Origin of the sequence: Streptomyces sp. NPDC086147 (genome assembly GCF_040702165.1) — a bacterium.
Lineage (GTDB): Bacteria > Actinomycetota > Actinomycetes > Streptomycetales > Streptomycetaceae > Streptomyces.
Genome location: NZ_JBFBJO010000023.1, coordinates 1 through 55,818, shown reverse-complemented (window position 1 = coordinate 55,818; position 55,818 = coordinate 1). Strand labels below are relative to the sequence as shown.

Here is a 55,818-nt window from a genome sequence, read left to right as displayed (position 1 = left end):
CCCCCCGTGCGCGCGAGGTCGAAGACCTTGGACGCCAGCTCGATGACCTCGGGGTCCGGAGTCTCGCTCATCGGTGGGACCGCCTCTCTCCTACGGTGTCGGGTCGCGCACGGCGAGCGGGGCCGTACGGGTGAATCGACAGGGTACTGCCCGTCCGGGGACATGACCGTGCGCGACCGAGGCAAAGATCACGGCGTTCCGTCCGCTCCCGATCCGCCTATAGCGCACCCCGGACGTTTCGCCACCCGGCCGCTCGTCCGCCGTCCGCCGGTCAAGTGAAATCGCCGGTTTTTCACTCCAATGCACCTTTAGTCACATCGATACTTGCCGTGAACCTGGAAGAACTCATGGTGACTGTCCCCTCAACCAGGAGAACACCCAATGATCCTGTCCATCTCAGGCGTGGTCCTGCTCGGCATCATCTGCTTCCTGTTCTTCAAGAAGGACGGCCTGAAGCCCTCCCACGCCATCGTCAGCTCGCTGTTCGGCTTCTACCTCGCGGGCACCGCCATCGCCCCGAGCATCACGGCGGGCGGGCAGAGCCTCGCCGGTCTCCTGGGCGGGATCAAGTTCTGACGCCCCTCAGCCCCTTCCACCACCTCAGGAGTACGACGTGGCCCGGCGACCACTCCCCCGCATTCTGAGCAGCGGCAGCGCGCAGATCGCCCGCAGTCGAGAGATCGCGCGCACGGCCGCCGACAGCGCCACCGACGTGCTCCATCCGCTGATCACGGTCACCCGCGGTCTGCGGAAGCTGGCCGCGTCCGCGCGCGCCAGGTGGGCCGCGACCCCCAAGGAACGGCGTGGTCCCACGCTGTTCCTGGTCGCGGCCTGCGTCCTGGTCGTCGTCCTCCTGCCGTACGGGCCGCTCCTCGCGCTCGTCACGCTGATGGGCGCCGCCGCGTGGAAGGGGCGCGAGCGTCCGGTCGCCAGGACCGGGCCCGACGAGGCGGAGACCGCCCGCCTCAAGGGCCTGTACGAGGCGCTCGTACCGCACTTCTCCGTCCCCGAGGACCCCTCCCCGCTCTTCTCCCACGGGGGCGACTGGAGCGAGGCCTTCGGGGAGCACGACTTCGACGGGGACGGGCGTCTCACCCGGCTGCGGATCGCGTACCCCCCGTACTTCGCCGACGGCGAGCCGGCCGCGCGCGCCCGCGTCGAGCAGTTGCTGCACGCCAAGTCGGGGCGCGGCCGCGAGTACCGCTTCGACTGGGACGAGGAGGACAACCGGCTCGTCCTGAGCGTGCTGCCCGCCCTGCCCACCACCATCGCCGCCCAGCGCTTCGTCACCGTGCCGGGCGAGACCGTCCTCGGCTTCACCGACGCCGACGCCGTGCAGCGGACCGTGCCGGTGGTCGCGGCGGACGGCACGGAGGACGCCCCGGCCGTGGTCTGGCGCACCGGCCCCCGCTCCACCGAGCCGCACCTGCTGGCCGTGGGCCGGCCGGGCAGCGGCACCACCTCCCTGCTGCGCTCGATCGCGCTCCAGGCGCTCCCCCACGGCGACGTCCTGATCGTCGAGGGCGGCGGCACCGGCGAGTACGCGTGCCTGACCGGCCGCGCCGGGGTCCTCGCCGTCGAGTGCGGGCTCTCCGGGGCCCTGGCGAGCCTGGAGTGGGCGGCGCACGAGACCGAGCGGCGCCTGATCGCCGCGAACCGGGCCCGGCAGTCCGGCCTGCCCGCCCCGGAGGACACCCGGCGGCCGCTGTGGATCCTGCTCGACCGGCCGAGCGTCCTCGGCCACCTGGCCGCCGCCGACGGCCGCCCCGACCCGCAGGAACTGCTCCAGGTGCCGCTGCGGCACGGGCGGGCGGCGCAGGTCACGGTGGTGGTGGCCGAGCAGTTCGACGACGTGGACACGCTGAGCGAGGCGGTACGGACCCACACCAGGGCCCGGATCGCGCTCGGCCCCGCCGCGCCCGGGCAGATCGCGGCCGCCCTCGGCGCCGAGCCGCACACCACGCCGACGCCCGACGTCCCCCCGGGCCGCGGCTACGCGCGCCTGGGCACCGGCCCGGTCCTGCGGCTCCAGGTGCCGGCGACGCCCGACCCGTACGACGACGCGACGAGCGACGCGCACCGCCGGGCGGTCCTGGACCTCCTGCCGGAGCGGAGCCCGGGCGCGCCGGCGACGGCTCCCGCGCCGACGGTGGTGATCGAGAAGATCCCCGTCACCGCCCCCGACCCGGCTCCGGCCCCCCGCGCCGAGCCGGCCCCGGCACCCGGCCCGGCGCCGCTCCACGCCCCGGTCCCGGCGGAGGGCTGAGCATCCGGGAAGCGGCCGAGGGGCGGGTACGGACACCACGGTCCGTACCCGCCCCTCAGCGCGTTCCCGGGAGACACCGGCGGAACCAGGGCCTGTCCGGCGGATCACGGCCGGGGCCGCGACGCCCGGCACGGCACCTCGCCGCGCTGCCGAAACGCCGCGACCTGCCCGACCCCGATCCGCCGGACAGGCCCTACGCCACGAACGACCGCGGCGGCTCCGTCCCGCCGCCCGCCGCGCCCGACTCGACCAGGCGGGCCGCGGCGGCGAGCCGGGCGGCCGCCTCGTCCGCGACCGGGCCGCCGACCGTGAAGGGCAGCCGGACGAAGCCCTCGAAGGCCCCGTCGACGCCGAAGCGCGGGCCGGACGGCACCCGGACGCCGACCCGCTCGCCCGCCTCGGCGAGCCGGGAGCCGGAGAGGCCGCCGGTGCGCACCCAGAGGGTCAGGCCGCCGCGCGGGACCGTGAACTCCCACTCCGGGAGCTCCCTGCGGACGGCGGTCACCAGCGCGTCCCGGTTCTCCCGGGCCTGGGCGCGCCGCAGACTCACCGCCTCCTCCCAGCCGCCGGTCCGCATGAGCCAGTTCACGCCGAGCTGCTCCAGGACGGGGGTGCCGAGGTCCGCGTAGGCGCGGGCGGCCACCAGGGAGCGGATGACGTCGGGCGCGGCCCGGACCCAGCCGATGCGCATGCCCGCCCAGAAGGCCTTGCTGGCCGAGCCGACGGTCAGGACGGTGGAGCCGGCCGGGTCGAAGGCGCAGACCGGGCGGGGCATCTCCAGGTCGTCCTCGAGGTGCAGCTCGGCCATGGTCTCGTCGACGACGAGCACCGTGCCGGCCGAGCGGGCCGCCTCCACGAGCTGCCGCCGCTGGTCCTCGTCCGCGAGCGCGCCGGTCGGGTTGTGGAAGTCGGCGACGACGTACGCGAGGCGGGGAGCCGCGTCCCGCAGCACCTGGCGCCAGCGGCCCAGGTCCCAGCTGCCGAGCCCCTCGGACATGGCGACGGGCACCAGCCGGGCCCCAGCCTCCCGCATCAGCTGGAGGATGTTGGCGTACGAGGGGGACTCGACGGCGATGCGCTCGCCGCGCCCGGCGAAGAGGTGGCAGATCGCGTCCATGGCCCCCATGGCGCCGGTCGTGACCATGATCTGCTCGGGCATGGTGGGGATGCCGCGGGCGGTGTACCGGTCGGCGAGCATCTGCCGCAGCGCGGGCAGGCCCGCCGGGTAGTCCCCGTGCGTGTGGGCGTACGGCGGCAGTTCCTCCAGGGCGCCCTGGAAGCCCCGGGACAGCCAGGGCTCGGGGGCGGGGAGGGCGGCGCAGCCGAGGTCGATCATCGAGCCGAGGGACTCGGGCGGCAGCGGTTCGAGGCCGCGCGCGGGCAGCGGGTTCCCGGCGGGGACGGCGGTCCAGCTCCCGGCGCCGCGCCGGGACTCCAGGAAGCCCTCGGTGCGCAGCGCCTCGTAGGCGGCGGCCACCGTCGTCCGGCTGACGGCGAGCGCGAGGGCGAGCTCCCGCTCGGCGGGGAGGCGGGCGGCGACCGGGACGCGGCCCTCCAGGACGAGCAGCCGGATGCCGTCGGCGAGGGCGCGGTAGGCGGGCGGCTTGCGGGCGCCGGACACGGCGGGCCGGGGCTGCTGCGCCCCGAGCTGCCGGGCGAGCTGTGCCGGTCCCACCGCCGAGGTCCACTGAGCCATGGAAATCAGTCCACCTTCCTCGAATTGGCCATGGTTGGCCTTCGATCCCCTGCCACAGAGTGGCACGAGTCAGTCCACTACCACCACTCTGGGGGCAGCACCTTGTCCATCGCCTCCGGCCTCCGCGGCCGGCACCTCACCCGTCGACTGGTCCAGCTCTACGTGGGGCTGACGCTGTACGGCGTCAGCTCGGCACTGCTCGTGCGCAGCGCGCTCGGCCTGGAGCCCTGGGGCGTCCTCCACCAGGGCCTCGCGGGGAAGACCGGGCTGACGATCGGCGTGGTGTCGATCGTGGTGGGGGCGGCGGTGCTGCTGCTGTGGATCCCGATCCGGCAGCGGCCCGGACTCGGCACGGTCTCCAACGTCTTCGTGATCGGCCTGGCGATGGACGGCACCCTGGCCCTGGTCCCGGAGCACGACGGCCTGGCCGTGCGGGTGCCGCTGCTCGCGCTGGGGATCGTCCTCAACGGGGTCGCGACCGGCCTGTACATCGCGGCGCGGTTCGGCCCCGGCCCGCGCGACGGCCTGATGACCGGTCTGCACCGGCTCACCGGCCGCTCCATCCGCCTGGTGCGGACGTTCCTCGAAGTGGCCGTGGTGGCGACCGGCTTCCTGCTCGGCGGCTCGGTGGGCGTCGGCACGGTGCTCTACGCGCTCTCGATCGGCCCGCTGGCCCAGTTCTTCCTGCGCAGGTTCGCGGTCCCGGAGCGGGAGGGCGGCGTCACGGTGGCCTCCTCGGGTCCCGCCCCTGCGGAGGACGCCGGCCCGGCCGGGGACCCCGCTCCGGCGCAGGACGCCGGCCCCGCGACGGCCGCCCGTCCCCCGGCGGTCGCCCCCGGGACACCGGAACAGGCCATACTGCGGCGGTGACTCGCGTACGCCACCCCTACCTCGACCACCCCTCCCCCCTCCCGTTCGCCCACCGCGGCGGCACGGCGAACGGCCTGGAGAACACCGCGGCCGCCTTCCGCCGGGCCGCCGCGGCGGGCTACCGCTACTTCGAGACCGACGTCCACACGACCTCCGACGGGGTGCTCGTGGCCTTCCACGACGCGACCCTGGACCGGGTGACGGACGCCTCGGGCCGGATCCGCGACCTGCCCTGGGAGGCGGTGCGCGAGGCCCGGGTGGCGGGCCGGGAGCCGCTGCCGCTCTTCGCCGACCTCCTGGAGGAGTTCCCGGAGGCCCGCTGGAACGTGGACCTCAAGACGGAGTCCGCCCTCGCCCCGCTGGTCGACCTGGTCCGCAGGACCGGCGCCTGGGACCGGGTCTGCGTGGGCTCCTTCACCGAGGCCCGGGTGGCCCGGGCGCAGCGCCTGGCCGGTCCGCGGCTCGCCACCTCGTACGGGGTGCGCGGGGTGGTCGGGCTGCGGCTGCGTTCCCTGGGCGTCCCGGCGGCGCTGCGGGCCGGGGCGGTGGCGGCGCAGGTCCCGGAGCGCCAGGGCGGGGTCACGGTGGTCGACCGGCGGTTCGTCCGGGAGGCGCACGCGCGCGGGCTCCAGGTCCACGTGTGGACCGTGAACGATCCGGCCCGGATGAACTCCCTCCTCGACCTGGGGGTGGATGGCATCATGACCGATCACCTGGAGACGCTGCGCTCGGTGCTGACCGAGCGGGGCGCGTGGAGCTGAGCGCGCGCCCGGGCGGCACGGGGACGGGACACCAGGGGCACGGGCCCACGGGGACGAACGAGGGGGCGCGGCCGTGACCGCTGACACCACCGAGCCGGAGGAGTACGCCACCGGCCCCGCCGAACGGCGGCGCGAGCAGCGGGGCTGGTACTTCTACGACTTCGCGTGTTCGGTGTACTCGACGAGCGTGCTCACCGTCTTCCTCGGCCCCTATCTGACCTCGGTGGCGCGGGCGGCGGCCGACCCGGAGGGGTTCGTCCACCCGCTGGGCATACCCGTGCGGGCGGGCTCGCTCTTCGCGTACGCCGTGTCGGCCTCGATCGTGGTCGCGGTGATCGTGATGCCGCTGGTGGGCGCGGCGGCCGACCGCACGGGCCGGAAGAAGCCGCTGCTCGCGGCGACGGCGTACCTGGGGGCGACGGCCACGGCCGGGATGTTCTTCCTGGACGGCGACCGCTACCTCCTGGGCGCCTTCCTGCTGATCGTGGCGAACGCCTCGCTCTCGGTCTCGATGGTGCTCTACAACGCCTATCTGCCGCAGATCTCGGAGCCGGAGGAGCGGGACGCGGTCTCCTCGCGCGGCTGGGCCTTCGGCTACACGTCCGGCGCGCTGGTCCTCGTCCTGAACCTGGTCCTCTACTCGGGCCACGACTCCTTCGGCCTGACCGAGGGGGAGGCGGTCCGGATCTGTCTGGCCTCGGCCGGCATGTGGTGGGGCGCGTTCACCCTCGTGCCGCTGCGGCGGCTGCGCGACCGGCGGCTCCCCCGGGAAGACCGGGAGCGGTCCGGCGGGGGCGCGGTGGGCAGCGGCTGGCGCCAGCTGCGGGCGACCCTGAAGGACATGCGCCGGCACCCGCTGACGCTCTCCTTCCTCCTCGCGTACCTGGTCTACAACGACGGCGTGCAGACGGTGATCTCGCAGGCCTCCCTGTACGGTTCGGAGGAGCTGGGCCTGGACCAGACGACGCTCATCACGGCGGTCCTGCTCGTCCAGGTGCTCGCGGTGGCGGGGGCCCTCGGCATGGGGCGGCTCGCCCGGTCGTACGGCGCCAAGCGGACGATCCTGGCCTCGCTGGCGGTCTGGACCCTGATCCTGGCGGCGGCCTACGTCCTGCCGGCCGACGCGCCGGTCTTCTTCTACTCCCTGGCGGCGGCGATCGGCCTGGTCCTGGGCGGCAGCCAGGCCCTGTCGCGCTCGCTGTTCTCGCATCTGGTGCCGCGCGGCAAGGAGGCGGAGTACTTCTCGGCGTACGAGATGAGCGACCGGGGGCTGAGCTGGCTGGGTCCGCTGGTGTTCGGTCTCGCGTATCAGCTGACCGGAAGCTATCGGGATGCCATCATCTCCCTGTTGATCTTCTTCGCCGTGGGCTTCGTCCTGCTCGCCAGGGTGCCGGTGCGACGCGCGGCCGAGGCCGCGGGAAACCCCGTGCCGGAGCGTATTTAGACGTGGCGGGGAAAGGGCGGTAGTGTACGCGTTTGGCCTGCCAGGCGGACCGTTACTGCGTGCTGCTTTGGTGAAGACACCACGTCACACCTGCCGTCAGATGTGACAAAACGGGCACTGGTGGGTACAACAAGGGGCGGCACGACGGGCGACGCATGACCCGGCACGGGAATCTTTACCGCCGACCGGACGTTGACCGGATAACGACGACAGCGACATCTGTCCTGTGGGCGACAAGCCCGGGAGGCACGATTCATGAGTGAGCGAGCTCTTCGCGGCACGCGCCTCGTGGTGACGAGCTACGAGACCGACCGCGGCATCGATCTGGCCCCGCGCCAGGCGGTGGAGTACGCATGCGAGAAGGGACATCGCTTTGAGATGCCCTTCTCGGTAGAGGCGGAGATTCCGCCGGAGTGGGAGTGCAAGGTCTGCGGAAGCCAGGCACTCCTGGTGGACGGGGACGGTCCCGAGGAGAAGAAGGGCAAGCCTGCGCGTACGCACTGGGACATGCTCATGGAGCGGCGCACCCGCGAGGAGCTGGAGGAGGTCCTCGCCGAGAGGCTGGCCGTCCTGCGCTCCGGCGCCATGAACATCGCAGTGCATCCGCGCGACAGCCGCAAGTCCGCCTAGCGGACCGCCGGACGATCAACGCCGCGGGGCCCGGTACACGAAGGTGTGTACCGGGCCCCGCGGCGTTTCCGCGTGCGCTCCGGGCCGGCGCGTCAGGGGGTCAGGGGCGGACGGGTGTCTCCGGCCCCGCGCGGGCCAGGAGCGGCGTCCTCGCGGACGACCTCGCCCTGGACCACCTTCCCGTCCGGGCGGCGCATGCGGGCCTGCTGGAAGGCGTCCTGGAGGCTGCCGGGGGCCGTGGCGGCCATCCGGCGCTCGACCGCCCTCTCGGCGGACCGTCCGAGGAGGGACCGGACCGGCGGGATCAGCAGGAGCAGGCCGGCCGCGTCGGAGATCAGGCCGGGGAGCATCAGGAGCAGGCCGCCGAGCATGAGGAAGCCGTTGCGGTCCTCCGCGCCGGTCCGCTCCGGCGCGGCGGGCGCCCCGCCGGTCCGCGCGGCCTCCTGGGCCTGCTGGAAGGTCGAGGTGAGGTTCCGGAAGGCGCGCCGGCCCGCCCGCTTGACGACGACGGTGCCGAGCACGGCTCCGCCGACGAGCAGGGCGAGGACGGTGAGCCCGCCCGCCACGTCCGCCACCACCGTGAGCAGCCAGATCTCCAGGACCAGCCAGGCGGCGAGGCCGAGCGGGAGGAACGTACGCGCGCGGGAGCGCTTCTTGGGGGCGAGGGAGGGCGGTACGCCGGTCGTCATGGTCCCCAGTGTGCCTGGAGCCCCGCCGGAACGGCGTAAAGGGAAGATCAGTGCGTACGGATCGCGGGCCGGTGCCCGCCGTGGCCCGTACGGACCGGCGGCCGGGGCGTACGGATCCGGGAGGGGGTCAGGAGGGCTTGCGGCCGAGCCGCTTGCCGACCTTCTCCGCGCGCGCCGTCAGACCCCAGCCGGTGACCCGCCACAGCGCCTCGACGAGGATGTCGCGGCTCATCTTCGAGTCGCCGACCTCCCGCTCCACGAAGGTGATCGGGACCTCGACGACGTGGTAGCCCGCGGCGACCGCGCGGCGGGCCAGGTCGACCTGGAAGCAGTACCCGGCCGAGGCCACGTCCTCCAGGCCCAGGCCCTCCAGGGTCTCCTTGCGGAAGGCCCGGTAGCCGCCGGTGACGTCGCGGATCGGCACGTCGAGCATCACGCGCGAGTAGAGGCTGCCGCCCCGGGAGATGAACTCGCGGGACTTCGGCCAGTTCACGATCCGGCCGCCCGGCACCCAGCGGGAGCCGAGCACCAGGTCCGCGCCCTTGAGGGCGGTGAGCAGCCGCGGGAGCTCCTCGGGCTGGTGGGAGCCGTCGGCGTCCATCTCGACGAGGACGCCGTAGCCGTGCTCGATGCCCCACCGGAAGCCGGCGAGGTAGGCGGCGCCGAGCCCCTCCTTGCCCTTGCGGTGCAGGACGTGCACGTGGTCGTCCTCGGAGGCGATCTCGTCCGCGAACTTGCCCGTGCCGTCGGGGCTGTTGTCGTCGGCGACGAGCACGTGCGCGTCGGGTACGGCTTCCCGCACCCGCGCGACGATCGGCTTGATGTTGTCCGCCTCGTTGTAGGTCGGAATGATCACCAAGGCCTTGCCGAGCGGGCCGTAACGCCTCTGGCCACCGTCGTTCACTACTGCCCCTTCGGATGCATACACAGGCCCCCACCATAGCGAGGTCCCCGGGATGCTCCGGCGCGGCGGGTCGGACGGGACGGGTGACGTGCGGTGCGGGGCCCGTCGTCCTTCGGTCCGGCCCGGGATCCGCCGGCTGCGGGTCGACCGGGAGCCGTTGTCTACTGAACGTCCGGGCCCCACCCGGGTCGCACCTTCCGCCGGGCCCCTCCCCCGCGGCCGAGGCGCGGGAGGCGTTCGGCCACCGGCGGGCAGGGTCCGGTCGGACGTCCTGTGGTGGACGCGGAGAACCTACCCGCCCCCGGCGGGCGACTGTCAATACCCGCCCGACCTGCCGGTTCTTCCCGAAAGGCCAGGTCGGAGGGGAAGATCCGCAGGTCGGGGACAAGCGTGCGGAGCGGTGCCCGAAGGGGGAACGCCCCTCCGTCACACGTCCGGCCGCACGAACACCGTCCGTCCGTGCACGACCGTGCGCAGGCAGACCGGGAGGTCGTTGCCGGGCGTCAGGTCGGGCAGGCCGGGCGTGCCGGAGCGCGGGTCGGTGGACCAGCGGGCGACCCGGTCGTCGGGCGCCTGGACGACGAGTTCCTCGGTGCGCCAGACCGCGTAGTCGGCGGGGGCGCCGGGGACGAGCGTCCCGGCGTCGTCGCGGCCGACGGCGCGCCAGCCGCCCCGGGTGTGGGCGGTGAAGGCGGCGCGGGCGGAGATCCGGTGCTCGGGGGTGCGGTGGAAGGCGGCGGCCCGGACGGTGCCCCAGGGGTCGAGCGGGGTGACGGGGCTGTCGGAGCCGAAGGCCAGCGGCACGCCGGCGCGCAGCAGAGCCGCGTACGGGTTGAGGGTGCGGGCCCGCCCGGCGCCGAGCCGGTCGGCGTACATGCCCTCCTCGCCGCCCCAGAGCGCGTCGAAGGCGGGCTGGACGGAGGCGGTGAGGCCCAGTTCGGCGAAGGCGGCGATCGTCTCGGGGGTGAGCATCTCCACGTGCTCGACGCGGTGCCGGGCGGCCCGGACGCGGGCGAGGCCGAGCTTCTCGGCGGCGGTCCTGAAGCCCTCGACGACCGCGGTGACGGCGGCGTCCCCGATGGCGTGGAAGCCGGCCTGGAGCCCCGCCTCGGTGCAGGCGACGACGTGGAGGGCGACGGTGGTCGCGTCCAGGTGGGCGGCGCCGGTGTGGCCGGTGTCGGCGTGGTCGGCGTAGGGCTCGTGGAGGCAGGCCGTGTGGGAGCCGAGGGAGCCGTCGGCGAACAGGTCGCCGGCGGCGCCGAGCGCGCCGAGGTCCCGCGCCCGCTCCACGTCGAGGTCGGCCCAGTAGCCGACGACCCGGGGACCGGACTCCTCGCGGGCGAGGTCGAGCAGTCCGGTGAAGTCCTCCTCGGAGGAGATCCGCGGGCCGCCGCACTCGTGCAGGGTGCCGATGCCGAGGGAGGCCGCCCGGGCCCGGGCGGCCCGCTGGGCCTCGGTGCGCTGGCGCGCGGACACGGCGCCGAAGGCGGCGGCGCGCACGGCGTGGTGGGCGTCGCCGGTGAGGGGCCGCAGGCCGTCGTGGAAGCCGTCCAGGTCCCGGACGCCGGGCACGAGGTCGAGCATGGCGGTGGTGACGACGGCCGAGTGGACGTCGATCCGCGTCAGGTAGAGCGGGCGGCCGCCGGTGAGGCCGTCGAGCTCGTCGCGGGTGAGCGGGCGGCGCTCGGGCCAGCGGGAGGCGTCCCAGCCGTGGCCGAGGAGGACGCGGTCCCCGGGGCGGGCGGCGGCGTGGACCCGGATCCGCTCCGCCGCCTCGGCGAGCGAGGCGGCGGAGGAGAGGTCGAGGCCGGTGAGGGCGAAGCCGGTGGCGGTGGTGTGCACGTGCGCGTCGACGAACGCCGGGGTGACGAGCGCGCCCTCCAGGTCGACCACCTCGTCCACGCCGGACGCGAAGGCGTCGGCCGCGCCCTCCGAGCCCACCCAGGCGACGTGCCCGCGCTCCACCACCATGGCGGTGGCGAAGGGGTCGGCGGGGCTGTGGACTTCTCCGCCGCGCAGGAGCACGGTGCGGTGTTCGCCGGGAGACGCGGGGGGCATGGACTCGCTCATGGCACCAGGCTAGGTCCTGGGGAGACCCAGTTTGTCCGGCAGGTCCCCCGGCAGGTGCCGGTGGGTCAGACGCGCGGGGGCCGGGCCTCGTACGGGGTGGACAGGACGACCGTCGTACGGCTGGACACGCCGGCCTGGGAGCGGATGCGGGTGAGCAGGTGCTCCAGCTCCAGCGGGGTGGCGACCCGGACCTTGAGGATGTAGTTCTCGTCGCCCGCGACGCTGTGGCAGGCCTCGATCTCGGGGATGTCGGCGAGCCGGTCGGGGGTGTCGTCGGGGGCGCTGGGGTCGAAGGGTTTGACCGAGATGAAGGCGGTCAGCGGCAGGCCCACGGCCTCCGGGTCGACGACGGCGGCGTAGCCGCGGATGACACCGCGCTGCTCCAGGCGGCGGACGCGCTGATGCACGGCCGACGTGGACAGGCCGGTGGCCTTGCCCAGGTCGGTGTAGCTCATGCGCCCGTCCTTGACGAGCAACTCCACGATCTGACGATCCAGCTCCTCCATGCGGTGACCCTAGTGCTCCGGAGGGGCCGGGGCACAGCCCGGGGCGCCCCGTATGGGCCGCTATGCGCCGTCACGAGGCACCTGCGACGGCCATGTGACGAACGCCACATGTTTGGGCCGGGCTCGGGATGCCGCCTCACGGTTATGCGGAGTTCCGCATGGGAAGTGGTTGCTGTGGTCGAAGGCCGCACAGATCCGGCCGACCCACCCGAGGGGGAGATTCTCCATGCAGGAGCCTGTTGATTCGGTCGACACGTCCGACGAGCTCGACGCGTACGACACCTTTGAGATGTTCCGGGTGGTCTGCCCGGAGTGCGTGCAGCCCATCGCGCTGCTCGCGGACGAGGACGTGCTGCCGGAGCACGCGCTCTGCCCCACGCCGTGGAACCCCTTCGTCCTCGCGGTGTGCCGGGGCACGGGTCTCGCGGCCTCCGGGGCGCGCCCGGCCGACGACACCCTGGAGGTCCAGGAGCAGGACACCGCGCTGCTCCTGACGCTCCCCCAGGGACTCGACTGGCGCACGCAGCCCTTCTCGCACGTCGGCGGCCCGGGCTCGCGCCCGATCCGGGTGCCGCAGATGCGCCGCGCGGCCTGAGGCCGCACCCCGCCGGACGTCTTCCCGTGCCGCGCCGCGGTACGGGAAACCCGAGGGTCGGGCGGTACGCCGGCCCCGCCCGGGTACCGGGCGAACTGCCGCTCGAATCCGCTCGGCGGTGACCCCTGGCCACCGGAGCGCGTTGGTCCGGGCATGACCACGCTGCACACGACTCCCAGCGGTTACGGTCGGCACCGGCAGGCCGAGCCGCGCATTGAAGAATCGGTTCCTCACCCGGCTGCGGCGTCGGCGCCCGCGGTCGGGTCCGCGCCCGTGGCTGTTCCGGCGCCCGCGCCGCCCGTGCCCGTACCGGCGCAGGCGCAGCCCCCGGCCACCGCTCCGGCTCCCGCCGGCCCTCCCCTTCCGGCCAATCCTCCGGTCACGATCACCGCTCCCGTGTCGGTCGCCGCCCCGGTCCCGCTCTCCGCGCAGGCACCTGTCCCCGCCGCCCTTCCCGCCCCCGCTCCCGTCCCGGCGCACCCGCCCATCTACCAGGACGTGCTCTCCCTCTGGGCGAGCCAGGGCCGCACCCTGCCCGGCCACAGCGACCAGGAGTGGACCCGGCTCGCCGCGGGGCCCGTCTGGGCGGACCGGACCGTCCGGGTCAGCGGGACTCTGGTCCGACCAGGTGACGGGCGATGACCACCCGCTGGATCTGATTGGTCCCCTCGACGATCTGGAGCATCTTGGCCTCGCGCAGGAAACGCTCCACCGGGAAGTCCGCCGTGTAGCCGTACCCGCCGAGCACCTGCACCGCGTCCGTCGTGACCCGCATCGCGGCGTCCGTGCAGAAGAGCTTCGCCATCGCCGCGCACCGGCCGAAGGGCCGCCCCTCGTCCCGCAGCCGCGCCGCCTCCAGGTACAGCGCCCGGCCCGCCTCGACCTGGGTCGCCATGTCGGCGAGGAGGAAGCGGAGTCCCTGGAAGTCGGCGATCGGCCGGCCGAACTGGCGGCGCTCCCGGGCGTACCCGACGGCCGCGTCGAGGGCGGCCTGCGCGAGCCCCACGGCGCAGGCGGCGATGCCGAGCCGCCCCGAGTCCAGGGCGTCGAGCGCGATCGCGAAGCCCTGTCCCTCCCCGCCGAGCCGCCGCGCGTCGGGGACCCGTACGCCGTCGAAGCGGAGTTGCGCGGTGGGCGAGCCGCCCATGCCCATCTTCCGTTCGGGCGGGTCCGCGCCCAGGCCCGGCGCGTCCCCCGGGACCAGGAAGGCCGTGATGCCGCGCGCGCCGGGGCCGCCGGTGCGGGCCATGACCGTGCAGAAGTCGGCGATCCCGCCGTGCGTGATCCACGCCTTGGTGCCGTCGATCGTCCACGCGTCGCCGTCGCGGACGGCCCGGGTCCGCAGCGCCGCCGCGTCCGACCCGGCGGAGGGTTCGGAGAGGCAGTACGCGCCGAGGAGGCCGCCGCCCAGCATGGCGGGCAGGTGCGCGGCCCGCTGCTCCTCGGTGCCGAAGCCGGCGAGCGCGTGGCAGGAGAGGGTGTGGACGCTGACGCCGAGGCCGACGGTGAGCCGGGCCGCGGCGAGCTCCTCCAGGACCTGGAGGTACACCTCGTACGGCTGGCCTCCCCCGCCGTGGGCGGGGTCGTAGGGCAGTCCGAGGAGTCCGGAGCGGGAGAGCAGCGCGAACAGCTCGCGGGGGAAGCGTCCGGCGGCCTCCTCGGCCGCGGCGGACGGGACGATCTCGCGCCGGGCGATGTCGCGCACCAGGGCGATCAGCTCGCGGGCCTCGTCGGTGGGCAGTCGGCGCTCCACGCCGTCCGCGGGGGTGTCGGGCACGGCCGCTCCTCCCTGCCGGGCGCGGGCGGACCGCGCGCGGGATGCCGGGGTCGGGGGGAGTATGCCCGCCCCGGGGGCCCGGATCACACGGCCGCCGGGGGTTCACACGGCCGCCGAAGGATCGGACCGGCGCCGGGGGATCACACCGACGCCGTCACATGAGGCCCGCCCGGGTGACGAGCACGGCGAGCAGCACGACCAGGGTCCAGCCGAGGACGCTCTCCAGGAGCTTGGGGCCGTCGTCGTCCCGGGGGCCGCCCGTGCGGGCGCGGAGGAGGGCGGGGCTGTGGGTGGTGGAGGTCATGGCGACCACCATGCGCCACGGGGACGGCCCGGGGGTAGAGATGTCCGTCACGTCCCCCGGGACCGCACCGCCGCGCCGGAGGGGGCCGGGGGCCCCGGGGGCCTTGTGCCGGGCGGGCGGGCGCCGGCCGGCGGGGAGACGCGGCGGGCCCCTTCTGTGCCGGAGACCACGTCGCCGTACGCGCGCCCGGAGCGGCCGCCCGCGCTCGGGCTCCGGGGCCGGTGGCACCCGGGCACTGCCCGCGCCCGGGGTGGCCCCCTTCCCCCGGGCTCCCGACCCGACGGCACCCGGGCACTGCCCACATCCGAGGTGGTCGCTCTCCCCCGGGCTCCCGGCCCGGTCGCACCCGGTCACCGCTCGCGTGCCCCGGACGGCCGACCGGCCCTACTTGCGGCCGATGCCCCCGTACATCGCGACGTCCGGTGCCGGCCGCTCCGGTCGCCAGGCGGAACAGGAGACCACGCCGGGTTCCAGCAGCTCCAGGCCGTCGAAGTAGCGCGCGACGGCGGCGGGGGTCCGCTGGGTGAGCTTCGGCGTGCCGTGCTCGTTCCAGAACGCCACCGCCGCGTCGACGTCCGGCATGTCGGGGTGGGTGACTGTGTGGGACAGGACGAGGTGGCTGCCGGGCGCGAGCGCGTCCATGAGCCTGCGGACGATTCCGTACGACTCCTCGTCGTCCTCGACGAAGATGACGACCCCGAGCAGCATCAGCGCGACCGGCCGCGAGAGGTCGAGCGTCTTCGCCGCGGCGGCGAGGATCGTGTCGACGTCCCGCAGGTCGGCGTCCAGGTAGTCGGTGGCGCCCTCGGGCGTCCCGACCAGCAGGGCGCGGGCGTGCGTGAGGACGAGCGGGTCGTTGTCCACGTAGACGACCCGCGCGTCGGGGGCGACGCGCTGGGCGACCTCGTGGGTGTTGTCGGCGCTCGGCAGCCCCGTCCCGATGTCCAGGAACTGCCGGACGCCCTCCTGCCCCGCCAGGTGCCGCACCGCCCGCCCCAGGAACAGCCGGTCCGCCTTCGCGTAGTCCCCGATCCCCGGGTGCAGTTCCCGGATCCGGTCGCCGGCCTCCCGGTCGACCGGGTAGTTGTCCTTGCCGCCGGTCCAGTAGTTCCATATCCGGGCGGTGTGCGGCCGGGACGTGTCGATGCGCGATTCGATGTCGGTCACGCCCTCAACGTAGCGCAGCTCCCCGCCAACTCCCTTGCCCCGCAGCGCATGTGGTAACGCATGGGGTGGCGGGGCGTCACTCGGCGTCGAACTGGTGGTCGGCCCAGACGTAGCTTTCGGGGAGCAGGTCGGCGACGGGGACGCTCCGGAGGCGGTCGCCCCGGCCGACGACGACCTCGATGGCCGGGAAGTAGTCGAGGAGGACCTGCCGGCACCGGCCGCACGGCGGGACGACCCCCCGGTCGCGGTCGCCCACCGCGACGATCGCGTCCAGCTCGTAGGCGCCCTGGGCCGCCGCCGTCCCGATGAGGACCAGCTCGGCGCAGGGCCCTCCCGTGAAGTGGTGGGCGTTCACCGCCGTGACGATCCGTCCGTCCCGGGCACGGGCCGCGGCCGCCATGGTGTGGTTGTCGCCCCGACAGCGCGTCCGGGCGACGTGCGCCGCCGCCCGGACGAGTTCGTGGTCGACGGAACGGGTCTGCGGGGCCATTTCCTCCGCCTTCCTCAGATATCACGCGAGGCCGACCCGGACGGCGGGAATGCGCAAGCCGGTATCGGCGGTGTGCTCGTCTCCACCGGGAGGCGCGACGGAGCGATCCGGCGGAGACGGCACGACGGCGGGGCCCCGCGCGCTCACACCAGGCCGAGCGCCCTCAGCACGAGGTCCTGCCCCGGTGTCGGCCCGGTCGGCCAGTAGACGTAGCAGACCCCGCCCGTACCGCTTCTGACCTTGCCGTTCGCGTCGTAGCGCTTCGTGCGGAGCCAGATGTTCTCCCACTCGCGCCGCCGGTAGACCCGGCGGACCGCCTCGTTGCTGGAGGAGGCGGGGTCGTTGGCGACGACGTCGCCGGCCGGGGTGAAGCCGACGACCGTCATCAGGTGGCCCGCGGTGCCGTAACCGGCGCCGGTCAGCTCCTCCTTGAGGAAGGACTGCGACGTTATGGCCGGGATGCCGACGCGGACCAGGCTCTCCAGTTCGGCGAGCGAGCGCAGCCGGGTGACCACGGCGTTCATGCCGGGGTACGTGGCGGCGTAGGCGGCGTTGAAGGGCCAGTTGCCGCAGCCCTCGTACTGGTTGTCGTAGGTGAAGCGGGCCGCGTGGCAGATCTGCGGGTCGGCGAAGGCCGGGTCCACCCAGGCCAGGTCCTCCGCCGAGGGCCGGCGCCCCCAGTACTCGACGATCATCTGCGAGGAGGTCGGGCTGCACCAGGCCTCGCCGCCGTTGTCGTACTCGGGGTACTGCCCGACGTGGGTGTTCTGCGAGTAGCGCGGCACGGCCAGTTCGCGGGCGGGGCCGGGCACGGAGGCCGGGACGGTGAAGCGGTCCGGGACGTCCGAGGCCATGGCGCCGATCCGCCACACCGTCGGGGTGAGGCCGCTGCCCGGCGCCCGGTACAGGGTCAGCCGCAGCCGGTACGAGCGCAGCCGCAGCCCGCTCGCCGGGTCGTCGATCGCGAAGGTGTCGGTCCAGACGCTGCTCCTGCCGTCGGTCTGGTCGTCGACCGAGGTGCGCCGGATGTCTCCCTGCCCGTCTCCGGAGGTCCAGCGGCCCAGGACGTACCAGGGGACGGCGGTGGAGTCGGAGTACGTGCCGGACAGCTCGACCTGGATCCAGGTGCCCGGGGGCGTGCGGGCGTTCCAGGAGGCGATGACCTCGGTGGCGGGCACGGCCGGGGTGTACTCGGGGGAGGTCCAGCTCGCGTGCTCCCAGGCCGAGGTCCGTCCGGTGTGCGGGTCGGTGTAGTCGGTGCGGCCGGCGGGCCGGGCGAGGACCAGGCCCGGACGGGTGCCGGGGACCGCCTGCGTACCGGCGGCGGTGCCGCGCCGCCAGTCCGCGTACGAGGACCAGAAGCGGTTGTCGACCGTGCCGGGCGCGGGGACGCGTCCCCGGCGGGCGCCGGCGGGGAGGGCGGAGGCGACGGCGGGGACGGCGGAGGCGGCCGTTCCCGCGGCGGCCGCGAGCGCCGCGGCGAGGACGGTTCTGCGCGGGGTGGAGCTGGTCATGGGCGGTGACCCCCAGTCGAGAACGGTGGACGTGCGTGGGTGCCGGCGTGCGGAGGTGCGGAGGTGCCGAGGTACGGGTGCGGTGCCGTGGTGTCGTGCGGGCCTGTCGGTGTGCGGATGCGGTGCTGCATGGATTTATCGATATGCGGGTGCGGTGGTGCGCGGACCTGTCGGTGTGCCGATGTGTCGACACGTGGGCGTGCGGACATCCCGCCCGCCTGCCGCGCACCCCCGGACCGCGGGCGCGCGGACGGGTCGCGCGGGCCCACTATCCCGGCCCCGGCGGGCCTCCGCCAGCACTTCGCCCCGCGTCGCCGCACCAATATTGGTCTCGTCCACTGACGGCGGTACCTCCCTGACCTGGGGCGGTTCCCGCTCCCCTACCCTGGGGCCATGGACGACCCCGACCGCGCGGCGCACGCGCTGCTCCGGCTGCCGCCCTCCTGCGGGCCGGTCCGGCTGGTCGCGGTCGACGGCCACGCGGGCTCCGGCAAGTCCACCCTCACGGCCCGCCTCTCCGCCGCCCTCGGCGGCGCCCCCGTCCTCCACCTCGACGACCTCGCCACCCACGAGGAGCTCTTCGGGTGGACCGGCCGGCTGCGGGAGCAGGTCCTGGAGCCCCTCGCGCGGGGTACGGCCGCGGCGTACCGTCCGTACGACTGGCGGCTGCGGCGCTTCGGCGAGCCGCGCGCGCTGCCCCCGGCGCCGGTGGTCCTCGTCGAGGGCGTCGGCGCGGGCCGGCGGGCCGTGCGCCCCCACCTGGCGCGCCTGCTCTGGATGGAGCGCGGCGCGGAGGAGTCCTGGGCGCGGGGCCGGCGCCGGGACGGTCCGGAACAGGCCGCGTTCTGGGACGGCTGGACCGTGGCGGAGACTCGCCATTTCTCCGAGGACCCCTCCCGGCCCTTCGCCGACGCCCTGGTACAGGAGTGCGAAAAGGGGTACGAGTGGCTTCCCGGGCCCTGCGTGACAGCGGGCACGGACCAGATCATCACCCACCGTGACGGCTTTCCGTCCGTGAACTGAGGGGTCCGGAGTCCACTTGCGCAAGTGCTCCAACTGCGCTTGACCCAAGGGCCGTACAGGTCTTACGTTCTGAATGTGCGGCTTTTCGGAGCCGCCGCGGACGCGAAGCCCCCGGTTGTTCCCCCGTGATCGGGGGCTTCGTTCTGCCCCCGGGACCCCTTCCGGAGCCCTCTCCGGGGCCCTTCGCGTCCCCCGGCGCTCACCCAGGGTCACCGCTTCCGGATCATGCGCTTCTCCTTAAGCGCCCACCCCCTGCGCAGGTACGATGCCCGCAGTGCGGTCAAATCCCGTCCATGCGATGACGGTTGTGGGGGACCCGATGGACATCGGCACACAGGGCTCGCAGCCCCCGGCCGAGCTCGCCTGGCTGCGCGGAGTCGACGCCTACACGATGGGCGCCTATCCGCAGGCGGAGGACGAGTTCCGGGCGGCGGTACGGATCGATCCCGGCATGGCGGACGCCTGGCTCGGGCTGCACGCGCTCCGGGTCGACACCACGACCGCGCTGCTGCGCATGTACCGCCACCGCGAGCGCTTCGGCGAGCAGCGGACCCGCTACCGGCGCACCCTGAACTCCTGGTACTGGCTCGGCTGGTGGGTGCAGCCGGTCCTGGAGAGCCCGCGCGACCTGCTGCTCGCGCACGCCTCCCACTGGCTCGACGGGCGCCACGTGCCCGAGCTGGACCGGGCCCTGGCGGGGCTCCCCCCGGTCGACACCGACCCCCAGGTGCGCTTCCTGCACGCCTGCCGGGCCTATCTCGTCAAGGACTGGGACCAGCTCGTGCGGCACACCGAGCCCCTCGTCGACGACCCGCTGCTCGGCATCGAGGCCGGGCTCTTCGGCGGCATGGCCCGGGTGCGCCTGGAGATGTACGGCCAGGCCGAGCCGCTGCTCTCGGCCTCCCTGATGCGGTGCCGCAGCGAGCAGCCGCAGCGCAAGGAGCTGCGGTACTGGCTCGCCCGCGCCCACGAGGGCACCGGGCGCAGCGCCGCCGCCCTGCCGCTCTACCGGGCCGTGCACCGGATCGACCCCTCCTTCATGGACACGGCGGCGCGGCTCGCGGCGATCACCGAGTACGACGGTTTCGAGGGGTACGACGGCCTGGAGGATCCGGCCGGGCTCGCGACGGTCGCCCTGGGCACGGTCGGCGGCGGGCTCGGCCAGGACGCGGTGGACACCGTGCCGGGCGCCGAGCCCGACACCGGCGGACTCGGCGACGGGCTGCGGCTCGCGCCCGATCCGGCGCCGCCGGTCGCACCGGCCGCGCCTCCGGAGGTCGTACGGCAGAAGGTCCGGGTCCCCCGGCAGCCCGAGCCGCCGCGCTTCCCGGCCGGTCCCACCGATCCGGCCCTGCTCGCGGAGGCGCTGGCCGAGCTGGAGGGCATGGTCGGCCTCGAACCGGTGAAGCGCCAGGTCAAGGCGCTCTCGGCGCAGCTGGAGATGGCGCGGCTCCGGGCCGACCAGGGGCTGCCGGTCCAGCCGCCGAAGCGGCACTTCGTCTTCTCCGGTCCCTCCGGCACCGGCAAGACCACGGTCGCCCGGATCCTGGGCCGGGTCTTCTACGCCCTCGGGCTGCTCGGCGGGGACCACCTCGTGGAGGCCCAGCGGGCCGATCTGGTCGGCGAGTTCCTGGGCCAGACGGCGGTCAAGGCCAACGAGCTGATCGACTCGGCGGTCGGCGGGGTGCTCTTCGTGGACGAGGCCTACGCGCTCTCCAACACCGGATACAGCAAGGGCGACGCGTACGGCGACGAGGCGCTCCAGGTGCTCCTGAAGCGGGCCGAGGACAACCGCGACCACCTGGTGGTCATCCTGGCCGGCTACCCCGAGGGCATGGACCGGCTGCTCTCCACCAATCCCGGGCTGTCCTCCCGGTTCACCACCCGGGTCGACTTCCCCTCGTACCGGCCGCTCGAACTCACCGCCATCGGCGAGGTCCTCGCGGCGGCCGACGGGGACGGCTGGGACGACGAGGCCCGCGACGAGCTGCGCTCGATCAGCGGGCACGTCGTCGAGCAGGGCTGGATCGACGAGCTGGGCAACGGGCGCTTCCTGCGCACCCTGTACGAGAAGTCCTGCGCCTACCGGGACCTGCGGCTCTCCGGCTACCCGGGCAGCCCGACCCGGGAGGACCTGGCCACCCTCCGGCTCGCGGACCTCATGCAGGCGTACGGCGAGGTGCTGTCGGGCCGCGGTCCGGTCGACCGCGGCCCTCAGCAGGAACCGCCTGGGTACTAGCCCGGCCCCCTAGCTCCGCGCGGGAGCCGGGGACGGGGCCGCGGTCGCGCCCGGGGCCGTGACCGGGATCGTGACCGAGGCCGCGACCGTGGCGGTCCGGGGGCGCACCCGGTGCGCGGGGTCGCGGACCTCGCCCACCAGCATCTCCAGGACGTCCTCCAGGGCGACGAGTCCGAGGACCCGGCCCGTGCCGTCCGCGACCTGCGCCAGATGGGTCGCGGCGCGGCGCATCACGGTGAGGGCGTCGTCGAGCGGCAGCTCCGCCCGGAGCGTCGCCATCGGCCGCCACAGCCGCTGCGGCACCGCCCGCTCCCGCTCCTCCAGGTCGAGGACGTCCTTCACATGCACGAAGCCCATGAAGGCGGCGCCCGCCTCGGCGCGGACCGGGAAGCGCGAGTACCCGGTCCGCACGGTCAGCTCCTCGATCTCGCGCGGGGTGACGGACGGCGGGACCGTGACCAGGGAGGCGGAGGTGATGAGGACGTCCGTCACCGGACGGGAGCCCAGTTCGAGCGCGTCCTCCAGGCGCTCCTGCTCGGCCGGGTCGAGCAGACCGGCCTGTCCGGCGTCCTCGACGAGCCGGCCGAGCTGGGCGCTGGTGAAGACGGCCTCCACCTCGTCCTTCGGCTCGACCTTGAACGCCCGCAGGACCAGCCCGGCGCAGGCGCCGAGGGCGGTCGTCACGGGGCGGCAGAGCCGGGCGAAGCCGACGAGGGCCGGGGCCAGCCACAGCGCGGTCCGTTCGGGCGCGGCCATCGCCAGGTTCTTCGGGACCATCTCGCCTATGACGAGGTGGAGGAAGACGACGGCGGCGAGGGCGATGACGTAGCCGAGCGGATGGATCAGGCCCTCGGGGACCCCGACCGCGTGGAAGACGGGTTCGAGGAGCCGGGCGACGGTCGGCTCGGCGACGGCGCCGAGCGTCAGTGAGCAGACGGTGATGCCGAACTGCGCGGCCGCCATCATCCGCGGCAGGTTCTCCAGGCCGTACAGGACCTGCTTGGCCCGGGCGCCGCCGAGCGGCTCGATCTGGCTGCGCCGGACGGAGACGAGCGCGAACTCGGCCCCGACGAAGAAGCCGTTGGCGAGGACCAGGAGGAGGGCGAAGAGGAGTTGCAGGGTGTTCATCGGGCGCCCTCCGCGACCAGCGGGCCGACGGAGGCCGTCGACACCGGCACCGGGTCCGGAGCGGGATCCGGTTCGGGGTCCGCCCGGACGATCCGGACGGACTCGGCGCGGTAGCGGTCGACCCGGCGGACCGTGAGGTGCCAGCCGGGCAGTTCGACTCGGTCCCCGGCGACGGGGATGCGCCCGAGGAGGTCGGCGACGAGCCCGGCGACGGTCTCGTACGGCCCGTCGGGCGCGTCGAGGCCCATCCGGCGCAGTGTGTGGACCCGGCAGGAGCCGTCGGCCTCCCAGGCGGGGCGTCCGTCCTCGGCGGGGGCGGCGACCAGCTCGGGCCGTCCGTCGGCCGCGGTGTCGTGCTCGTCGCGGACCTCGCCGACGAGCTCCTCGACGATGTCCTCCAGGGTGACGACGCCGGCGGTGCCGCCGTACTCGTCGACGACCACCGCGATCGGCTGTTCCCTGCGCAGCCGCTCCAGGAGCGTCTGGACGGGCAGCGACTCGGGGACGAGGAGCGGCGGGACCGCGATCCGGCCGACGGGGGTGCGTGGTCGGGCGTGCGGGGCGACGGCGAGCGCGTCCTTGAGGTGGACCATGCCGACGATCTCGTCGATCCGGTCGCGGTAGACCGGGAAGCGCGAGAGGCCGGTGGCCCGGGTGAGGTTGAGGACGTCGGCCGCGGTGGCGTCCCACTGGAGGGCGTTGACCTTCACGCGCGGGGTCATGACCTGCTCGGCGGTGAGGCCGCCGAGGGACAGGGTCCGTACGAAGAGGTCGGCGGTGTCCTGTTCGAGGGTGCCGGCCAGGGCCGAGTGCCGGGCCAGGGAGACCAGCTCGCCGGGGGTGCGGACGGAGTCCAGCTCCTCGGTGGGCTCGACGCCGAGGAGCCGGACGAGCCGGTTGGCGACCCGGTTGAGCAGGGAGATCACCGGTCGGAAGAGGGCGGAGAAGCGGCGCTGCGGGGTGGCGACGAAGCGGGCCACCTGGAGCGGCCGGGAGACCGCCCAGTTCTTGGGCACCAGCTCGCCGACCACCATCTGGACGGCGGAGGCGAGCAGCATCCCGATCACCACGGACACCCCGGAGACGGCCCCTTCGGGCAGTCCGGTGGCGGTGAGCGGCCCGTGCAGCAGCCCGGCGAGCGCGGGCTCGGCGAGCATGCCGACGACGAGCGAGGTGAGGGTGATGCCGAGCTGGGTGCCGGAGAGCTGGAAGGACAGCTCGCGCAGCGCGGTGACGACGGTGCGGGCGCGCCGGTCGCCGGCGGCCGCGGCCCGCTCGGCCTCGGCGCGCTCGACGGTCACGAGACCGAACTCGGCGGCCACGAAGAAGCCGTTGGCGAGGATCAGGAGGAAGGCCGCGACGAGCAGCAGAAGGGAGATGATCATGCCGCCGCCTCCTGGGAGGGGGCGGCGCATGTATTACCGGACGATCCGTCCATTGCTGGAGGGAGTCACTCCTCGGGTCGAAGGAAAGGCCTCGCGGGCCGCTGCTGCGGCCCTGCACACGCGAGGCGGTGGTGCGCTCGGCACCACCGCCTCCAGATTAGTCACGCGAACGCCCCGAGGGGCAGGGGGTCGGCTCCGGATGGGGGACGGACCGGGGTTCCCCCGGACGTTCCGCCCGGTGGAGACCCCTGGGGCCGCCCCGGTGCCGCCCCGGTGCCGGCTCCGGGGTTCAGGCGCCCTCCGCGCCCGTCCCGCGGCTCTCGGCCAGGTCCCGCAGGGCGCGGGCGTCGCGGACGGCCGCCTCCCTGGCGATGCCGGGCTGGATGCCGAGCACGGGCAGGCTGGTGCCGTCGCTCAGGTCCAGGAAGACCCACGGGTCGCCGGAGCGGAGGTTGACGCGGAGGATCTCCGCCCAGGCGAGGCGCCGGGAGCGGGTGATGTTGACGACCGTGACGCCCTCGTCGTCGGCGACGACCTTGGGACGGCTCAGCAGGACGAGGACCCCGAGGAAGAGCGCGGCCGTGAAGACAAAGCTGGCCCGCTCCCCCGGTCCGAGCCGCTCCAGCAGCATCGCCACCAGGGTGACGGTGGCGAACATCGCGATCCCCACGGTCAGCAGGACGGCCCGGGTGCGGCCGGGGCGGAAGGTGACCGGGAGGGCGGGCGTCGTGGACTCGGACATGGGGTTCCTCGGTGCCTGGTGGTGCTGGTGGGACGGGCGGCGTCCGGCCGTCAGAGGCGGCAGGCGTGGATCGCGGTGGTGAGGATGGCGCGGGCGCCCAGCTCGTACAGGTCGTCCATGATCCGCTGCGCCTCCTTGGCGGGGACCATCGCGCGGACGGCGACCCAGCCCTCGTTGTGCAGCGGGGAGATGGTGGGCGACTCCAGGCCGGGGGTGAGGGCGACGGCCTGCTCCAGGTGCTCGGCGCGGCAGTCGTAGTCCATCATCACGTACGAGCGGGCGACGAGGACGCCCTGGAGGCGGCGGAGGAACTGCTGGACCTGCGGGTGGTCGTCCGTGGCGCCCTGGCGGCGGACGACGACGGCCTCGGAGGTGAGGATCGGCTCGCCGATGACCTCCAGGCCGGCGTTGCGCAGGCTGGTGCCGGTCTCCACGACGTCCGCGATGACCTGGGCGACGCCGAGCTGGATCGCGGTCTCGACCGCGCCGTCCAGGTGCACGACGGAGGCGTCGATGCCCTGGTCGGCGAGGTGCTTGGCGACGATGCCCTCGTAGGAGGTGGCGATCGTCATGCCGCCGAAGTCCTCGGGTCCGCTCGCGGTGCCCGGACGGGTGGCGTACCGGAAGGTGGAGCGGCCGAAGTTCAGCGGGAGGATCTCCTCGGCGCTGGCGCCGGAGTCCAGGAGCAGGTCGCGGCCGGTGATGCCGATGTCCAGCTTCCCGGAGGCGACGTAGATCGCGATGTCCTTCGGACGCAGGTAGAAGAACTCGACCTCGTTGTCGGGGTCGATGACCACCAGCTCCTTGGACTCCTTGCGCTGGCGGTAGCCGGCCTCATGGAGCATGGCCGACGCAGGTCCGGAGAGGGAACCCTTGTTGGGGACGGCGATGCGCAGCATGGGACGGCTTCCTTTGCCTGGGGAGTTGTCGTGCGGGGAGCGGGTGCGGCTCAGAGGTGGGCGTAGACGTCGTCGAGCGAGATCCCGCGGGCGACCATCATCACCTGGACGTGGTACAGCAGCTGCGAGATCTCCTCGGCGGCGGCTTCCTTGCCCTCGTACTCGGCGGCCATCCAGACCTCGGCGGCCTCTTCGACGACCTTCTTGCCGATGGCATGGACGCCCTTGTCCACCAGTTCCGCGGTGCGGGAGGTGGCCGGGTCGCCGGTCTCTGCCTTGAGCTTCAGCTCGGCGAAGAGCTCTTCGAAGCTTTTACGGGTTGTGTTCGCCATGATGGTCCTAAGAGTACGGGGTGCCCCGGCGCCACTCAGCGCCAGGGTTCGCTGACCGTGCGCAGTGTGGTGGCGGTGGCGACGGCGGCGGTGACGGCCTCGTGGCCCTTGTCCTCGGAGGAGCCCTCCAGGCCGGCCCGGTCGAGCGCCTGCTCCTCGTTGTCGACGGTGAGGACGCCGAATCCGACGGGTACGCCGGTGTCGATCGAGACCTGGGTGAGGCCGTGGGTGACGCCCTGGCACACGTACTCGAAGTGCGGCGTTCCGCCGCGGATGACGACGCCGAGCGCCACGATGGCATCGTAGCCGCGCCCGGCGAGGACCTTCGCCACGACCGGGAGCTCGAAGCTGCCGGGGACGCGCAGCAGGGTCGGTTCGTCGATGCCGAGCTCGCTCAGGGCGCGCAGGGCGCCGTCGACGAGGCCGTCCATGATCTTCTCGTGCCACTGGGCAGCGATGACCGCGACCCGGAGGTCGCCGCAGTTCTTCACGCTGAGGACGGGTGCGCCCTTGCCGCTCATGTCTCTCCTTGAACCGTGTGGAAGGTGGGGCGGGTGTTACTGGTTGCCGCAGGTGGAGGCCGGGGAGCCGTCCAGCCAGGGGAGGTCGTGGCCCATCCGGTCCCGCTTGGTGCGCAGGTAGCCGAGGTTGTGCTCGCCGGCCTGGACCGGCATGGGCTCGCGGCCCCGTACGACGAGGCCGTGCCGGGTGAGGGCGTCGATCTTGTCGGGGTTGTTGGTCATCAGGCGCAGGCTGCGGACGCCGAGATCGACGAGGATCCGCGCGCCGGCCGCGTAGTCGCGGGCGTCGGCGGGCAGTCCGAGCTCCAGGTTGGCGTCGAGGGTGTCGCGGCCGCGCTCCTGGAGTTCGTACGCGCGCAGCTTGGACAGCAGGCCGATGCCGCGGCCCTCGTGGCCGCGCAGGTAGACGACGACGCCCCGGCCGGCCTCGGTGATCCGGTCCATGGAGGCCCGGAGCTGGGGGCCGCAGTCGCAGCGCAGCGAGTGGAAGACGTCGCCGGTCAGGCACTCGGAGTGGACCCGGACGAGGACGTCCTCGCCGTCGCCGACCTCGCCGTGGACGAGGGCGACGTGCTCGACGCCGTCGACGGTGGAGCGGTAGCCGTACGCGGTGAAGTCGCCGTGCGCGGTGGGGAGGCTGACCTCGGCCTCGCGGCGGACGGTCGGCTCGGCGGAGCGGCGGTAGGCGATCAGGTCCTCGATGGAGATGATCGTGAGGCCGTGCTTGCGGGCGAAGGGGACGAGCTCGGGCAGGCGCAGCATGACGCCGTCCTCGCCGGCGATCTCGACGATGGCGCCTGCCGGGCGCAGGCCCGCGAGGCGGGCGAGGTCGACGGCGGCCTCGGTGTGCCCGTTGCGGACGAGGACGCCGCCGGCCTTGGCGCGCAGCGGGAAGACGTGGCCGGGGCGGACGAAGTCGGAGGGCTCGTGGCGTCCGCTCGCCAGCATCCGCAGGGTGGTGGCGCGGTCGGCGGCGGAGATGCCGGTGGTGACGCCGTGGGCGGGGGACGCGTCGACGGAGACGGTGAAGGCCGTGCGCATCGACTCGGTGTTGTGCGCGACCATCTGCGGGAGTTCGAGGCGCTCCAGCTCCTCGTCCTCCATGGGGGCGCAGATCAGGCCGCGGCACTCGCTCATCATGAAGGCGACGATCTCGGGGGTGGCCTTCTCGGCGGCGATGACGAGGTCGCCCTCGTTCTCGCGGTCCTCGTCGTCGACGACGACGACGGGGCGGCCGGCGGCGATGTCCCGAATGGCCTGCTCGACGGGGTCGAGGGCGAGGTCGGCGGCGTCCCAGGAGGGGAGGGAACTCATGCGTGGGCTCCTTCCGGAGCGGGGGCGGTGCGGGAGCGGAGCCACCAGTCGCGCATGCCCCACAGGACGAGCGCGCCGTAGATGACGTAGACGAAGCCGGAGAAGGCGTAGCCGTTGGCGAAGTTCAGCGGGACGCCGACCAGGTCGACGAGCAGCCAGGCGAACCAGAACTCGACCATGCCCCGGGCCTGGGCGTACATGGCGACGACGGTGCCGACGAAGATGTACGCGTCCGGCCAGGGATCCCAGGACAGGTCGGGGAAGGCCTTGAAGAGCAGGGCGACCGCGACGGTGCCGGCGGCGGCAGCGGCGATCATGGCGCCGCGCTCGCGCCAGGTGGCGAAGCGCACAGTGATGTGGCCGTCCGCTCCCTGGCCCTTTCCGCGCTGCCACTGCCACCAGCCGTAGAGCGCCACGAGCACGACGACGACCTGCTTGCCCGCGCTGCCGGCGAGGTGACCGTAGAAGGCGCCGAAGAGGATCAGGCCGGCGAGGAACTGCACGGGCCAGGTCCAGACGGAGCGGCGCCAGCCGAGCGCGAGGGCGGCGAGCCCGAAGATGTTGCCGATCATGTCGGACCAGATGATGCGCTGGTCGAGGACGGTGAACGCCTCGGAGTTGAGCCAGTTCACTTGACGTTCTCCCCGGCGTTCGGGCCGAGCAGCCGCTCGACGTACTTGGCGATGACGTCCACTTCCAGGTTGACCGGGTCGCCGCCCTTCTTGATGCCGAGCGTGGTCAGGTCGAGGGTGGTGGGGATGAGGCTGATGGTGAACCAGTCGTCGCCGACCTCGACGACGGTGAGGCTGACGCCGTCGACCGTGATGGAGCCCTTCTCGACGACGTAGCGGGCGAGGTGGGCGGGGAGGCCGACCCTGACCAGCTCCCAGTGCTCGGACGGGGTGCGCTCCAGGACAGTGCCGGTGCCGTCGACGTGGCCCTGGACGATGTGGCCGCCGAGGCGGCCGCCGACGGCCATGGGCCGTTCCAGGTTGACGCGGGAGCCGACGCCGAGGGCGCCGAGGCTGGACCGCTTGAGGGTCTCGGCCATGACGTCGGCGGTGAACTCGCCGTCGCCGTGCTCGACGACCGTGAGACAGACACCGTTGACGGCGATGGAGTCGCCGTGCTGGGCGCCTTCCGTGACCAGGGGGCCGCGCAGTCGGAAGCGGGAGGCGTCCTCCAGCCGCTCGACGGCGACGACCTCGCCCAGTTCTTCGACGATTCCGGTGAACACGGTCAGGCTCCCTTGAGGGTGGCGGTGATGCGGAGGTCGGGTCCGATGCGGACGGTCTCGGTGATGTCGAGCCGCAACGCTTCGGTGATGGTGCGGATTCCCGCTCCGGCGAGGGCCTGCGGGCCGTCGCCGAGGAGGACGGGGGCGAGGTAGCCGACGACCTGGTCGACGGCGCCCACCGCGACGAAGGAGCCCGCGAGGGTGGGGCCGCCTTCGAGGAGGACGGAGCGGACGCCCCGGGCGTGGAGCGCGTCGAGCAGGTCGGGCACGCCGATCCGGCCGTCGCGCAGGGGCAGCCGGAGCGGTTCGGCGTCGGGCAGGTGCCGGGTGTCGGCGTCCTCCCCGACGACGACCAGGGTGGGCGCGGCGTCGTCGAGGACGCGGGCGGTCGGCGGGATCTCGGCGCGGGCGTCGAGGACGACCCGCAGCGGCTGGACCGCGCCCTCGATCCCCCGGACGGCGAGGTGGGGGTCGTCGGCGCGCAGGGTGCCGCCGCCGACCAGGACGGCGTCGGACTCGGCGCGCAGCCGATGGACGTCGGCGCGGGCCTCGGGCGAGGTGATCCAGCGGGAGGTGCCGTCGGCGGCGGCGATCCGGCCGTCGAGGGTGGCGGCGTACTTCCAGCGGACGAAGGGGCGGCCGCGGCGCACGGAGGTGAGCCAGGCGATGTTGCCGGCCTCGGCCTCGTCCTCCAGGAGTCCCCGCTCGACCTCGACGCCAGCGGCGCGCAGGGTGTCGGCACCGCCGGTGGCCTGCGGGTTCGGGTCGCCGACCGCGTAGACGACGCGGCTGATCCCGGCCTCGATCAGGGCCCGGGAACAGGGTCCGGTGCGGCCGGTGTGGTCGCAGGGTTCGAGGGTGACGTAGGCGGTGCCGCCGCGGGCGAGGACGCCGGCCTCGCGCAGGGCGTGGACCTCGGCGTGCGGGCCGCCGGCGCGCCGGTGGTGGCCCTCTCCGACCCGGTGTCCGGAGGCGTCGGTGATGACGCAGCCGACGACGGGGTTGGGGCTGGTGGCGCCGAGTGCGCGGGCGGCGAGCTCGACGGCGCGCCGCATGGCTGTGGTGTCGGCCTGCCGGTCCACCGGGTCCTCCTGCCTCTTCGGGCACGGACTCCGGGGCTGTCGGTGACGACAGGGAGCGGGAAGGACGCCTCGCGCAGGGTGCGCCGGGGCCGAGGGTCCGCGGGACCGCCGGAAGAACGGCGGACAGCGGACGTACGGCTGGCACGCCCCTGGAGAGGGGTCACCCGCCGCGCACTGCCTCCCATCCGGACTTTCACCGTCGGTCCAGGAATCTCACCTGGTCAACCGGCCGCTGGCTGCGGACGGGTCGCGGACTATACCGCCGGTTCGGAATTACACCGACCCCGGAGTGCGCTGCTGCTGATACAGGGCCAGTGTGCCACGGCCGGTGATCGGCGGTGCGGCCACGACCCTGTGGGCTGGCTCACAGGATCCCACATTCACCTTCTTTGGTCCAGACCTATTGACGCACTGGTCTAGTCCTCTTAATCTCCGTGTCACCTCCGAGGTAACGGTCCGCCGGGGTGCGCACCTCACGGACCCAACACGACCCACCCCCTTGTTCGTTGTGTTCCATCACCTCCCCAGGAGGAACCGATCGTGTTGTCCCCCACGACGAAGAGAGCCTCGCTGCTCGCGTCCGGCGCGGCCGTCGCCGGGCTGCTGCTCAGCTCGCTCTCCGGCGGCGTCTCGTACGCGGCCGACAACGAGTCCTGTCGCCCCGACGGCCTCTACAAGACGCCCGGCGTCGACGTCCCGTACTGCTCGGTCTACGACGCCGAGGGCCGCGAGAAGATGGGCGCGGACCACCAGCGCCGGGTCATCGGCTACTTCACCGGCTGGCGCACCGGCAAGAACGGCCAGGACGCCTACCTCGCCGACGACATCCCGTGGGACAAGATCACCCACATCAACTACGCCTTCGCGCACGTGGACGCGGCCAACAAGGTGTCCGTGGGCACCGACGGCCCGAACAACGCGGCGACCGGCATGACCTGGCCCGGCGTGGCCGGCGCCGAGATGGACCCGTCGCTCCCGTACAAGGGGCACTTCAACCAGCTCAACAAGTTCAAGAAGCAGCACCCGGACGTCAAGACGCTCATCTCCGTGGGCGGCTGGGCCGAGACCGGCGGCTACTTCGACGACAGCGGCAAGCGGGTCGGCTCCGGCGGCTTCTACACGATGGCCACCAACGCGGACGGCTCCGTGAACCAGGCGGGCATCAACACCTTCGCCGACTCCGCCGTGGCGTTCGTCAAGAAGTACGGCTTCAACGGCGTCGACATCGACTACGAGTACCCGACGTCGATGAAGGACGCCGGGCACCCGGCCGACTTCCCGATCTCCAACGCGCGCCGCGCGGGCCTCAACAAGGGCTACGCGGCCCTGATGAAGACCCTGCGCGAGAAGCTGGACCGGGCCGGCGCCACCGACGGCAAGCACTACCTGCTGACCGTCGCCGCCCCCTCCTCCGGCTACCTGCTGCGCGGCATGGAGACCTTCCAGGTCCAGAAGTACCTGGACTACGTCAACATCATGTCGTACGACCTGCACGGCGCCTGGAACGAGTACGTCGGCCCGAACGCCTCCCTCTTCGACGACGGCAAGGACGCCGAGCTGGCCTCCGCCAACGTCTACGGCAGCGCGCAGTACGGCGGCATCGGCTACCTGAACACCGACTGGGCCTACCACTACTTCCGCGGCTCCATGCCGGCCGGCCGCATCAACATCGGCCTGCCGTACTACACCCGCGGCCACAAGAACGTGCAGGGCGGCACGGACGGACTGTGGGGCAAGGCCGCCGCGTCCTCCTGCCCGGCGGGCTCCGGCCTGACCAAGTGCGGTGACGGCGCCGTCGGCATCGACAACCTCTGGCACGACAAGGACGACAACGGCGTCGAGTCCCCGGCGGGCTCGAACCCGATGTGGCACGCCAAGAACCTGGAGAAGGGGATCGTCGGCGACTACGTCACCCAGTACGGCTTCCCCGCGAACACCCAGCTGACCGGCACCTACGCCCGCAAGTACGACTCGACCCTGGTCGCGCCGTGGCTGTGGAACGCGCAGAAGAAGGTCTTCCTCTCCACCGAGGACGAGCAGTCGGTGGCCAAGAAGGCGGACTACGTGGTCGACCGCGGCATCGGCGGCACCATGGTCTGGGAGATGGCCGGCGACTACGCCTGGAACGCGGGCAAGGGCCAGTACGAGGCGGGCTCCACCCTCACCTCGCTGATGTACGACAAGTTCAAGGCGGCCGCCCCGTACGGCGCGAAGAAGTCCAACAAGGCGCTGCCCGCCAAGGCGGTCGACATCGCGGTGGACTTCACCGAGTTCAAGCTGGGCGACTCCAACTACCCGATCACGCCCAAGCTGAAGATCACCAACAACACCGCGACCACCCTCCCCGGCGGCACGGAGTTCCAGTTCGACTACTCCACCGCGGCCCCGGCCAACGCCTCCGACCAGTCGGGCTTCGGCACCAAGGTGATCAGCAGCGACCACACCGGCGGCAACGTCGGCGGCCTGAAGGGCGACTTCCACCGCGTCTCCCTGAAGCTCCCGGCCTGGCAGACGCTGGCCCCGGGCGCGACGGTCGACCTGTCGTTCAACTACTACCTGCCGGTGTCCACCCCCTCCAACTGGACGGTGAACATCAGCGGCACGGCGTACGCCCTCGCCGGTGACCTGGCGCGCGGCACGACGGTCGTGGAGCCGGGCTCCGGCACCACGCCGCCGACCACCCCGCCGACCACGGAGCCGCCCACCGGCTGCACCGCCCCGGCCTACGTGGCGGGCACGGTCTACAACGCGGGCAACGAGGTCGCCCACAAGGGCCGCAAGTGGAAGGCCCAGTGGTGGACCCAGAACCAGGAGCCGGGCACGACCGGCGAGTGGGGCGTCTGGAAGGACCTCGGCGCCTGCTGATCCCCACCTCCTGAAGGGGCCCTCACCGGAGGAGCCTCACCGAAGGACCCCCGGCGGCGGAAATCACGGCCCTTGCCACCGCCGGGCAACCACCGCGCCGCGCTTCCCTGTCCGGGGCGCGGCGCGGTGGCGTTTCCGGAGCCGTACGCGACGGCGGGACCCCTCCCCTACGGGAACAGGTCCTCCTGGGCCGCGTCCCGGGCCGTCAGGAGGGCGCCGCGCAGGACGGCCGCGTCGCCGAGGGCGGTGGCCCGGACCTCGGTGCGCAGCGGCGAGAGGGCGGCGAGCTCCGCCTCCACCCGGGCCGCCAGGTCCGCGCCGCCGCTGTGGCCGGTCTCGCCGCCCAGGACCACGCAGCCGGGGTCGAGGACCGAGACCACGGCCGCCGCGCCGACGGCGAGCCGGTGGGCGACGGCGTCCAGGAAGGGATCGTGCCCGGAGGCGAGCGCGGTCCCCGGGTCCAGGCCGTGCTCCCGGGCGAGCGCCTCCACGGCCGCGGTGCAGGCCAGTTCGTGGAAGCCGCCGTCGCAGCCGGTGGCCGAGGGGAGCCCGGTGGTGCCGGGCACCGGCAGGAAGCCGATCTCGCCCGCCCCGCCCGAGGCGCCCCGGCGCAGCCGCCCGTCGAGCACGACGGCGGCGCCCACGCCCTGGCCGAGCCAGAGCAGGACGAAGTCCTCGCGGTCGCGGGCCGCGCCTTCGCGCAGCTCCGCGAGGGCGCCGAGGTTGGTCTCGTTCTCGACGAGCACGCGCGCGGGGAGCCGCTCCTGGAGGACGGCGACGAGCCGCCGGTGCCAGGCGGGCAGCCCCGTGGAGTCGCGCAGCTCGCCGGTGACCGGCTCGATGAGTCCGGGGGCGCCGACCGCGACGCTGTGCGGCGCGTCGACGCCGGCCTCCTTCACCGTGCGCTCCAGGAGGGCGACGGCCTTCTCCACGGCCGGTCCGGTGCCGCCGTCGTCCCCGACGGGCGCGGAGGCCTCGGCCAGCGTGGTGCCGAGCAGGTCGGCGACGGTGACGGAGACGGAGCGGGTGCGCACGTCGAGGGCGGCGAGGTGGGCGCGGCCGGCGACGATCCCGTACAGCTTGGCGTTGGGGCCCCGGCGCTCGGCACCGGCCTCGCCGACGACGTGGACGAGCCCGGAGCCCCGGAGCCGCTCGACGAGGTCGGCGACGGTGGGGCGGGAGAGTCCGGTGAGCGTCTTGAGCTGAGCGGCCGTCAACGGGCCCTCGTCCTGGAGCAGTCGCAGGGCGAGCCGGTCGTTGATGGCCCGCGCGGTGCTCGGGGATGCGGCCATGCGGCGATCCTCTCAGACGTTCCCGGGGAGGGGTTCCTCCCCGGAGACTATTTATCAGGCAGGGTTCCTGATAGTTTACGCGACGCACCACGACAGCGGTGCGCCACGACAAGCGGTGCACGACGACAAGCGGTGCACCACGACGGCGGCACGGACACCACAGCCGTACGGACACGACAGCGGCACGCCACCACGGCGGCGCACCACGACACCGGGAGGGCCCATGGCGGCGGAGACCGTCACCAGTACCGAACGCCTGCGGCGGGCGCGCTTCGCCGTCGCCGCCGTCTTCTGCGTCCACGGCGCGGTGACCGGCAGCTTCGCCACCCGCATCCCCTGGATCCAGGAGCACGCGGGCGTCAGCGCCGGACAGCTCGGCCTCGCGCTCGCCTTCCCCGCGCTCGGCGCCTCGCTCGCGATGCCGCTCGCCGGGTCGGTCTCCCACCGCTTCGGCGCCCGCACCGCGCTGCGCGGCCTGCTCGCCCTGTGGACGCTCTCCCTGATCCTGCCCTCGCTCGCCCCGAACGTCTGGGGGCTGTGCGGCGCGCTCTTCGTGTACGGCGCGACCGCCGGCATGTCCGACGTGGCGATGAACGCGCTGGGCGTCGAGACCGAGACCCTGCTCGGCCGCTCCATCATGTCGAGCCTGCACGGCATGTGGAGCGTGGGCGCCCTGATCGGCTCCGCCGCCGGCACGGTCGCCGCCCACCTCGGCGCCGACGCCCGGATCCACCACCTGATCGCGGCCCTCGTCCTCACCGCGCTCGGCCTGGTCTTCTGCCAGGGCGTCCTCGACGTGCGCAGCGCCCCCGAGGAGGAGGCGCCGCCGCGCTTCTCGCTGCCGCCGAAGTCCGCGCTCGTCATCGGCGCCATCGGCTTCTGCGGGGTGTTCGCGGAGGGCGCCAGCCTCGACTGGTCGGCCGTCTACCTCCGGGACGAGCTGGGCACCTCGGCCGGGCTCGCGGCCGCCTCGACGACCGCCTTCGCCCTGACGATGGCCGTGGCCCGGCTGGTCGGCGACCGGGTCGTGGACCGCTTCGGCGCGGTCCGCACGGTACGGGTCGGGGGCGCCGTCGCCACCCTCGGCGGGCTCATGGTGGTCCTCGCCCCGCACGCCGCCGTCGCCCTGGCCGGATTCGGTCTCATCGGGCTCGGGGTCGCGGTCGTCGTCCCGCTCGCCTTCGCGGCGGCCGGGCGCAGCGGCCCGAACCCCAGCCAGGCCATCGCGGGCGTCGCCACCATCACATACACCTCGGGCCTCATCGCCCCCTCCGCGATCGGCGGCATCGCCGACGCGACCTCGCTCGTCTTCTCCTTCGGCCTGGTCACGCTGCTGGCGTTCGGTCTGGTGGTGGGCGCGGGCGTGCTCCGGAGCGCCGACCGGAAGACCCCGGCGGCCGCCCCGGCCGACGGCGTCCGCGCCGGGAGCGGGGGCCCGGCCGCCTAGCGGCGGCCGCCGGCCGGGGCGCCGTCCTCCCGGGCGTCCCCGGCCGGTGGCCGCGCATACCATGTGGCTGATCTTTTGCGGTCACGACGCGACCGCCGGAACCGGAGAACGGGAGCGACCTCATGAACCTCGGCGTGCGCTGGACCCTGCACGGGGACGGGAGAACACCCGCTCCGGGGGCCGTCGTCCGCCCGGACGAGCGGCTCTCCTGGCCCCGGACCGTCGGACTCGGCGCGCAGCACGTGGTCGCGATGTTCGGCGCGTCCTTCGTCGCCCCGGTGCTCATGGGCCTGGACCCGAACCTCGCGATCATGATGTCCGGCGTCGCGACCGCGATCTTCCTCCTGGCGACCCGGGGCACGGTCCCGTCCTACCTGGGCTGCTCGCTCTCCTTCGTCGGCGTCGCCGCCGCCATCCGGGCCTCCGGCGGCACCAGCGCCACCGTGACCGGCGCGGTCCTGGTCGTCGGCGCCGTGCTCTTCCTCGCGGGCCTCGCGGTGCGGAGGTTCGGCGCGCGGATCATCCACGCGGCGATGCCGCCGATCGTGACCGGCGCCGTCGTCATGCTGATCGGCTTCAACCTGGCCCCGGTCACCGCGGCCACGTACTGGCCTCAGGACCAGTGGACCGCCCTCCTGGTGATGCTGTTCACCGGTCTGGCCGTGGTCTGCCTGCGCGGTTTCTGGTCCCGGATCGCGATCTTCCTGGGCCTGGTCTTCGGCTACGCCCTGTCCTGGGTGCTCGACCTGGTCTTCGGCAGGATCCACTCCATGGCGCCGTCCGGCCAGGTCACCGACCACTGGCGGCTCGACCTCTCCGGCGTCTCGAAAGCCGACTGGATCGGTCTGCCCTCCTTCCACGGTCCCAGCTTCGAGTGGTCGGCGATCCTGGTCGCGCTGCCCGTGGTCATCGCCCTGATCGCCGAGAACGCCGGGCACGTGAAGGCCGTCGGCGAGATGACCGGGGACAACCTGGACGACAAGCTCGGCACCGCGATCGCCGCCGACGGCGCCGCCTCGATGCTGTCGACCGCCGTGGGCGGCCCGCCGAACACCACGTACTCCGAGAACATCGGCGTCATGGCCGCCACCCGCGTCTACTCGACCGCCGCCTACTGGGCCGCGGCCGGCTTCGCGCTGCTCTTCGGCCTCTGCCCGAAGTTCGGCGCGGTCGTCGCCGCCATCCCCGGCGGCGTCCTCGGCGGCATCACCGTCATCCTGTACGGCATGATCGGCCTGCTCGGCGCCCAGATCTGGATCAACGCCGGGGTCGACCTGCGCAACCCGCTCAACCTGGTCCCGGCCGCCGCCGGCATCATCATCGGCGTCGGCGGCGTGAAGCTGACCTTCACCGACACCTTCGAGCTGGGCGGCATCGCGCTCGGCACGATCGTCGTCATCACCGGCTACCACGTGTTGCGGGCCTTCGCCCCGGCCCACCTCAAGGAGCAGGAACCGCTCCTGGACTCCGGCACCAGCTCGTACGAGAGCGGGACGGACGGCGGGGCGAAGAGCTGAGGGATTCGCCCGTTCTGGGGAAGCCGGGCCCGGAAGGCTCCCCCGCGGGCCCGGCGGCTGGGAGCCTGCCCCCATGGCGCAGACCCAGCAGCTCGGGCAGCACATCGGACCCTTCGTCGCGGTCGACCCCGTGGTGGACCGGATGCGGGCGCTCCGCACGGCCTGGCACCCGGCGGACGGGGTCGCCGTCTTCAACCGGGTCTACCTGACCGTCACGGAGGAGATCGGCCACGCCATCGAGGCGGGCGCCTTCGAGGACCGGCGGGCCGCCGCCACGCTCGACGTGCGGTTCGCCGAGCGGTACCTCACGGCGGTCGACTCCCTCGTCGGCGGGGGCCCCGCGCCCGCCTGCTGGCGGCCCCTCTTCCACTACCGGCGCCATCCCGGCGTGCGCCCGCTGCAGTTCGCGCTCGCCGGGATCAACGCGCACATCGGCCACGACCTGGCGCTCGCCGTCGTGGACGCCTGCCGGGACCTGGAGTGCGGGCCGGCCGACCTGGAGGACGAGTTCGACCGGGTCGGGGACGTCCTCGTCCTCCTGGAGGAGCGCATCCGGGAGGAGCTGATGCCGGGCCCGGACCTCCTGGAGCTCGCGGACCCGCTCACCCATCTGCTCGGCTGCTGGTCCCTGGACCGGGCCAGGGACGGGGCCTGGCTGGCGGCCCGCTCGCTCTGGCAGCTGCGCGGGCTCCCCGAGCTGGCCGGGGAGTTCACCGAACGCCTGGACCGGTCGGTGGGCCTGGTGGGGCGGATGCTGCTCACGCCCCTGACCAGGCCCTGACGCGGTACCGGGGGTCAGTCCTCCGGCAGCTCGACCGGGGCGATCTCGTCGTAGACGTCGCCCGGACCCGGGTTGGTGCCGTCGGTGGAGCCGCCGAGGTGGTGCATCACGCCCCAGACCGCGTTGAGCGCCGTCTGCACCGCGCCCTCGGCCCAGCCGGCCGTCCAGGAGATGTCGTCGCCCGCGAGGAAGATGCCCCGCTTGTCCTCGGGCAGCCGGTCCTGCATGAAGTGGGTGAACAGGCGCCGCTGGTAGCGGTAGTGGCCCGGCAGGTTCGCCTTGAAGGCGCCCATGAAGTAGGGCTCGTTCTCCCAGGAGACAGTCACCGGGTTGCCGATGATGTGCTTCCGGATGTCGACCTTCGGGTAGATCTCGCCGAGCGACTTCAGCATGACCTCCATCCGCTCGTTCGCGGACAGCGGCAGCCACTTCAGGCTGTCGTCGCACCAGGTGTACGAGAGGCAGATGGTGGCCGGCCTGTCCGGGCCGTCGTCCAGGAGGTACGTGCCGCGGGTCATCCGGTCGGTGAGCGTCATCGACATGACGTCCCGCCCGGTGTCCTCGTCCTTGTCCAGCCAGAACGGCCGGTCCACGGGCACGAAGAGCTTCGAGCTCTCCATGTAGTGGGTGCGCTCGATCGCCGTCCAGTGGTCGATCGGGAAGAGCGAGTCGTCGCAGGCGATCTTGGAGAGCAGCATCCAGGACTGGGCGGTGAAGACCGCCGCCCGGTAGGTGCGGATGTCGCCGGAGGCGTCGGTGACCGTGATCCGGTTGCCGGCGGTCCGGTTCAGCCGGGTCACGGCCGGCTTCGGGTCGCCGCCGTGCAGGGAGGCGAGCGAGGTGCCCTGCGCCCAGTGCACGATCTTCGCCGGCTCGCGCTCCCACAGGCGCAGCGGGAGCTGCTGCGAGCCGCCGACGATGCCGCGGTGGTGGTCGTCGGCCTCGGTGTAGACGACGCGGAGGATCTCCAGGATGGAGTTGGGGAAGTCGGTGTCCCAGCCGCCGGTGCCGAAGCCGACCTGGCCGAAGATCTCGCGGTGCCGGAAGGACTTGAAGGCCTCGGACTCGCAGAGGAAGCCGTAGAAGGTCTGGTTGTCGAGCTTCTCGACGAGCTGCGCCCAGATCTCGCGGATGCGCGGGACGTCGCGCTCGCGCATGGCGGTGTTCATGTCGGAGAAGTCGGCGCCCTCTTCGAGGCACTTGCCCCAGGCGGCGGCGACGTCGCGGTAGACCTGCGGCAGGTCGTCGATGGTCTCGGCGTAGTGCGACTCGCCCTTGAGGTCGACCACGGTCGAGGGGGTGGCCGGGGAGAGCGGGTTCGGGAAGGGCGTGGTCTCCAGGCCGACCAGGTCGATGTAGTGCTGGAGCGCGGTCGAGGAGGGCGGGAAGCGCATGGCGCCCATCTCGGCGGTCAGCGAGTCGTCGCAGCCCTCGAAGCCGACGGTCCGCAGCCGGCCGCCGATCTTGTCGGCCTCGTAGACGACGGGCTTGAGGCCCATCTTCATCAGCTCGTACGCGGCGATGATCCCGGACAGGCCGCCGCCGATGACCGCGACCTCGGTGCCGTGCTCGGTCGCCGGTATCTGGCCGAGCCCGGCCGGGTGGGCCAGGAAGTCGTCGTAGGCGTACGGGAAGTCCGGACCGAACATGGTGATCGGCGGCTGCGCGTCGGTGTGCTGGACGGCGTTGGGCACCGTGGACGTCATGGGGTACGGACTCCTTGCACGGGAGAAGAAGGGTGGGGCGGGAAGGCGGAGGGGGCTCAGACCAGGGGGCCGTAGAGGTCCGGGCGCCGGTCGCGGAGGTAGGGGTTCAGCTCGCGGGAGGCCGCCAGGAAGGCGGGGTCGACGTCGCCGACGATCAGGTCCTCGCCGCGTCCTGCGCGGGCCCGGGCGGTGCCGTCGGGGGCGGCGAGCGCGGAGAGCCCGACGAACTCGAAGTCGCCCTCGGGGCCGGTCCGGTTGGCGTACGCGATGTAGAGCTGGCTCTCGAAGGCGCGCACGGGGACGACGGACTCGGCGACGACCTCGGCCGGGTGCATGAGCGCGGTCGGCACGAGGAGGAGGTCCGTGCCGGCCAGGGCCTGCGCCCGTACGTTCTCGGGGAACTCGACGTCGTAGCAGATCATCAGGCCGACGGTGAGGCCGCCGACCTCGGCCTGGACGACGCCGTCGTCGCCGGGCGTGAACCACTGGTTCTCGAAGGCGCCGTAGAGGTGGGTCTTGCGGTAGTTCGCGAGCGGGACGCCGTCGGCGCCGATGAGCCGCACGGAGTTGTGGAGGACGCCGTGCTCCTCGGTGTTGCGCTCCGGGTAGCCGTAGCCGACGGCCAGGCCGTGGCGGACGGCGACGGCCGCGACGGCGCGGGCGGAGGGGCCGTCGGCCGGTTCGGCCAGACGGGCCATGTCGGCGCCGATGGCGTAGCCGGTCAGGAACAGCTCGGGGGCGAGCAGCAGGCCCGCTCCGGCGGCGGCGGCCCGGGCGGCGGCCTCGTCGAGGATCTTGAGGTTGGCGGCCACGTCACCGAGCTCGCCGGAGCTCTGGAGCAGGGCGGTGCGCAGCGCGGGCATGGCGATCCTCGGGGGGTCCGGAGTACAGGGGGAAGACGTCAAAAACGGTACGGTTCCGGACTCGGCCGGGACAAGGCGGGAGCGTTGCGGACCGACCGTCGAACCGTTGCGCGATCCTCGCCCCCGACGGCGATTCGTTGCGCAGGACTCCCACCGGAGTCGTACGGCTCCCGCCCGTGGTCGTACGGCTCCCCCGCCGCGCGGCGGAGTCGAGGACCGTTCCACGGCGCGACGTCCCGGCGCGGTCCGCGCGGAAGAGTGGTGGGCGTCCGGTCGACCGGCCGGTGACCAGCCGAAAGGAACGGAACCACCCATGAACCGTCGTACGAAATTCGCCGCCCTGGCCGCCGCCCTCCTGATCACGGCGGGGGCCGCGGGGTCCGCCGTCGCCTCGGCGGACGGCGGGGGCTCCGCCGCCCGGCACGGCGAGCGGGAGGCGGCCACGCTGACCGGCACGGCCAAGCTGTACCGGCCGGCCGGGGACGACATCACGTTCTCCTTCGACGCGCACCTGGCGGCGAAGGACAACAAGGACCCGCAGGCCGCGACCGGCACCTTCCGGTTCAGCCACTACAAGGACGGCGAGGGGGGCTACGCGGTGGCGAAGGTCGACTGCCTCACCACCGGCGGTCCGGTGGCCGTGGTGACGGGCGTGGTGATCGAGACCGACGTGGACGGCTTCCGGAACAAGCGGGTCGGGGTCTCGGTGCACGACGACGGGCGGCGCGACCGCCTGGGCTACAGCTGGATCACGAAGGGGGACTACCAGGAGCTGCCGCCGTGCATGAGCGCGGCCCCCTTCGAGAAGGTGAAGGCCGGCACCGGCGACTTCAGGGTGCTGCCCTGGAAGCTCGAGTACCCGACGGAGTAGCCGCGGTCACGCGGGCGAGCCGGAGGAGAAGCGCCGCAGCAGCGGCGAGAGCACCAGGACGGACTTGGTGCGCTCCACGAAGGGCTCGCCCGCGATCCGCTCCAGGACGCGCTCGAAGTGGCGCATGTCCGAGGCGAAGACCTGGACGACGGCGTCCGCGTCACCGGTGACGGTCGACGCGGACACCACCTCGGGGTACCGCTCCAGACCCCGCCGGATGTCGTCCGGCGAGGTGTTGTGGCGACAGTAGATCTCGACGAACCCCTCGGTCTCCCAGCCGAGCGCCGCCGGGTCCACCCGTACGGTGAAGCCGGTGATGGCGCCCTCGGCCCGGAGCCGGTCCACGCGCCGCTTCACGGCGGGCGCGGAGAGGCCGACGAGCGAGCCGATGTCGGCGTACGAGCGGCGGGCGTCCTCCGCGAGGGCGTGGACGATGCGTTCGTCGAGGTCGTTGAGTCGCACTACGGGTGGATCACTTCTCTGCTGAGGGCGCTGCGGTGGCCAGGCGGGAGCGGCGCATGCCGTACAGGAAGTAGAACACGAGCCCGGCGGCCATCCAGCAACCGAAGACGGCCCAGGTGATCGCGTCCAGGTTGTACATGAGGTACGCACAGGCGGCGAAGCCGAGGATCGGGAAGGTCCAGCCGAGCGACACGCGGAAGGTGCGGTCCATCGTCGGGCGGGTCTTGCGGAGCACGATCACCGCGATGTTGACCAGACCGAAGGCGAACAGGGTGCCGATGCTGGTGGCGTCGACGAGCTTGCCCAGCGGGATGACGGAGGCCAGGGCGCCGCAGAACAGCGACACGATGACGGTGTTGACGCGGGGGGTGCCGGTCTTGGCGTTGACCTTGCCGAAGACCTTGGGAACGAGGCCGTCGCGGGACATCGCGAAGAGCACCCGGGTCTGGCCGTAGAGCACGGTGAGCACGACGCTGGCGATCGAGATGACGGCGCCGGCGGCGAGCAGGGTGCCCCAGAACTTCTGGCCGCTGACGTCGTTCATGATCGCGGCGAGCGTGGCCTCGGAGCCCTCGAAGTCCTTCCAGTTCCACGCGCCGACGGCGACGGCCGCGACCAGGACGTAGAGGACGGTGACGATGAGCAGCGAGAGCATGATCGCGCGGGGGAGGTCGCGCTTCGGGTTCTTCGCCTCCTCACCGGCGGTGGAGGCGGCGTCGAAGCCGATGTACGAGAAGAAGAGGGTGGCCCCGGCGGCGCCGACGCCGGCCATGCCGAGCGGCATGAAGTCGGCGTAGTTGCCGGACTTGAAGCCCATGAAGCCGATGGCGCAGAAGAGCACGAGCGCGGCGATCTTCACGAACACCATGATCGTGTTGACGACGGCGGACTCGCGGGCGCCGCCGAGCAGGAAGACCATCGCGAGCAGGACGACGATCAGACCCGGCAGGTTGATGAAGCCGCCCTCGCCGGGCGCGGAGGAGACCGCCGCGGGGAGGGTGACCCCGATGGTCCCGTCGAGCAGCTCGTTGAGGTACTCGCCCCAGCCGACGGCCACGGCGGCGACCGAGACGCCGTACTCCAGGACCAGGCACCAGCCACAGACCCAGGCGACGAGTTCACCCATCGTTGCGTACGCGTACGAGTACGAGGAGCCCGCGACCGGTATGGAGCCGGCCAGCTCGGCGTACGAGAGGGCGGAGAAGAGGGCCGCGAGGCCGGCGATGACGAAGGCCAGGGTCACCGCGGGGCCGGCCTCCGGGACGGCGTCGCCGAGGACGACGAAGATGCCCGTGCCGAGCGTGGCGCCGATGCTGATCATGGTCAGCTGCCACATCGAGAGGGAGCGGCGGAGGCTGCCACCCTCGCCCTGCCCACCCTCCGCGACCAGGGCTTCCACCGGCTTGCGACGGCCGAGGGCACGGAGAGCGGAGGGCTTGGGGACGGCCGTGTCGTCGACCGGTGGGGCTGCGCCGTGGTCCAGCACTGCGGAGGCTCCTTATCGCTGCCTGTGGGGGCGGAGCGGGGACCGCGGCGGTGTGCGGGCATGCCGGAGCAGGCCCACGGGGGACGGAACCGCCGAGCAGGCGGTCGCCGCCACTCCTGGTACGAGGCACGAGCCTAAGGGGCGAGGGTTCGCACTCGTAATGCAGGGTTGTTGCGCAATGACGGATGATCATTGCGCACTTACGGCACGGACGGGGGAAACATTGCGCGCCCCCGCATGAATCAGTACATCGGGGGCATGCAGCGATCCACGCACACATGGGCCGTACGTGCCGGACGACCCGTTCCGCGGGGCCCGGCGGCCCGACGATCGGAGGCCCGGTGGACTGGCTCGACCCGGAAGCGTTTCTGCGCGGTACGGCCTGGCTGGACGGCAAACGGCCCGTGCGGGCCGATCCGGACGACCTGGCGCGGCTGCCCTGGGACGTGGCGGCGCGGGCCGAGCTGCCCATCGGGGTGCGGATCGAGTTCACGGCGGCGCCCGGCACGCGCGCGGTGGAGCTGCGCTACCGGGCGGCCGTGCCGGATCCGGACGACCCGCTGCGGGACCTGCGCCACTGCTTCGCGCTGTGGAGCGGGGCGCGGTTCGTCGGGGAGACCTGTGTCGCCCCGGCGGCCGAGGCCGTCGTGAAGCTCCCGCTGCCCCCGGGCGGCGGCGTCTTCAGCGTGTACCTGCCGGAGGGCCAGGCGCCCGTGCCGCTCGCCCTGCGGGCCGTCGGCGGCGCCCTCTCCCCCGCTCCCGTACGGCCCCGCTGGCTCGTCCACGGCGACTCGATCACCGAGGGCTGGTGGTCGACCCGTCCGGCCCGCTCCTGGCCCGCCACGGCGGGCCGCCGCCTGGGCCTCGACCCGGTCAACCTGGGGTACGCGGGCGCGGCGCGCGGCGAACTGCCCCTCGCCGAGCACCTGGCGCGGCTCCCGGGCGAGCTGATCACCCTGGCCTTCGGCACCAACTGCTGGTCCAAGGCGCCCGCGACGGCCGACTGGCTGTACGAGACCGTGCGCGCCTTCGTCGGGCTCGTCCGCAAGGGCCATCCCGAGACCCCGCTGCTGATCGTCTCGCCCGTCCTGCGCCCGGAGGCCGAGCACACCCGCAACGCCCTCGGCACGACCCTCACGGAGCTGCGCCGGGCCATGGAGCGGGCGGGCCGGGACCTGGCGGCCGACGGCGACGAGCACCTCCTCGTCCTGTCCGGCGGTCCGCTGCTCGGTCCGGAGCACCTGGCGGACGGCCTGCACCCGAACGACCGGGGGCACGCCCGGATCGCGGCGGCGGTGGCGGAGGCCCTGAGCGGGGTCCCGGGCGTCCCTTCAGCGGCGTAAAGCGCACGAGACGGCCGTGGGCCCCCGGGAACGGCGTCCCGGGGGCCCACGGCCTTCGTGCGTGCGGAGGAGCTAGCTCCAGCTGGCGTGCAGCGGCTTGCCCTCGGCGTAGCCGGCGGCGGACTGGATGCCGACCACGGCCTTCTCCTCGAACTCGGCGAGCGAGCCGGCACCGGCGTAGGTGCAGGAGGAGCGGACGCCCGCGATGATCGAGTCGATCAGGTCCTCGACGCCCGGACGCTGCGGGTCGAGGAACATGCGGGAGGTGGAGATGCCCTCCTCGAACAGCGCCTTGCGGGCGCGGTCGTAGGCGGACTCGTCGGAGGTGCGGTTCTTGACGGCGCGGGCCGAGGCCATGCCGAAGGACTCCTTGTAGAAGCGCCCCTTGGCGTCCTGCTGGAGGTCGCCCGGCGACTCGTAGGTGCCGGCGAACCAGGAGCCGACCATCACGTTGGAGGCGCCGGCGGCGAGCGCCATGGCGACGTCGCGCGGGTGACGGACACCGCCGTCGGCCCAGACGTGCTTGCCGTACTTCTTGGCCTCGGCGGCGCACTCCAGGACGGCCGAGAACTGCGGGCGGCCGACGCCGGTCATCATGCGGGTGGTGCACATGGCGCCGGGGCCGACGCCGACCTTGATGATGTCGGCGCCCGCCTCGATCAGGTCCTTGACGCCCTCGGCGGCGACGATGTTGCCCGCGACGATCGGGACCTGCGGGTCGAGCGCCCGGACGGTCCGGACGGCGGAGATCATCGACTCCTGGTGCCCGTGCGCGGTGTCGATGACGAGCGTGTCGACGCCCGCGTCGAGCAGCAGCTTGGCCTTGCCCGCCACGTCGCCGTTGATGCCGACGGCGGCGGCGATGCGCAGCCCGCCGTTCTTGTCGACGGCCGGGGTGTAGAGGGTGGCGCGCAGGGCGCCCTTGCGGGTCAGGATGCCGACCAGCCGGCCGTCCGCGTCGACGGCGGGTGCGTAGCGCCGGTTGGCGGCGTCGAGGGTGTTGAAGGCCTCGCGCGGGTCGATGTCCGCGTCCAGGAGGAGCAGGTCCTTGGACATGACCTCGGAGAGCTGCGTGAAGCGGTCCACGCCGGAGAGGTCGGCGTCGGTGACGACGCCCACCGGGCGCCGGTCCTCGTCGACGACGACGCCGGCGTCGTGGGCGCGCTTGGGCAGCAGGGCGAGCGCGTCGGCGACGGTCTGGTGCGGCTCCAGGACGATCGGGGTGTCGAGGACGTGGTGGCGGCTCTTCACCCACGAGATCACGTCGGTGACGACCTCGATCGGGATGTCCTGCGGGATGACGACCAGGCCGCCGCGGCGGGCGACGGTCTCGGCCATCCGGCGGCCGGCGATGGCGGTCATGTTGGCCACGACGAGCGGGATCGTCGTCCCGGTGCCGTCGGGCGAGGAGAGGTCCACGGCCTGGCGGGAGCCGACGGCCGAGCGGCTCGGCACCATGAACACATCGTCGTACGTCAGGTCGTAGGGCGGCTTGACGTCATTGAGGAAACGCACGTGCTGACATCCCAGTCGTTCGGATCGGCCCCTAGGCATTTCAGCCAGGGGAAAAAGCACGTAGTTCATTGTCCCACGGGTGTACGCATACCAGTCCCGGGCCGATCCTCCGAGGCTCGCGACAGGAGGTTAGGAGGATCCTCCGAAGGTCCCGCCCAGGGAGAGGAGGACGGAGAGGCGGGTGGGGCTCTCGTCGGCCGCCGTGGCGAAGACCTCCCGGGCGGTCCGCCACTCGCGCGGCCGGGCCTCGGCGTACCCCCGCCAGCCGGTGACGACGAGGACGACCGGCCGGGGCAGGTCGGTGAGGCAGTCGGCGAGGGCGTCCCAGTTGCGGCCGAACCAGTCCGGCAGCGCGAGGGCCTCGGCGCACCGGTCCATGAGGGCGGCCTTGTCGTCGACGCCGGTCAGGTCGAGGACGACGGGGTCGTCAAGCCTCATCCGTGACCACCTCCCGGAAGGTCTCGTAGTGGTCGTCGGTGTAGTACGTCTCGCCGTTCCGCCCGGTGACGAGGCGGCGCGCGCCCCGGTCGCGTTCGCCGGGGGTCCTCACGGTGTACTCGCGGTAGTAGCCGCGCTCGCGGCGGGGCAGGACCTTCTCGAAGTTGGAGAAGACGGCGCCGTCCTTGGCGTACGGGTAGGGCCCGCCGCGCGCGACGAGGTCGAGCGTCCGGCGCGCCTCGGGCGGCAGGTCGGCGGCCCGCACGGTGGGCAGCCCGGAGGCGCCGGTGGGCGGTGCGGCCGTGGCCGTACGGGTCGGGGCGGCGGTCCCCGCGCCTCCGGTCGCCGAGGAGCACCCGGCGAGGAAGCCGCCCAGGAGGACGGCGAGGACGAGCGCGAGGAGCACGCGCGGGGGCCGGAGCAGCATGTCCCGAACATAGCGTCGCGGAACGGCTCCGGCCCCCGGGAACACCCGTGGTTCAGCTTCCGTCGGGGTCCGTGCGGTCGAGCGCCGGGTGGGTGCCCGGCCTGGACTCGGTGAGCAGGTAGTCCGCCGCGGCGCGGTCGGTCACCAGGCTGGTGACGAGCCCGGAGCGGAGCACCGCGCCGATCGCCGCCGCCTTGCGCTGGCCGCCGGCGATGGCGACGACCTCGGGGATCCGGCGCAGCCGGTCCGCCTCGACGGTGATGCAGCGCTCGCCCAGGTCGCGGCCGACCCGGCGCCCCTCGGCGTCGAAGAGGTGCGCGGACATCTCGGCGGCGACGCCGAGCGAGGCGTAGTGGGCGCGCTCCTCGTCCGAGAGCATGTCGTGGACGGTGGAGATGCCCGGCTCCCAGGATCCGATGGAGACGCAGGCGACGGTCACCTTGTCGAAGTACTCGAAGGCGCGCGCGATGCCGGTCTGGCTGCGCAGGGCGGCGGCCGTCGCCGGGTCGGGCAGCAGCATGGGGGCGTAGATGGGGTGGGCCTCGCCGCCGGAGACCTGGGCGGCCCGGCGCACGGCCTCGACGGAGCCGCGCTCGGCGGTCCCGGCGTCGTACACGCCGGTGAGCTGGACGACCGTGCAGGGCGGCAGCCGGTCGAGCGCGGCCGCCATGTGGATGGTGGAGCGGCCCCAGGCCAGGCCGAGGACGTCGCCCTCGGTGACCAGCTCGCCGAGCAGGTCGGCGGCGACCTCGCCGAGGTTCTCCGGGTCGGGCGACTCGTCCTCGCCCTCCGCCGGGGACTCGACGACGACGGCGTGGCGGAGCCCGTAGCGGGCGCGGAGCGCGTCGGAGCGCTCGGCGTCCAGCTCGGCCGGCACGCGGATCTCGATCCGTACGAGGTCGCGCTCCAGGGCGGTCTCCAGGACCCGGGCAACCTTGAAGCGGCTCACGCCGAACTCCTCGGCGATCTGGATCTTGGACTTGCCCTCCAGGTAGAAGCGGCGGGCCATGGCCGCCGCCTGCACCAGCTCCGCGGGGCCCATCCGCAGGGCTGACCGTCCCGCCGACATACCCGCCACCGCGATCTCCTCACTGCTGTTCACGTACCGCTTGCCCCCGTCACGCCGTTCACGTGACGAGGTCGTTCACACTCCTGCTCGCCGTTCATCCTGTCAGAAACGACGGGCCTTGATCAGTCCTGTCGGCGGCCCGACGGACCGCGTTCATCCGCCGGAGGCTCAGTGGCCACACGCCCACGCGGCGGAGGCCGTCGCGGTCTCCGCGCGGGTCCGCAGCGCGGCGACGGCGGCCGCCGGATCGGCCGCTCCGTACACCGCGGAGCCCGCGACGAAGACGTCGGCGCCGGCCTCGGCGCACCGCTCGATCGTGGACTCCGCGACCCCGCCGTCGACCTGGAGCCACAGCTCCAGGCCGTGCTTGGAGATCAGCTCACGGGTGCGGCGGATCTTGGGCAGCATGATGTCGAGGAAGGCCTGGCCGCCGAAGCCCGGCTCGACGGTCATGATCAGCAGCATGTCGAGCTCGGGGAGCAGGTCCTCGTAGGGCTCGATGGGGGTGGCCGGCTTGAGCGCCATCGAGGCGCGGGCGCCCTTGGCCCGGATCTCCCGCGCGAGCCGCACGGGGGCGGCGGCGGCCTCGACGTGGAAGGTCACCGAACCGGCGCCGGCCTCCACGTACTGCGGGGCCCAGCGGTCGGGGTCCTCGATCATCAGGTGGCAGTCGAGCGGGGTGTCCGTCGCGCGGGCGAGGGACTCCACGATCGGCACGCCCAGCGTCAGGTTGGGGACGAAGTGGTTGTCCATCACGTCGACGTGCAGCCAGTCGGCACCCTCGACCGCCTTCGCCTCCTCGGCGAGCCGGGCGAAGTCCGCGGACAGGATGCTGGGGTTGATCTGCGCCATGCGCCAAGCCTCCCACGTTCTTGGGCACTTCTTTGCCGCTGGGCGGTTTCGATTCAGGTCCGGACCAGGTTCGGTACGAAACGACGAGCCCGGGACCTGTACAGACCGGGATATTGCGGTCGGATGATCGAAGGGTGGAGCGGTCCGGGGTCAGGCGGTCCGGCGCAGCAGCGCCAGGTACATGGCGTCCGTACCGTGCAGATGCGGCCAGAGCTGGACGTCCGGGCCTTCGCCGAGCGCGGGGACGCCGGGCAGCAGCGGGCGGGCGTCGATCAGCTCGGCGCCGCCGGTCTTCTTCAGGACGTCGTCGACGACGATCCGGGTCTCGGCCAGGTGCGGCGAGCAGGTCGCGTACCCGACGACGCCGCCGACGCGCACCGCGCGCAGCGCCTCGGTGAGCAGCCCGCGCTGGAGCGGGGCGAAGCCGTCCAGGTCGTCGGGGCGGCGGCGCCAGCGGGCCTCGGGGCGGCGGCGCAGGGCGCCGAGGCCCGAGCACGGCACGTCCACCAGGACCCGGTCGAAGGAGCCGGGGCGCCACGGCGGGCGGGTGCCGTCGGCGGCGATCACCTGGTACGGGCCGGGGTTGCCGGCGAGGGCGCGCTCGACCAGGCGGGCGCGGTGCGGCTGCTTCTCGGAGGCGAGGAGCGCGGCGCCCCGCTCGGAGGCGAGCGCGGCGAGGAGCGCGGCCTTGCCGCCGGGGCCCGCGCAGCCGTCGAGCCAGCGGGCGTCGGAGCCGTCGAGGGGGGCGTTCGCGAGGGCGAGGGCGACGAGCTGGCTGCCCTCGTCCTGGACGCCGGCCCGGTCCTCCTTGACCGCCTCGATGGCGCCGGGCTCACCGCCCTCCGCCATCCGCAGGGCGTACGGGGACCAGCGGCCCGGCAGGGTCTCGACGGCCGCGGCGAGCTCCTCGGTGGTGGAGCGGCCGGGACGGGCGACGAGGGTGACCTCGGGGCGCTCGTTGTCCGCCTCCAAGAGGTCCTCGATCCCGGCGCGGCCGCCGCCGAGCGAGTCCCAGAGGGCCGAGACGACCCAGCGGGGGTGCGAGTGGACGACGGCGAGGTGGTCCTCGGGGTCCTCGTCGTACGGCGGGGCGACCTGCGCCACCCAGGCGTCCAGGTCCTGCCGTGCGATCTTGCGCAGCACGGCGTTCACGAACTTGGCCCGCCCGTCGCCGAGCACCACCCGCGCCAGTTCGACGCTGGCGGAGACGGCGGCGTGGGTGGGGATCCGGGTCCCGAGGAGCTGGTGCGCGCCGAGCGCGAGCACGTCGAGCACGGGCGGGTCGACCTCGCGCAGCGGGCGGTCGACACAGGCGGAGATGATCGCGTCGTACGTGCCCTGGCGGCGCAGCGTCCCGTAGACCAGCTCGGTCGCGAGGGCCGCGTCCCGGCCGTCGAAGTCCCCGCCCTCGCGGGCCTTCCGCAGCAGCGGCGGCAGCACCAGGTTCGCGTAGGCGTCCCGCTCGTCGACCGCCCTGAGCGCCTCGAAGGCGAGCATCCGGACCGGGTCCTTCTTCGGCTTCCGGTAGGGCTTGGGGGGACGGCGTCGTGCCTGCTCGCTCAAAAGGTGCTCCGCGTGACGAAATGACGAGGTCGAACGCCCCCAGCGTAGTCCTTCCCGGCGGTGGCCCCGGAGCGGCGTGGTCCCGGGGCCGGTCCCGGGGCCGACCCTGTGGCCGGTCCCACAATCGGCCCCGCAGCCGGCCCCTCGGTCAGCCCTGTGGACGGTTCTGCGGGAGACACCCCACATACCGCGCGATACGGTCAATAGGCACATGAGGGACACGAGATCCGGTGTCCCCGGCCGGGAGGAGAAGAGATGACCTCTCCCTTCGGGACCGCCCCCGCGGCCGGTCCGGCGGATCTGCTGGCGCGGCTGGGCGGCTCCTGGACCTGGTTCCTCGCCGCGGCGGTCGTGACGCTGGTGCCCGGCGTCACGGCCCTGGTCTGGCCGGACGCGACCCTCCACGTCCTGGGCGTGCTGATCGGCCTGTACCTGCTCGCGACCGGGGTCTTCCGCTTCGTCATGGTCTTCGGCCGCCGGAACGCGGGCGAACGGCTTCCGGGGCTGCTCGTGGCCGTCCTGTTCGTCCTGGGCGGGGTGCTGTGCCTGCGCCATCCGCTCCAGACGGTCGCCGCGCTCTCCCTCGTCGTGGGCGCCGTCTGGCTGGTCTCCGGGATCGTCACGCTGTACGGCGCCCTCGCCGCCGAGGACCTTCCGTACCGCGGCGCGGTCGCCGCGGTCGCCGCCCTCGGCATCGCCGCCGGCATCGTCGTGCTGGCCCTCCCGGCCGAGTCGGCCCGGGTCCTGACCCGGCTGCTCGGCCTCTGGCTCGTCCTCCTCGGCCTGGCCGAGGCCGCACTCGCCCTGGCATGGCGCTCGGCCCTGCGCGGGGCGGACTCCGCCCACTCCCCGCACCCGAACCGGAAGTAGCCATGAAGGAAATCAAGTTCGAACAGAAGCGCTCCGTCTCGCGCCTCGAAGCCGCGGAGCGGCTCATGGCGCTCGCGACCGCCCTGAAGGACGGCGGGGACGTCGAGTGGGACATCGGCCACGGCAGGCTGAGCCTGCACGTCCCGGACGAGCTCAGGACCGAGATCGAGGTCGAGATGGGAGAGGGCGAGGTGGAGCTGGAGATCGAGCTGAAGTGGCCGGTCGCGGGCCTCCGCCCGAAGCCTCGCACGAGGCCCCGGGCGGACGGGAAGGAGGAGACGGAGCAGGACGGGACCACCCCGCCCGAAACCAAGCCCAAGCCCAAGCGCTCCGGGACCGCCACCCGCAGGAGCGCGCCCGCGAAACGTTCCGCCGGATCGTCCTGATCCGGGGCCGTCGTACACCCCGCTCCCCCGCGCGCCCGGCCATGATCCGCCGGACTAGGCGCCCAGGCGCTCCCCCGGAGTGATCCGCACCCCGCGGGCCCAGTCGGCGGCCTTCATCGGCTTCTTGCCCTGCGGCTGGACCCAGAGGAGTTCGACGGCGTACGAGCCGGTGCCCGCGTACACGTTGTTCTTGCCGACCGAGAGCTCGCCCGGGGCCAGGTCCGTGCGGTCCGGGAGGGGGACGGCCTGGATCAGCTTGAGGCGCTCGCCGCGGAAGACGGTCCAGGCGCCCGGGGCCGGGGTGCAGCCGCGCACCACGCGGTCCACCCGCAGCGCGGGGGCCGCGAAGTCGACGTGGGCGTCCTCGACCTGGATCTTCGGGGCGAGGGTGACGCCCTCGACGGGTTGCGGGACGGCCAGGAGCGTGCCGTCCTCGATGCCGTCCATGGTCGCGGCGAGCAGCCCGGCGCCGGCGAAGGCGAGCCGGGTGAGCAGGTCGCCGCTGGTGTCGGTCGGGCGCACGTCCTCGGTGACGACGCCGTAGACCGGCCCCGAGTCGAGGCCCTCCTCGATCAGGAAGGTGGAGGCGCCCGTCACCTGGTCGCCGGCCATCAGCGCGTGCTGCACGGGTGCGGCACCGCGCCACGCGGGCAGCAGCGAGAAGTGCAGGTTGACCCAGCCGCGGGCCGGGACGTCGAGGGCGACCTTGGGCAGCAGGGCGCCGTACGCGACGACCGGGCAGCAGTCCGGCGCGATCTCCCGCAGCCGGGCGAGGAAGTCCTCGTCACGGGGCCTGGCCGGCTTGAGGACCTCGATCCCCGCCTCCTCCGCGCGCTGGGCCACCGGGCTGGCGACGAGCCGCCGGCCGCGTCCCGCCGGGGCGTCGGGCCGGGTGACCACGGCGGCCACCTCGTGCCGCCCGGAGGCGATCAGGGCGTCCAGGGCGGGAACGGCGACCTCGGGGGTGCCTGCGAAGACGAGCTTCATGGATGGCGACTGCCTGTCTCTCCGGGGGCGTTGCGGGCAGCGCACCAGTCTAGGGCGTGCGTCGGAGGCGGCGCCGTCCGCCCGGAGGGCGGGCGGGGCTTGTGGCACACGTCCCGGGGCGTACCCGGAAGGCCCCGCCCCCGGCGCGCGGCGCCGGGGGCGGAGGGGGCGTACGCGAGGGCGGGCGCCCCGCGCATATGCGTGTACGCCCCCGCAGCGTGACCCAACTCCCGGTGGCGCGTTGGTCAAGAGAGATTGACCGATCGGGTCGCACCGCTCCCTTCGCGACCCCGCCCCTTCATCGCCGGTTCGAGAGGCTTTCACATGGCCGACCACGCAACCCACGACGCCCAAGCCCGGGCGAGTCTGCACCTGCTCGTGCGGGACATCGAGCGGGTCCGGCGGCAGGTGGACGCGCTGCGCACGCTCACGGCCCAGCTGGGCAATGTCTACCGCCCTCGCCGCTCCGGCCCGTCGACGGGCTTCGTCGTCTACGGGCGCGCGCCCGCCCCGACCGTACGTCTCGCCCAGGAGCTGCGGGACAGCGTCGAGACCCTGGTGACCGCGGCGGTCGACTTCGACCGCTCGCTCGGTTTCTCGTGGGACGCGGTGGGTTCCGCGCTCGGGGTCACCAAGCAGGCCGTCCACCGCCGCTACGGCGCCCGCCGGGCGTCCCAGCAGAGCGCCGCCGTGGAGCAGGAGCACGGGATGGAGCCGGGCGGGATCCGCCCCGTCCCGTCGGTTCCCGCCGCCCGTTCGATGCCGCCGCAGCCCTCCGCGGGCGGCCCCGCCCTCCGCGAGGACGCCCGCCCGTCGGCCTTCCCCGCGCCCCGCAACGTCTGACGCCCGAGACGCCACGGCCGCCCGCCCCCCAGGGACGGGCGGCCGTCTCGTGCGCGGGGGCGGGGCCCTCCCGCCTCCGGATGACGGAGACCGCCCCGAGCCCTGGAACGGAAACCCCCTTCGAGTCCGGGGCGGACGAGGGCCGCCCCGCGTCCGGGGACGGACGGCCCTCCCCCTTCCGTACGGAAGGGGGCCCGGCGTCAGCCGATGTCCGGCGGGTCCACGCGGACGCGTACCGGGTCGCCGCCACCGCGTGCGAGGCGGGCCGCCCGGGCCTGTTTGAGGGCGGTCGCCAGGGCCGCGCCGCTGCCCGGCGGGACCCGGACCAGGGCCCGCTCCCACTGCTCGCCCGGCGGCGGGTCGCCGGGCCTGCGGGTGCCGCCGGGACGCACCACGGGCAGCGGCACCGGCCCGAGGACCTCGGCGTCGGGGGGCAGCCCGGCCGCCGCCAGGAAGCCCTCGACGGCTTCCGGCGGGCCGGTCACCGCGGCCATCCGGGAGACCGGCGGGAAGCCCAGCTCGGCGCGCTCGGCCAGCTCGCGCCGGGCGTGTCCGACCGGGTCCCAGCGGACGAGCGCCTGCACCGGCCGCAGCGTCGGCTCGGCCACCACGACGACCGTGCCGCCCTCGGCCTGCCCCCGCACCAGGGAGGCCGCGTCGATCCAGCGGCGCAGCGCCTCCTCGCCCGCGCGCAGGTCGGGCCGGCCGAGCATGGCCCAGCCGTCGAGGAGCAGCGCGGCCGCGTAGCCGCCCTCGGCGACGGGCTCGGCGCCGGGGGTGGAGACGACGAGCGCGGGGCGTCCGGGCACGCTGTCCAGGACGTGGTCCCGGCCCGAGGTGCGGACCGGCACCGCCGGGAAGGCCCGGCCCAGCTCCTCGGCGGTCCGCCGCGCGCCGACCACCTGGGCGCGCAGCCGGGTCGAGCCGCACTCGACGCAGTGCCAGTCGGGGGCGCCGCGCCCGCACCAGCCGCAGCACAGCTCCCGCTGCTCGGGGGCCTCCAGGGGCCCGGCGCAGTGCCGGCAGCGGGCGGGCGTCCGGCACCGCTCGCAGGCCAGCCTCGGCACGTACCCCCGGCGGGGCACCTGGACGAGCACCGGACCGGTCTTCAGGCCCTCCCGCACGGCCTGCCAGGCGAGCGAGGGGAGCCGGGCCGCGCGCGCGGCCTCGTCCCGGGCGAGTTCGCCGTCGCCGACGGTGCGGATCAGGGGCGCGGCCGCGCGGACCCGGTCGCGGCCGGCGGTCAGCGCGCGGGCCCAGCCGGACTCGACGAGCTGGGCGGCCTCGACGGTGCAGCTCGTACTGCCCAGGAGGAAGGCGCACCGGTCGTGGGCGGCGCGCAGCAGCAGCACCTCGCGCGCGTGGGGCTGGGGGGCGTGCGGCTCGCTGTGGCTGCCGTCGCCGTCGTCCCAGACGACGACGAGCCCCAGGTCCCGTACGGGGGCGAACATCGCCGCCCTGGTGCCGACGACGGCCCGCACGGACCCGCGCCGCACGGCGAGCCAGCGCGCGTACCGCTTCTCGGGGCCCGCCTCGGCGGTGAGCAGCGCGTGCCGCCCCTCCCCCAGGACACCGGTCAGCGCCGCGTCGACCCGGTCGGCGGCCCGTCCGTCGGGGACGACGACGAGGGCGCCGCGCCCGGAGGCGAGGGTCGCGGCGACGGCCCGGGCGATCTCCTCGGCCCAGTACGGCCCCGGCAGCGCGTTCCACACGGCTCGGGGCGCCCCGCCGTGCGCGAGGGAGTCCAGGAAGGCGGGCCCCTGCTCGTACCGCGTCCAGCTCCCCGGCTCCGGGGCGCCCGGCGGCGGCAGCGGCTCCGGGGAGGGGCGGCGCTCGGCGGCGGCGCTGCGCGGCGGCACGGCGAGCTGGAGCACGTCGGCGAGGCTGCCGGCGTACCGGTCGGCGACGGCCCGGGCGAGGCCGAGCAGCTCGGGTCCGAGGACCGGTTCCGGGGAGACGACGTCGGCGAGGGCGGCGAGCGGTCCGGAGTAGTCGGACTCGGCCCGGCGCTCGACGAGGAAGCCGTCGATGAGCCGTCCGCCCTCCCGGCGCCCGTTCTTGACCTGGTGCGCCCCGGCTCCGAACCGCACCCGCACCCGCACTCCGGGCCGGGCGGCCCCGTCCAGTTCCTCGGGGACCGCGTAGTCGAAGAACTGGTCGAGGTGGAGCGCGCCCTTGTTGACGACGACCCGGGCGACGGGCAGCTCCTTGGCGAGCGCGGCCCCCCGCCACGTCCGCGGCTTGGCCCGCGGCACCTTCGCCTTCCGCACGGTCTCCCGAATGAGCGCGAGCTGCTCGGGCTCCTCGGAGGACTTCTCGTTCTCGCTGCTCACGGCCCCATACCTACCAGATGCCACCGACAGCCCGGACACGGCGAAGCCCGGCGCCCCCGTGAGGGGTGCCGGGCTTCGTCACGCGCGTCCGGGGGTCAGACTCCGGCGGCCTTCTTGAGGGCGTCGACGCGGTCGGTGCGCTCCCAGGTGAAGTCGGGCAGCTCGCGGCCGAAGTGGCCGTAGGCGGCGGTCTGGGAGTAGATCGGGCGCAGCAGGTCCAGGTCGCGGATGATCGCGGCCGGGCGCAGGTCGAAGACCTCGGCGATGGCGTTCTCGATCTTCTCGGTCTCCACCGTGTGGGTGCCGAAGGTCTCCAC

At 73.7% G+C, this 55,818-nt stretch carries 54 protein-coding genes and 1 riboswitch (1 of these 55 only partly in view); of the genes, 19 read left to right on the top strand and 35 right to left on the bottom strand.

Annotated elements, in window-relative coordinates; translation table 11 throughout:
* Positions 1 to 71, bottom strand: the beginning of a protein-coding gene (locus AB0398_RS30370; protein WP_366378862.1) for an ankyrin repeat domain-containing protein. The gene continues 322 nt to the left of window position 1, outside the view; only the first 71 of its 393 coding nucleotides appear in the window; it begins with the start codon at positions 69 to 71; the stop codon falls past the left edge of the window.
* A 310-nt stretch (positions 72 to 381) separates the two neighbouring features.
* Between AB0398_RS30370 and AB0398_RS30365 the strand changes: the two genes are divergently transcribed.
* Together AB0398_RS30365 and AB0398_RS30360 are read left to right on the top strand one after the other, a co-directional pair.
* Complete coding sequence (locus tag AB0398_RS30365; protein WP_125667438.1) at positions 382 to 576, top strand: hypothetical protein; 195 nt, start codon at positions 382 to 384, stop codon at positions 574 to 576.
* A gap of 37 nt (positions 577 to 613) precedes the next feature.
* Complete coding sequence (locus AB0398_RS30360; protein ID WP_366378861.1) at positions 614 to 2,266, top strand: hypothetical protein; 1,653 nt, start codon at positions 614 to 616, stop codon at positions 2,264 to 2,266.
* A 193-nt stretch (positions 2,267 to 2,459) separates the two neighbouring features.
* Here AB0398_RS30360 and AB0398_RS30355 read toward each other — a convergent pair whose 3' ends face one another.
* Positions 2,460 to 3,962: a PLP-dependent aminotransferase family protein gene (locus AB0398_RS30355; protein WP_366378860.1), complete on the bottom strand. Its 1,503-nt coding sequence runs from the start codon at positions 3,960 to 3,962 to the stop codon at positions 2,460 to 2,462.
* Between the two features lie 102 nt (positions 3,963 to 4,064).
* Between AB0398_RS30355 and AB0398_RS30350 the strand changes: the two genes are divergently transcribed.
* The 4 genes from AB0398_RS30350 to AB0398_RS30335 all read left to right on the top strand — a co-directional run bounded on the left by AB0398_RS30350 (position 4,065) and on the right by AB0398_RS30335 (position 7,667).
* Entirely contained in the window at positions 4,065 to 4,832 is a 768-nt protein-coding gene (locus tag AB0398_RS30350; protein WP_366378859.1) for a hypothetical protein, read from the top strand.
* A complete protein-coding gene (locus AB0398_RS30345; protein WP_366378858.1) occupies positions 4,829 to 5,593 on the top strand; it encodes a glycerophosphodiester phosphodiesterase in 765 nt (254 codons plus the stop codon). The genes AB0398_RS30350 and AB0398_RS30345 overlap by 4 nt, the downstream gene beginning before the upstream one ends.
* A gap of 73 nt (positions 5,594 to 5,666) precedes the next feature.
* The gene (locus AB0398_RS30340; protein ID WP_366378857.1) at positions 5,667 to 7,037 is read left to right on the top strand and encodes an MFS transporter; all 1,371 of its coding nucleotides are present in this window, start codon (positions 5,667 to 5,669) and stop codon (positions 7,035 to 7,037) included.
* Between the two features lie 255 nt (positions 7,038 to 7,292).
* A complete protein-coding gene (locus tag AB0398_RS30335; RefSeq protein WP_026278069.1) occupies positions 7,293 to 7,667 on the top strand; it encodes an RNA polymerase-binding protein RbpA in 375 nt (124 codons plus the stop codon).
* Positions 7,668 to 7,759: 92 nt separating this feature from the next.
* On the opposite strand, the gene fxsA is transcribed toward AB0398_RS30335, so the two are convergent.
* From fxsA to AB0398_RS30315, 4 genes are all read right to left on the bottom strand, one after another.
* Positions 7,760 to 8,356, bottom strand: a complete 597-nt coding sequence (fxsA, locus tag AB0398_RS30330; RefSeq protein WP_366378856.1) for an FxsA family membrane protein — start codon at positions 8,354 to 8,356, stop codon at positions 7,760 to 7,762.
* A 127-nt stretch (positions 8,357 to 8,483) separates the two neighbouring features.
* Positions 8,484 to 9,260, bottom strand: coding sequence for a polyprenol monophosphomannose synthase (locus AB0398_RS30325; protein WP_366378855.1), 777 nt, complete (start codon positions 9,258 to 9,260; stop codon positions 8,484 to 8,486).
* 426 nt (positions 9,261 to 9,686) lie between these two features.
* Positions 9,687 to 11,330: an amidohydrolase gene (locus AB0398_RS30320; protein WP_366378854.1), complete on the bottom strand. Its 1,644-nt coding sequence runs from the start codon at positions 11,328 to 11,330 to the stop codon at positions 9,687 to 9,689.
* A 65-nt stretch (positions 11,331 to 11,395) separates the two neighbouring features.
* The gene (locus AB0398_RS30315) at positions 11,396 to 11,836 is read right to left on the bottom strand and encodes an Lrp/AsnC family transcriptional regulator (RefSeq protein WP_188270468.1); all 441 of its coding nucleotides are present in this window, start codon (positions 11,834 to 11,836) and stop codon (positions 11,396 to 11,398) included.
* Positions 11,837 to 12,062: 226 nt separating this feature from the next.
* Here AB0398_RS30315 and AB0398_RS30310 point away from each other — a divergent pair, with 226 nt between their 5' ends.
* The gene (locus tag AB0398_RS30310) at positions 12,063 to 12,431 is read left to right on the top strand and encodes a hypothetical protein (RefSeq protein ID WP_366378853.1); all 369 of its coding nucleotides are present in this window, start codon (positions 12,063 to 12,065) and stop codon (positions 12,429 to 12,431) included.
* 396 nt (positions 12,432 to 12,827) lie between these two features.
* Entirely contained in the window at positions 12,828 to 13,073 is a 246-nt protein-coding gene (locus tag AB0398_RS30305; RefSeq protein ID WP_366378852.1) for a hypothetical protein, read from the top strand.
* Here AB0398_RS30305 and AB0398_RS30300 read toward each other — a convergent pair.
* From AB0398_RS30300 to AB0398_RS30280, 5 genes are all read right to left on the bottom strand, one after another.
* Complete coding sequence (locus AB0398_RS30300; protein ID WP_366378851.1) at positions 13,036 to 14,208, bottom strand: acyl-CoA dehydrogenase family protein; 1,173 nt, start codon at positions 14,206 to 14,208, stop codon at positions 13,036 to 13,038. The genes AB0398_RS30305 and AB0398_RS30300 overlap by 38 nt on opposite strands.
* Positions 14,209 to 14,362: 154 nt before the next feature.
* The gene (locus AB0398_RS30295; RefSeq protein WP_366378850.1) at positions 14,363 to 14,512 is read right to left on the bottom strand and encodes an SCO1431 family membrane protein; all 150 of its coding nucleotides are present in this window, start codon (positions 14,510 to 14,512) and stop codon (positions 14,363 to 14,365) included.
* A gap of 384 nt (positions 14,513 to 14,896) precedes the next feature.
* On the bottom strand, positions 14,897 to 15,679 hold the full coding sequence (locus AB0398_RS30290; protein WP_366378849.1) for an SAM-dependent methyltransferase: 783 nt from the start codon (positions 15,677 to 15,679) through the stop codon (positions 14,897 to 14,899).
* A gap of 76 nt (positions 15,680 to 15,755) precedes the next feature.
* Complete coding sequence (locus AB0398_RS30285; protein WP_366378848.1) at positions 15,756 to 16,169, bottom strand: cytidine deaminase; 414 nt, start codon at positions 16,167 to 16,169, stop codon at positions 15,756 to 15,758.
* A gap of 143 nt (positions 16,170 to 16,312) precedes the next feature.
* Positions 16,313 to 17,683 (bottom strand): C39 family peptidase, encoded by a 1,371-nt coding sequence (locus tag AB0398_RS30280; protein ID WP_366378847.1) that lies wholly within the window; start codon positions 17,681 to 17,683, stop codon positions 16,313 to 16,315.
* A gap of 393 nt (positions 17,684 to 18,076) precedes the next feature.
* Here AB0398_RS30280 and AB0398_RS30275 point away from each other — a divergent pair, with 393 nt between their 5' ends.
* Positions 18,077 to 18,706, top strand: a complete 630-nt coding sequence (locus AB0398_RS30275) for a hypothetical protein (protein WP_366378846.1) — start codon at positions 18,077 to 18,079, stop codon at positions 18,704 to 18,706.
* 319 nt (positions 18,707 to 19,025) lie between these two features.
* Entirely contained in the window at positions 19,026 to 20,945 is a 1,920-nt protein-coding gene (locus AB0398_RS30270; protein ID WP_366378888.1) for an AAA family ATPase, read from the top strand.
* A gap of 9 nt (positions 20,946 to 20,954) precedes the next feature.
* Here AB0398_RS30270 and AB0398_RS30265 read toward each other — a convergent pair whose 3' ends face one another.
* From AB0398_RS30265 to ribD, 10 genes are all read right to left on the bottom strand, one after another.
* A complete protein-coding gene (locus tag AB0398_RS30265; RefSeq protein ID WP_366378845.1) occupies positions 20,955 to 22,073 on the bottom strand; it encodes a hemolysin family protein in 1,119 nt (372 codons plus the stop codon).
* A complete protein-coding gene (locus AB0398_RS30260; RefSeq protein WP_366378844.1) occupies positions 22,070 to 23,458 on the bottom strand; it encodes a hemolysin family protein in 1,389 nt (462 codons plus the stop codon). Before AB0398_RS30260 ends, AB0398_RS30265 begins: the two co-directional genes overlap by 4 nt.
* A 289-nt stretch (positions 23,459 to 23,747) precedes the next feature.
* The gene (locus tag AB0398_RS30255; protein ID WP_366378843.1) at positions 23,748 to 24,200 is read right to left on the bottom strand and encodes a PH domain-containing protein; all 453 of its coding nucleotides are present in this window, start codon (positions 24,198 to 24,200) and stop codon (positions 23,748 to 23,750) included.
* A 50-nt stretch (positions 24,201 to 24,250) separates the two neighbouring features.
* Complete coding sequence (gene hisG, locus AB0398_RS30250) at positions 24,251 to 25,099, bottom strand: ATP phosphoribosyltransferase (protein WP_366378842.1); 849 nt, start codon at positions 25,097 to 25,099, stop codon at positions 24,251 to 24,253.
* Positions 25,100 to 25,149: 50 nt separating this feature from the next.
* The gene (locus AB0398_RS30245) at positions 25,150 to 25,431 is read right to left on the bottom strand and encodes a phosphoribosyl-ATP diphosphatase (protein WP_366378841.1); all 282 of its coding nucleotides are present in this window, start codon (positions 25,429 to 25,431) and stop codon (positions 25,150 to 25,152) included.
* A 35-nt stretch (positions 25,432 to 25,466) separates the two neighbouring features.
* Positions 25,467 to 25,952 (bottom strand): 6,7-dimethyl-8-ribityllumazine synthase, encoded by a 486-nt coding sequence (ribH, locus tag AB0398_RS30240; RefSeq protein ID WP_024760819.1) that lies wholly within the window; start codon positions 25,950 to 25,952, stop codon positions 25,467 to 25,469.
* A gap of 36 nt (positions 25,953 to 25,988) precedes the next feature.
* On the bottom strand, positions 25,989 to 27,266 hold the full coding sequence (locus tag AB0398_RS30235; RefSeq protein ID WP_366378840.1) for a bifunctional 3,4-dihydroxy-2-butanone-4-phosphate synthase/GTP cyclohydrolase II: 1,278 nt from the start codon (positions 27,264 to 27,266) through the stop codon (positions 25,989 to 25,991).
* Positions 27,263 to 27,898: a nicotinamide mononucleotide transporter family protein gene (locus AB0398_RS30230; RefSeq protein WP_366378839.1), complete on the bottom strand. Its 636-nt coding sequence runs from the start codon at positions 27,896 to 27,898 to the stop codon at positions 27,263 to 27,265. The genes AB0398_RS30235 and AB0398_RS30230 overlap by 4 nt, the downstream gene beginning before the upstream one ends.
* Positions 27,895 to 28,503, bottom strand: coding sequence for a riboflavin synthase (locus AB0398_RS30225; RefSeq protein WP_366378838.1), 609 nt, complete (start codon positions 28,501 to 28,503; stop codon positions 27,895 to 27,897). The genes AB0398_RS30230 and AB0398_RS30225 overlap by 4 nt, the downstream gene beginning before the upstream one ends.
* Before the next feature lie 2 nt (positions 28,504 to 28,505).
* On the bottom strand, positions 28,506 to 29,585 hold the full coding sequence (ribD, locus tag AB0398_RS30220; protein WP_366378837.1) for a bifunctional diaminohydroxyphosphoribosylaminopyrimidine deaminase/5-amino-6-(5-phosphoribosylamino)uracil reductase RibD: 1,080 nt from the start codon (positions 29,583 to 29,585) through the stop codon (positions 28,506 to 28,508).
* A gap of 167 nt (positions 29,586 to 29,752) precedes the next feature.
* Positions 29,753 to 29,882, bottom strand: a riboswitch (FMN riboswitch).
* Between the two features lie 243 nt (positions 29,883 to 30,125).
* Here ribD and AB0398_RS30215 point away from each other — a divergent pair.
* Positions 30,126 to 32,450 carry a chitinase C-terminal domain-containing protein gene (locus AB0398_RS30215; protein ID WP_366378836.1) on the top strand — a complete coding sequence of 775 codons (2,325 nt, stop codon included), beginning with the start codon at positions 30,126 to 30,128 and terminating at the stop codon, positions 32,448 to 32,450.
* 167 nt (positions 32,451 to 32,617) lie between these two features.
* Here AB0398_RS30215 and AB0398_RS30210 read toward each other — a convergent pair whose 3' ends face one another.
* Complete coding sequence (locus AB0398_RS30210) at positions 32,618 to 33,742, bottom strand: ROK family transcriptional regulator (protein ID WP_366378835.1); 1,125 nt, start codon at positions 33,740 to 33,742, stop codon at positions 32,618 to 32,620.
* 223 nt (positions 33,743 to 33,965) lie between these two features.
* Here AB0398_RS30210 and AB0398_RS30205 point away from each other — a divergent pair, with 223 nt between their 5' ends.
* The 3 genes from AB0398_RS30205 (at position 33,966) to AB0398_RS30195 (ending at position 37,487) form a co-directional block, all read left to right on the top strand.
* Positions 33,966 to 35,189: an MFS transporter gene (locus AB0398_RS30205; protein WP_366378834.1), complete on the top strand. Its 1,224-nt coding sequence runs from the start codon at positions 33,966 to 33,968 to the stop codon at positions 35,187 to 35,189.
* 122 nt (positions 35,190 to 35,311) lie between these two features.
* Positions 35,312 to 36,706 carry a solute carrier family 23 protein gene (locus AB0398_RS30200; RefSeq protein WP_366378833.1) on the top strand — a complete coding sequence of 465 codons (1,395 nt, stop codon included), beginning with the start codon at positions 35,312 to 35,314 and terminating at the stop codon, positions 36,704 to 36,706.
* Between the two features lie 73 nt (positions 36,707 to 36,779).
* Positions 36,780 to 37,487, top strand: a complete 708-nt coding sequence (locus AB0398_RS30195) for a DUF5995 family protein (RefSeq protein WP_366378832.1) — start codon at positions 36,780 to 36,782, stop codon at positions 37,485 to 37,487.
* A gap of 14 nt (positions 37,488 to 37,501) precedes the next feature.
* Here the strand turns inward: AB0398_RS30195 and AB0398_RS30190 are convergent, their stop codons facing one another.
* Complete coding sequence (locus AB0398_RS30190; protein ID WP_366378831.1) at positions 37,502 to 39,193, bottom strand: NAD(P)/FAD-dependent oxidoreductase; 1,692 nt, start codon at positions 39,191 to 39,193, stop codon at positions 37,502 to 37,504.
* Between the two features lie 56 nt (positions 39,194 to 39,249).
* Positions 39,250 to 40,056, bottom strand: a complete 807-nt coding sequence (locus AB0398_RS30185) for a carbon-nitrogen hydrolase family protein (protein ID WP_366378830.1) — start codon at positions 40,054 to 40,056, stop codon at positions 39,250 to 39,252.
* A 313-nt stretch (positions 40,057 to 40,369) separates the two neighbouring features.
* Between AB0398_RS30185 and AB0398_RS30180 the strand changes: the two genes are divergently transcribed.
* Positions 40,370 to 40,927 (top strand): Repetin, encoded by a 558-nt coding sequence (locus AB0398_RS30180; RefSeq protein WP_366378829.1) that lies wholly within the window; start codon positions 40,370 to 40,372, stop codon positions 40,925 to 40,927.
* 6 nt (positions 40,928 to 40,933) lie between these two features.
* Here the strand turns inward: AB0398_RS30180 and AB0398_RS30175 are convergent, their stop codons facing one another.
* Complete coding sequence (locus AB0398_RS30175; protein ID WP_015032260.1) at positions 40,934 to 41,389, bottom strand: Lrp/AsnC family transcriptional regulator; 456 nt, start codon at positions 41,387 to 41,389, stop codon at positions 40,934 to 40,936.
* A gap of 10 nt (positions 41,390 to 41,399) precedes the next feature.
* Positions 41,400 to 42,875 carry an amino acid permease gene (locus tag AB0398_RS30170; protein ID WP_366378828.1) on the bottom strand — a complete coding sequence of 492 codons (1,476 nt, stop codon included), beginning with the start codon at positions 42,873 to 42,875 and terminating at the stop codon, positions 41,400 to 41,402.
* Positions 42,876 to 43,216: 341 nt separating this feature from the next.
* On the opposite strand from AB0398_RS30170, the gene AB0398_RS30165 reads away from it, so the two are divergent.
* On the top strand, positions 43,217 to 44,218 hold the full coding sequence (locus AB0398_RS30165; protein WP_366378827.1) for a GDSL-type esterase/lipase family protein: 1,002 nt from the start codon (positions 43,217 to 43,219) through the stop codon (positions 44,216 to 44,218).
* A 72-nt stretch (positions 44,219 to 44,290) separates the two neighbouring features.
* On the opposite strand, the gene AB0398_RS30160 is transcribed toward AB0398_RS30165, so the two are convergent.
* From AB0398_RS30160 to AB0398_RS30135, 6 genes are all read right to left on the bottom strand, one after another.
* A complete protein-coding gene (locus tag AB0398_RS30160) occupies positions 44,291 to 45,733 on the bottom strand; it encodes a GuaB1 family IMP dehydrogenase-related protein (RefSeq protein ID WP_366378826.1) in 1,443 nt (480 codons plus the stop codon).
* 129 nt (positions 45,734 to 45,862) lie between these two features.
* Positions 45,863 to 46,171, bottom strand: coding sequence for a barstar family protein (locus AB0398_RS30155; RefSeq protein WP_366378825.1), 309 nt, complete (start codon positions 46,169 to 46,171; stop codon positions 45,863 to 45,865).
* Positions 46,161 to 46,598 carry a ribonuclease domain-containing protein gene (locus tag AB0398_RS30150; protein ID WP_366378824.1) on the bottom strand — a complete coding sequence of 146 codons (438 nt, stop codon included), beginning with the start codon at positions 46,596 to 46,598 and terminating at the stop codon, positions 46,161 to 46,163. The genes AB0398_RS30155 and AB0398_RS30150 overlap by 11 nt, the downstream gene beginning before the upstream one ends.
* Positions 46,599 to 46,650: 52 nt before the next feature.
* Complete coding sequence (locus AB0398_RS30145) at positions 46,651 to 47,700, bottom strand: sugar-binding domain-containing protein (protein WP_366378823.1); 1,050 nt, start codon at positions 47,698 to 47,700, stop codon at positions 46,651 to 46,653.
* Positions 47,701 to 47,835: 135 nt separating this feature from the next.
* Positions 47,836 to 48,519 carry a ribulose-phosphate 3-epimerase gene (rpe, locus tag AB0398_RS30140; protein WP_366378822.1) on the bottom strand — a complete coding sequence of 228 codons (684 nt, stop codon included), beginning with the start codon at positions 48,517 to 48,519 and terminating at the stop codon, positions 47,836 to 47,838.
* A 150-nt stretch (positions 48,520 to 48,669) separates the two neighbouring features.
* The gene (locus AB0398_RS30135; RefSeq protein ID WP_366378821.1) at positions 48,670 to 50,082 is read right to left on the bottom strand and encodes a transcription antitermination factor NusB; all 1,413 of its coding nucleotides are present in this window, start codon (positions 50,080 to 50,082) and stop codon (positions 48,670 to 48,672) included.
* 255 nt (positions 50,083 to 50,337) lie between these two features.
* Between AB0398_RS30135 and AB0398_RS30130 the strand changes: the two genes are divergently transcribed.
* Both AB0398_RS30130 and AB0398_RS30125 read left to right on the top strand, forming a co-directional pair.
* Positions 50,338 to 50,952, top strand: coding sequence for a DUF308 domain-containing protein (locus tag AB0398_RS30130; RefSeq protein WP_366378820.1), 615 nt, complete (start codon positions 50,338 to 50,340; stop codon positions 50,950 to 50,952).
* 2 nt (positions 50,953 to 50,954) lie between these two features.
* A complete protein-coding gene (locus tag AB0398_RS30125) occupies positions 50,955 to 51,338 on the top strand; it encodes an amphi-Trp domain-containing protein (RefSeq protein WP_366378819.1) in 384 nt (127 codons plus the stop codon).
* A 54-nt stretch (positions 51,339 to 51,392) separates the two neighbouring features.
* Here AB0398_RS30125 and fmt read toward each other — a convergent pair whose 3' ends face one another.
* Positions 51,393 to 52,325 carry a methionyl-tRNA formyltransferase gene (gene fmt, locus AB0398_RS30120; RefSeq protein WP_366378818.1) on the bottom strand — a complete coding sequence of 311 codons (933 nt, stop codon included), beginning with the start codon at positions 52,323 to 52,325 and terminating at the stop codon, positions 51,393 to 51,395.
* 324 nt (positions 52,326 to 52,649) lie between these two features.
* Between fmt and AB0398_RS30115 the strand changes: the two genes are divergently transcribed.
* On the top strand, positions 52,650 to 53,168 hold the full coding sequence (locus AB0398_RS30115; protein ID WP_366378817.1) for a hypothetical protein: 519 nt from the start codon (positions 52,650 to 52,652) through the stop codon (positions 53,166 to 53,168).
* Between the two features lie 200 nt (positions 53,169 to 53,368).
* On the opposite strand, the gene AB0398_RS30110 is transcribed toward AB0398_RS30115, so the two are convergent.
* Entirely contained in the window at positions 53,369 to 55,501 is a 2,133-nt protein-coding gene (locus AB0398_RS30110) for a primosomal protein N' (protein ID WP_366378816.1), read from the bottom strand.
* 95 nt (positions 55,502 to 55,596) lie between these two features.
* On the bottom strand, positions 55,597 to 55,818 hold a 222-nt coding region (locus AB0398_RS30105; protein WP_366378815.1), incomplete at its 5' end, for a methionine adenosyltransferase domain-containing protein.

Excerpts from the sequence above, each read along its gene's own strand:
- AB0398_RS30185 (WP_366378830.1), bottom strand. The coding sequence starts at position 40,056 with ATGCCCGCGCTGCGCACCGCCCTGCTCCAGAGCTCCGGCGAGCTCGGT.
- rpe (WP_366378822.1), bottom strand. The coding sequence starts at position 48,519 with ATGGCGCAGATCAACCCCAGCATCCTGTCCGCGGACTTCGCCCGGCTC.
- AB0398_RS30335 (WP_026278069.1), top strand. The coding sequence starts at position 7,293 with ATGAGTGAGCGAGCTCTTCGCGGCACGCGCCTCGTGGTGACGAGCTAC.
- AB0398_RS30115 (WP_366378817.1), top strand. The coding sequence starts at position 52,650 with ATGGCCGACCACGCAACCCACGACGCCCAAGCCCGGGCGAGTCTGCAC.
- AB0398_RS30195 (WP_366378832.1), top strand. The coding sequence starts at position 36,780 with ATGGCGCAGACCCAGCAGCTCGGGCAGCACATCGGACCCTTCGTCGCG.
- AB0398_RS30190 (WP_366378831.1), bottom strand. The coding sequence starts at position 39,193 with ATGACGTCCACGGTGCCCAACGCCGTCCAGCACACCGACGCGCAGCCG.
- AB0398_RS30320 (WP_366378854.1), bottom strand. The coding sequence starts at position 11,330 with ATGAGCGAGTCCATGCCCCCCGCGTCTCCCGGCGAACACCGCACCGTG.
- AB0398_RS30255 (WP_366378843.1), bottom strand. The coding sequence starts at position 24,200 with ATGTCCGAGTCCACGACGCCCGCCCTCCCGGTCACCTTCCGCCCCGGC.
- AB0398_RS30125 (WP_366378819.1), top strand. The coding sequence starts at position 50,955 with ATGAAGGAAATCAAGTTCGAACAGAAGCGCTCCGTCTCGCGCCTCGAA.
- AB0398_RS30245 (WP_366378841.1), bottom strand. The coding sequence starts at position 25,431 with ATGGCGAACACAACCCGTAAAAGCTTCGAAGAGCTCTTCGCCGAGCTG.
- AB0398_RS30270 (WP_366378888.1), top strand. The coding sequence starts at position 19,026 with ATGGACATCGGCACACAGGGCTCGCAGCCCCCGGCCGAGCTCGCCTGG.
- AB0398_RS30150 (WP_366378824.1), bottom strand. The coding sequence starts at position 46,598 with ATGCTGCTCCGGCCCCCGCGCGTGCTCCTCGCGCTCGTCCTCGCCGTC.
- AB0398_RS30365 (WP_125667438.1), top strand. The coding sequence starts at position 382 with ATGATCCTGTCCATCTCAGGCGTGGTCCTGCTCGGCATCATCTGCTTC.
- AB0398_RS30275 (WP_366378846.1), top strand. The coding sequence starts at position 18,077 with ATGGACGACCCCGACCGCGCGGCGCACGCGCTGCTCCGGCTGCCGCCC.
- hisG (WP_366378842.1), bottom strand. The coding sequence starts at position 25,099 with ATGCTGCGCATCGCCGTCCCCAACAAGGGTTCCCTCTCCGGACCTGCG.
- AB0398_RS30180 (WP_366378829.1), top strand. The coding sequence starts at position 40,370 with ATGAACCGTCGTACGAAATTCGCCGCCCTGGCCGCCGCCCTCCTGATC.
- AB0398_RS30280 (WP_366378847.1), bottom strand. The coding sequence starts at position 17,683 with ATGACCAGCTCCACCCCGCGCAGAACCGTCCTCGCCGCGGCGCTCGCG.
- AB0398_RS30315 (WP_188270468.1), bottom strand. The coding sequence starts at position 11,836 with ATGGAGGAGCTGGATCGTCAGATCGTGGAGTTGCTCGTCAAGGACGGG.
- AB0398_RS30155 (WP_366378825.1), bottom strand. The coding sequence starts at position 46,171 with ATGAGGCTTGACGACCCCGTCGTCCTCGACCTGACCGGCGTCGACGAC.
- AB0398_RS30210 (WP_366378835.1), bottom strand. The coding sequence starts at position 33,742 with ATGGCCGCATCCCCGAGCACCGCGCGGGCCATCAACGACCGGCTCGCC.
- AB0398_RS30295 (WP_366378850.1), bottom strand. The coding sequence starts at position 14,512 with ATGACCTCCACCACCCACAGCCCCGCCCTCCTCCGCGCCCGCACGGGC.
- AB0398_RS30260 (WP_366378844.1), bottom strand. The coding sequence starts at position 23,458 with ATGATCATCTCCCTTCTGCTGCTCGTCGCGGCCTTCCTCCTGATCCTC.
- AB0398_RS30355 (WP_366378860.1), bottom strand. The coding sequence starts at position 3,962 with ATGGCTCAGTGGACCTCGGCGGTGGGACCGGCACAGCTCGCCCGGCAG.
- AB0398_RS30265 (WP_366378845.1), bottom strand. The coding sequence starts at position 22,073 with ATGAACACCCTGCAACTCCTCTTCGCCCTCCTCCTGGTCCTCGCCAAC.
- AB0398_RS30200 (WP_366378833.1), top strand. The coding sequence starts at position 35,312 with ATGAACCTCGGCGTGCGCTGGACCCTGCACGGGGACGGGAGAACACCC.
- AB0398_RS30235 (WP_366378840.1), bottom strand. The coding sequence starts at position 27,266 with ATGAGTTCCCTCCCCTCCTGGGACGCCGCCGACCTCGCCCTCGACCCC.
- ribH (WP_024760819.1), bottom strand. The coding sequence starts at position 25,952 with ATGAGCGGCAAGGGCGCACCCGTCCTCAGCGTGAAGAACTGCGGCGAC.
- fxsA (WP_366378856.1), bottom strand. The coding sequence starts at position 8,356 with ATGACGACCGGCGTACCGCCCTCCCTCGCCCCCAAGAAGCGCTCCCGC.
- fmt (WP_366378818.1), bottom strand. The coding sequence starts at position 52,325 with ATGAAGCTCGTCTTCGCAGGCACCCCCGAGGTCGCCGTTCCCGCCCTG.
- AB0398_RS30285 (WP_366378848.1), bottom strand. The coding sequence starts at position 16,169 with ATGGCCCCGCAGACCCGTTCCGTCGACCACGAACTCGTCCGGGCGGCG.
- AB0398_RS30130 (WP_366378820.1), top strand. The coding sequence starts at position 50,338 with ATGACCTCTCCCTTCGGGACCGCCCCCGCGGCCGGTCCGGCGGATCTG.
- AB0398_RS30310 (WP_366378853.1), top strand. The coding sequence starts at position 12,063 with ATGCAGGAGCCTGTTGATTCGGTCGACACGTCCGACGAGCTCGACGCG.
- AB0398_RS30205 (WP_366378834.1), top strand. The coding sequence starts at position 33,966 with ATGGCGGCGGAGACCGTCACCAGTACCGAACGCCTGCGGCGGGCGCGC.